At 68.8% G+C, this 57,671-nt stretch carries 37 protein-coding genes and 1 pseudogene (2 of these 38 only partly in view); 6 read left to right on the top strand and 32 right to left on the bottom strand.

From position 1 onward, the window contains the following. Window positions 1-18,768: the 5' portion of a non-ribosomal peptide synthase/polyketide synthase gene (locus ACWCPQ_RS02400; protein ID WP_449893811.1), read on the bottom strand. Its footprint begins 5,679 nt before the window's first position; 18,768 of the gene's 24,447 nt are visible here — the first part of the coding sequence; its start codon is at window positions 18,766-18,768; its stop codon lies beyond the left edge, outside the window. A 449-nt stretch (window positions 18,769-19,217) separates the two neighbouring features. Here ACWCPQ_RS02400 and yczE point away from each other — a divergent pair, with 449 nt between their 5' ends. After that, window positions 19,218-19,988, top strand: a complete 771-nt coding sequence (gene yczE / locus ACWCPQ_RS02405) for a membrane protein YczE (RefSeq protein WP_449893813.1) — start codon at window positions 19,218-19,220, stop codon at window positions 19,986-19,988. On the opposite strand, the gene ACWCPQ_RS02410 is transcribed toward yczE, so the two are convergent. Further along, complete coding sequence (locus ACWCPQ_RS02410) at window positions 19,966-20,139, bottom strand: CsbD family protein (RefSeq protein ID WP_449893815.1); 174 nt, start codon at window positions 20,137-20,139, stop codon at window positions 19,966-19,968. The genes yczE and ACWCPQ_RS02410 overlap by 23 nt on opposite strands. 255 nt (window positions 20,140-20,394) lie before the next feature. Between ACWCPQ_RS02410 and ACWCPQ_RS02415 the strand changes: the two genes are divergently transcribed. After that, entirely contained in the window at window positions 20,395-21,432 is a 1,038-nt protein-coding gene (locus ACWCPQ_RS02415) for an acyl-CoA thioesterase (protein WP_449893816.1), read from the top strand. Between the two features lie 146 nt (window positions 21,433-21,578). On the opposite strand, the gene ACWCPQ_RS02420 is transcribed toward ACWCPQ_RS02415, so the two are convergent. Both ACWCPQ_RS02420 and ACWCPQ_RS02425 read right to left on the bottom strand, forming a co-directional pair. Continuing rightward, window positions 21,579-22,226, bottom strand: coding sequence for a TetR/AcrR family transcriptional regulator (locus ACWCPQ_RS02420; protein WP_449893818.1), 648 nt, complete (start codon window positions 22,224-22,226; stop codon window positions 21,579-21,581). A gap of 21 nt (window positions 22,227-22,247) precedes the next feature. Next, on the bottom strand, window positions 22,248-24,227 hold the full coding sequence (locus ACWCPQ_RS02425; RefSeq protein ID WP_449894391.1) for a heavy metal translocating P-type ATPase: 1,980 nt from the start codon (window positions 24,225-24,227) through the stop codon (window positions 22,248-22,250). 101 nt (window positions 24,228-24,328) lie between these two features. Here ACWCPQ_RS02425 and ACWCPQ_RS02430 point away from each other — a divergent pair, with 101 nt between their 5' ends. Next, complete coding sequence (locus tag ACWCPQ_RS02430) at window positions 24,329-24,691, top strand: ArsR/SmtB family transcription factor (RefSeq protein WP_449893821.1); 363 nt, start codon at window positions 24,329-24,331, stop codon at window positions 24,689-24,691. Between the two features lie 44 nt (window positions 24,692-24,735). On the opposite strand, the gene ACWCPQ_RS02435 is transcribed toward ACWCPQ_RS02430, so the two are convergent. Beyond that, window positions 24,736-25,083 (bottom strand): ArsR/SmtB family transcription factor, encoded by a 348-nt coding sequence (locus ACWCPQ_RS02435; RefSeq protein WP_449893823.1) that lies wholly within the window; start codon window positions 25,081-25,083, stop codon window positions 24,736-24,738. Between the two features lie 45 nt (window positions 25,084-25,128). Here ACWCPQ_RS02435 and ACWCPQ_RS02440 point away from each other — a divergent pair, with 45 nt between their 5' ends. Further along, window positions 25,129-26,466 carry an MFS transporter gene (locus ACWCPQ_RS02440; protein ID WP_449893824.1) on the top strand — a complete coding sequence of 446 codons (1,338 nt, stop codon included), beginning with the start codon at window positions 25,129-25,131 and terminating at the stop codon, window positions 26,464-26,466. Here the strand turns inward: ACWCPQ_RS02440 and ACWCPQ_RS02445 are convergent. The 27 genes and pseudogenes from ACWCPQ_RS02445 to ACWCPQ_RS02575 form a co-directional block, all read right to left on the bottom strand. Beyond that, window positions 26,463-27,209, bottom strand: a complete 747-nt coding sequence (locus ACWCPQ_RS02445) for a DUF6390 family protein (protein WP_449893825.1) — start codon at window positions 27,207-27,209, stop codon at window positions 26,463-26,465. The two genes, ACWCPQ_RS02440 and ACWCPQ_RS02445, sit on opposite strands and share 4 nt — an antisense overlap. Next, window positions 27,206-28,267, bottom strand: a complete 1,062-nt coding sequence (locus ACWCPQ_RS02450) for a HoxN/HupN/NixA family nickel/cobalt transporter (protein WP_449894392.1) — start codon at window positions 28,265-28,267, stop codon at window positions 27,206-27,208. Before ACWCPQ_RS02450 ends, ACWCPQ_RS02445 begins: the two co-directional genes overlap by 4 nt. A gap of 92 nt (window positions 28,268-28,359) precedes the next feature. Next, complete coding sequence (gene hypE / locus ACWCPQ_RS02455; RefSeq protein WP_449893827.1) at window positions 28,360-29,442, bottom strand: hydrogenase expression/formation protein HypE; 1,083 nt, start codon at window positions 29,440-29,442, stop codon at window positions 28,360-28,362. Then, a complete protein-coding gene (gene hypD / locus ACWCPQ_RS02460) occupies window positions 29,435-30,547 on the bottom strand; it encodes a hydrogenase formation protein HypD (RefSeq protein ID WP_449893830.1) in 1,113 nt (370 codons plus the stop codon). The genes hypE and hypD overlap by 8 nt, the downstream gene beginning before the upstream one ends. After that, a complete protein-coding gene (locus ACWCPQ_RS02465) occupies window positions 30,544-30,867 on the bottom strand; it encodes a HypC/HybG/HupF family hydrogenase formation chaperone (protein ID WP_449893831.1) in 324 nt (107 codons plus the stop codon). Before ACWCPQ_RS02465 ends, hypD begins: the two co-directional genes overlap by 4 nt. Window positions 30,868-30,886: 19 nt before the next feature. Then, window positions 30,887-33,154, bottom strand: coding sequence for a carbamoyltransferase HypF (hypF, locus tag ACWCPQ_RS02470; protein ID WP_449893832.1), 2,268 nt, complete (start codon window positions 33,152-33,154; stop codon window positions 30,887-30,889). Further along, window positions 33,151-33,393, bottom strand: a complete 243-nt coding sequence (locus ACWCPQ_RS02475; RefSeq protein WP_449894394.1) for a HypC/HybG/HupF family hydrogenase formation chaperone — start codon at window positions 33,391-33,393, stop codon at window positions 33,151-33,153. Before ACWCPQ_RS02475 ends, hypF begins: the two co-directional genes overlap by 4 nt. Before the next feature lie 2 nt (window positions 33,394-33,395). Further along, window positions 33,396-33,872: a hydrogenase maturation protease gene (locus ACWCPQ_RS02480; RefSeq protein WP_449893834.1), complete on the bottom strand. Its 477-nt coding sequence runs from the start codon at window positions 33,870-33,872 to the stop codon at window positions 33,396-33,398. Between the two features lies 1 nt (window position 33,873). Continuing rightward, the gene (locus ACWCPQ_RS02485) at window positions 33,874-33,993 is read right to left on the bottom strand and encodes a DUF6893 family small protein (RefSeq protein WP_449893835.1); all 120 of its coding nucleotides are present in this window, start codon (window positions 33,991-33,993) and stop codon (window positions 33,874-33,876) included. Then, the gene (locus ACWCPQ_RS02490; RefSeq protein ID WP_449893837.1) at window positions 33,975-35,342 is read right to left on the bottom strand and encodes a hypothetical protein; all 1,368 of its coding nucleotides are present in this window, start codon (window positions 35,340-35,342) and stop codon (window positions 33,975-33,977) included. Before ACWCPQ_RS02490 ends, ACWCPQ_RS02485 begins: the two co-directional genes overlap by 19 nt. Beyond that, window positions 35,339-35,989 (bottom strand): DUF6084 family protein, encoded by a 651-nt coding sequence (locus tag ACWCPQ_RS02495; RefSeq protein WP_449893839.1) that lies wholly within the window; start codon window positions 35,987-35,989, stop codon window positions 35,339-35,341. The genes ACWCPQ_RS02490 and ACWCPQ_RS02495 overlap by 4 nt, the downstream gene beginning before the upstream one ends. After that, window positions 35,986-36,621, bottom strand: coding sequence for a DUF5947 family protein (locus ACWCPQ_RS02500; protein ID WP_449893842.1), 636 nt, complete (start codon window positions 36,619-36,621; stop codon window positions 35,986-35,988). Before ACWCPQ_RS02500 ends, ACWCPQ_RS02495 begins: the two co-directional genes overlap by 4 nt. Then, complete coding sequence (locus tag ACWCPQ_RS02505) at window positions 36,618-37,538, bottom strand: NifU family protein (protein ID WP_449893844.1); 921 nt, start codon at window positions 37,536-37,538, stop codon at window positions 36,618-36,620. The genes ACWCPQ_RS02500 and ACWCPQ_RS02505 overlap by 4 nt, the downstream gene beginning before the upstream one ends. A gap of 24 nt (window positions 37,539-37,562) precedes the next feature. Further along, a complete protein-coding gene (locus ACWCPQ_RS02510; RefSeq protein WP_449893846.1) occupies window positions 37,563-39,359 on the bottom strand; it encodes a nickel-dependent hydrogenase large subunit in 1,797 nt (598 codons plus the stop codon). 140 nt (window positions 39,360-39,499) lie between these two features. Continuing rightward, complete coding sequence (locus ACWCPQ_RS02515; RefSeq protein WP_449893848.1) at window positions 39,500-40,555, bottom strand: NADH-quinone oxidoreductase subunit B family protein; 1,056 nt, start codon at window positions 40,553-40,555, stop codon at window positions 39,500-39,502. An 81-nt stretch (window positions 40,556-40,636) separates the two neighbouring features. Continuing rightward, window positions 40,637-41,497 carry a hydrogenase nickel incorporation protein HypB gene (gene hypB / locus ACWCPQ_RS02520; RefSeq protein WP_449893850.1) on the bottom strand — a complete coding sequence of 287 codons (861 nt, stop codon included), beginning with the start codon at window positions 41,495-41,497 and terminating at the stop codon, window positions 40,637-40,639. Continuing rightward, window positions 41,461-41,829 (bottom strand): hydrogenase maturation nickel metallochaperone HypA/HybF, encoded by a 369-nt coding sequence (locus tag ACWCPQ_RS02525; protein ID WP_449894395.1) that lies wholly within the window; start codon window positions 41,827-41,829, stop codon window positions 41,461-41,463. The genes hypB and ACWCPQ_RS02525 overlap by 37 nt, the downstream gene beginning before the upstream one ends. A 173-nt stretch (window positions 41,830-42,002) precedes the next feature. After that, a complete protein-coding gene (locus ACWCPQ_RS02530) occupies window positions 42,003-42,662 on the bottom strand; it encodes a 3-oxoacid CoA-transferase subunit B (protein WP_449893852.1) in 660 nt (219 codons plus the stop codon). Then, window positions 42,659-43,417 (bottom strand): CoA transferase subunit A, encoded by a 759-nt coding sequence (locus tag ACWCPQ_RS02535; RefSeq protein WP_449893854.1) that lies wholly within the window; start codon window positions 43,415-43,417, stop codon window positions 42,659-42,661. Before ACWCPQ_RS02535 ends, ACWCPQ_RS02530 begins: the two co-directional genes overlap by 4 nt. Further along, window positions 43,414-44,598, bottom strand: coding sequence for a fumarylacetoacetase (gene fahA / locus ACWCPQ_RS02540; RefSeq protein ID WP_449893856.1), 1,185 nt, complete (start codon window positions 44,596-44,598; stop codon window positions 43,414-43,416). Before fahA ends, ACWCPQ_RS02535 begins: the two co-directional genes overlap by 4 nt. Next, on the bottom strand, window positions 44,595-45,458 hold the full coding sequence (locus ACWCPQ_RS02545) for a hypothetical protein (protein ID WP_449893857.1): 864 nt from the start codon (window positions 45,456-45,458) through the stop codon (window positions 44,595-44,597). Before ACWCPQ_RS02545 ends, fahA begins: the two co-directional genes overlap by 4 nt. Then, entirely contained in the window at window positions 45,455-46,651 is a 1,197-nt protein-coding gene (locus ACWCPQ_RS02550; RefSeq protein WP_449893859.1) for a homogentisate 1,2-dioxygenase, read from the bottom strand. The genes ACWCPQ_RS02545 and ACWCPQ_RS02550 overlap by 4 nt, the downstream gene beginning before the upstream one ends. A gap of 84 nt (window positions 46,652-46,735) precedes the next feature. Further along, entirely contained in the window at window positions 46,736-48,052 is a 1,317-nt protein-coding gene (locus ACWCPQ_RS02555) for an MFS transporter (protein WP_449894397.1), read from the bottom strand. A gap of 19 nt (window positions 48,053-48,071) precedes the next feature. After that, window positions 48,072-49,511 (bottom strand): annotated as a pseudogene (locus ACWCPQ_RS02560) (FAD-dependent oxidoreductase). Next, window positions 49,511-50,290 carry an SDR family NAD(P)-dependent oxidoreductase gene (locus ACWCPQ_RS02565; protein ID WP_449893861.1) on the bottom strand — a complete coding sequence of 260 codons (780 nt, stop codon included), beginning with the start codon at window positions 50,288-50,290 and terminating at the stop codon, window positions 49,511-49,513. Before ACWCPQ_RS02565 ends, ACWCPQ_RS02560 begins: the two are co-directional and overlap by 1 nt. Then, the gene (locus tag ACWCPQ_RS02570) at window positions 50,283-51,119 is read right to left on the bottom strand and encodes an SDR family NAD(P)-dependent oxidoreductase (RefSeq protein ID WP_449893863.1); all 837 of its coding nucleotides are present in this window, start codon (window positions 51,117-51,119) and stop codon (window positions 50,283-50,285) included. Before ACWCPQ_RS02570 ends, ACWCPQ_RS02565 begins: the two co-directional genes overlap by 8 nt. 51 nt (window positions 51,120-51,170) lie before the next feature. Beyond that, window positions 51,171-51,617, bottom strand: a complete 447-nt coding sequence (locus tag ACWCPQ_RS02575; RefSeq protein ID WP_449893865.1) for a nuclear transport factor 2 family protein — start codon at window positions 51,615-51,617, stop codon at window positions 51,171-51,173. 129 nt (window positions 51,618-51,746) lie between these two features. Between ACWCPQ_RS02575 and ACWCPQ_RS02580 the strand changes: the two genes are divergently transcribed. Together ACWCPQ_RS02580 and ACWCPQ_RS02585 are read left to right on the top strand one after the other, a co-directional pair. Further along, window positions 51,747-52,469, top strand: a complete 723-nt coding sequence (locus ACWCPQ_RS02580; RefSeq protein WP_449893868.1) for an IclR family transcriptional regulator — start codon at window positions 51,747-51,749, stop codon at window positions 52,467-52,469. A gap of 333 nt (window positions 52,470-52,802) precedes the next feature. Then, on the top strand, window positions 52,803-57,671 hold the 5' portion of the coding sequence (locus ACWCPQ_RS02585) for an ATP-binding protein (protein ID WP_449893870.1). Its footprint extends 600 nt past the window's final position; only the first 4,869 of its 5,469 coding nucleotides appear in the window; its start codon is at window positions 52,803-52,805; its stop codon lies off the right edge, out of view.

Here is a 57,671-nt window from a genome sequence, read left to right on the forward strand (position 1 = left end):
GATCAGGGCGGCGGCACCGGGATCGACCGCCGCGCCGGCTGCCAGCAGCTGCGGCATCGAGCGCGGCACCTCGGCACGATCAGCCGGGGCCGCGACGAGCTCGGCACGCTCGTCGGCGGTGAGCAGATCGATCGCGCCGACCGGTACCCGCGGGTCGGCGGCGATCGCGCGCAGCACGATGGCGAGCCGGGACGCGAGACCGGCCGCCGTGTGGTCGTCCACCCGGGCCCGCTGGTACCGCACACGAACGTGCAGTTCCTCGGTCTGATGCGCCTGCACCAGCAGTGGATAGTGCGCGGCGTCGCGGCCCTCGGCCGAGACGACCCGCATACCGTCGATATCGGTCTCCCCGAGACCACTGCTGTCGACCGGATAGGACTCGAAGACCACCAGCGTGTCGAAGAGTTGCGGACTGTGCGCCGCCGCCATGATCTCGGACAGCTCGAGATAGTGGTGGTCCAGCAGCCGGGTGTTGTTCGCCTGCAGGTGGTTCAGCGCATCGGTGACCGACCGGCTCCGGGTGACATCGACGACCACCGGGATCGTATTGATGAACAGCCCGATCATCGACTCCACCCCGGCCAGATCGGCGGGCCGGCCGGAAACGGTGCTACCGAATGCCACCCGTTCGGTGCCCAGCAGATTGCCCAGTACCACCGCCCAGGCGAATTGCACGATCGTGGCCATGGTGACCGCCTGCTCGCGGGCGAAGTCGGTCAATCGCTCGGTGGTGGCGCGATCGAGCACCAGCGGCAGATCGACGGGAATATCGGCCACTGTCGCGGTGTGCGGATCGCTGACCAGTGTGGGTTCGGTGGAAACACCCAGGGCCTCACGCCATACCCGGACCCCGGCGTCGTGGTCACGGCCGTCGAGCCATTCCAGATAATCGCGATAGGACGGTGCGGCGGGCAGTAGATCGATGCGGTCGCCCACCGCGTACAAACCGATCAGTTCCCGGGTCAGCAACGGCAACGACCAACCGTCGAGCAGGAGATGGTGTGCCGTCAATACGAGCCGGAGATCGCCCGGCCCCACCGTGATCGCGAAGAAACGCAGCAGCGGCGGATCGGCGGGGTCGAACACCACCGCCCGTTCGCCTTCGATCAACCGGTCCAGCTCGGCGCCGTCGCCCGCGACCTCGGCGCGGAACCAGCGCAGTGCCGCGGCGGCGGGAACGATCTGCGCGGCCACGCCGTCGGCTGTCCGGGTGAAGGCGGCCCGCAGGTTGGGATGCCGTTCGAGCAGCGCCCGGGCGGCCCGCTCGAGCCGGTTCTCGTCGACCGTTCCCGCCAGGGTCAGTACCGATTGCGCGGTGTAGACGTCCAGTTCGCCCGCGGCGAATTCGGCGTGGAACAGCAGACCCACCTGCAGCGGTGCCAGCGACCACACATCGGTGAGCGGGCCGTAGCGACCGGCGAAGGAGTCCAGATCGGACTGGGTGACCGGCACGAGCGGGACATCGGTGGGCGAGAGACCCCACTCGCGGTCCGCCTGTGCCGCCCCGGCGATCTCGCGCAGCGCATCGACCCAGTCGCCGGCGAGTTCCTCGACCTCCGCATGGTCGAGCAGTCGCGAGGCGTAGCCGATATGCGCCGACAACACCGGACCCGCGACCGTATCGGTGGTGTTCACATCGATGGTGAGCACCGCCGCCGCGGGCATATCCGGATCGAACGCGCCGCGCTGGTCGAACTCTTCCCCGGTCGGCACCCACGCCAGATCCGACAGTGCCGCGATATCGACACCGGCCCGGCCGAGATTGTTGAAGCTGATCTGCGGCTCCGGCGCGGCCGCCAGCCGGGCACCGGTGGCGGGGTCGAGATAACGCAGCAGACCGTATCCGATGCCCTTGTCGGGGACGGCCCGCAACTGGTCCTTGACCGATTTCACCACCGCGCGCATATCCCCGGTGTCGACTCCGGCGAGGTCCAGAGCCACGGGATAGGCACTGGTGAACCAGCCGACCGTGCGCGAGAGGTCCGCGCCCGGGGCGAGCTGTTCCTCTCGGCCGTGGCCCTCGAGCAGGATCCGCACACCCGAATGAGCGGTGTCGCGCCGCTCCCGCCGGCGAGCCAGGGCGACGGTGAGTCCCGCGAGCAGCGCGTCGTCGGTGTTCCCACGGGCTGCCTCGGGCACCACGTCCAGCAGGTCCGCGGTCAGCGCGGCAGGCAGGGTGACCGTGAGCTGCCGGACCGTCGCCTGGGTGTCGACCGCCGGATCCAACGGTGCCCGGCCCAGCAGGGGCTCCGGCGCTTCGCTCATCCGCCGCCACAGTTCGAATTCACCGGCACGATCGGCGGCCGCATCGGTCAGGGCATGCGCCCACCGGCGCATGGAGGTGCCCTGGGCGGGCAGTTCCGGCGCACGCCCCTCCGCGATCTGGTGCCAGGCGGTCGCGAAATCCGGGATCAGGATGCGCCAGGAAACACCGTCGACGGCCAGGTGGTGGATCACGATGAGGGCCCGCCCCGCCGCATCGACGCCCGTGACGGGCAGCAGACATACGATCTGCAGCATCCGGCCCGCCGCCGGATCGAGCCGGTCGGCCGCCGCCGCGAGCGCTGCCTCGGCCACGGCGGTGAATCCGGCACCGCCCGGTGCCTCGTCGGCCCGGAAGGTACGCACGAGAATCGAATCCGCCGCGCCGACCGCGCCGACCGGGAGTACCTGCAGGCGGCCTTCGCGCAGTTGGGATCGGAGCATATCGTGCTGGTCGAGCAGGGCCTGCACCGTCGCGGTGATATCGGCGAGATCGGCATCACCGGGCAGCCGCACCAGCATCGACTGGGCGAACCTCCCGGCCGCGCCGAGCCGTTCGCCGAACCAGGTGACGATCGGCGTGCTCGGGATCTCGCCGATCCCGCCACCGGGCAGTTCCGCGAGTGTCACCTGGGTCGCGCCCGCGGCGACCTGCGCCAGCGCCTGCACGGTCCGGCGTTCGAAGATATCGCGGGCCCGGACGACCACACCGGCGGCCTTCAACCGCGCGGCCAGCTGGATCGACATGATGGAATCGCCGCCCAGCGCGAAGAACGAAGTGGTCGCCCCCACCGACGGCACGCCGAGCACATCCGCGAACGCCGCGGCGATGGTGCGCTCCAGATCGGTGGCCGGTGCCACGGCATCGGTCTCCTGCGCTTCGAATACCGGGTCCGGCAGCGCCTTCCGGTCCACTTTGCCGGTCGAGGCGAGCGGCATCCGGTCCAGCACGGTGATCGCCGCGGGCAGCATATGGGCCGGCAGTACCCGGCCGAGCCGATCCAGCACTGCGGCCGGGTCCACTTCCGCACCGGGTTCGCCGACGAGATAGGCCGCGAGCCGGGCCCGGCCGTCGGGACCGGGACGGCTGACGGTCACGGCGGCCGCCACGCCGGACTGCGCGACCAGCGCGGCATCGATCTCACCGAGTTCGATCCGCTGCCCACGAATCTTGATCTGGAAATCGCTGCGGCCGACATATTCCAGTGTGTACCCGGCGGTCCAGCGCACGATATCGCCGGTCCGGTACATCCGCGAACCCGGTCGACCGTACGGATTCGCAACGAACGCGCCGGCGGTCGGCGCCGCGCGGTTCAGGTATCCACGCGCCAGGGCGCCGCCCGCGAGATAGAGCTCGCCCGCCACACCGACGGATACGGGCCGCAGTCGAGCATCCAATACCACCGCTTGCGCGCCGCGGATAGGTCCACCGATATCGATCGGCCCGCCCGCTCGGACCGGCGCGCTCATGGTGACGACGATGGTCGCCTCGGTCGGCCCGTAGATATTGTGCAGCTGCCGCCCGGGAGCCCAGGCGGCGACGAGTTCGGCCGACACCATTTCGCCGCCGACCGCCAGTACACGCACCGATTCGAGATCGGCGGGCGAAACGGTCGCCAGCACACTCGGCGTCAGGAAGGCGTGCGAGACACGGTGGGCCCGGATCAGCTGGGCCAGGTCGGCACCACCGAACACATCTGCCGGTGATATCACCAGCGATGCTCCTGCCGCACAGGCCATCAGCGCCTCGAGCAGCACCGCGTCGAAGGCCGGCGCCGCGACGTGCAGCACCCGCGCGGTCGGGTCCACGCGATAGCGGACCCGCTGCGCGGCAGCGAAATTCGCCAGCCCCTCGTGGGTCACCACCACGCCCTTCGGCGTGCCGGTGGATCCGGAGGTGTAGATCACGTACGCCGCATCCTCGATCCGCGTCCGGCGACGGACGGCAGCCGTATCGAAAAGACCCGGCTGCATGCCGATCTCGGCCTCCGTCACCGGGTCGTCGAGCACCGACCACTCGATCCGGTCGGGCAGCGCCGCGCGGGCGGACCGAACGGTGAGACCGAAGGCTGTCCCCGAGTCGGTGACCATATGGGTCATCCGCTCTCGCGGGTACCGCAGATCCACCGGTACGAACGTGGCCCCGGTCTTCGTGATGGCCCACATGGCGATCTGGTATTCCACCGACCGCGGGATCGCCATCGCGATGTATGTCCCCGGCCCTGCGCCCCGGGACAGCAGGTAGCCGGCCAGCAGCTCCGATCGGCGATCGAGTTCGGCGTAGGTCAGCGTCCCGTTCTCGCCGACCAGAGCGATTTCCGCAGGATGCGCCGCGACGGCGGCAGCCAGGATATCCGGCAGCAGGCAGGGGGGGTCGGCGTCGCCACCGACGGCGGGGACGAGCTGTTCGGTTTCCTCCGGGGTGAGCAGATCGATGGCGCCGACCACCCCCGCCGGATCGGTGGTGACCGATTCCAGAATCCGGATGAACCGCTCGGCCAGTGCTTCCGCGGTGCGGGCCACGAACAGATCGGTGGCGTAGATGATCTCACCGTCCATGCCGGCACTGCGGCCGTCCTCGGTCCGCTCGCTCAGCAGCACGGTGAGATCGGTCTTGGCCTGGGCGATTCCGGGGTCGAGCAGTTCCACACCCAGACCGGGCAGTTCCAACCGCGCCGATCCGGTGTTCTGCAAACCGAACATCACCTGGTAGAGCGGTGTGTACGCCGTGGACCGCGGACGTTCGAGCACATCGACGAGCCGTTCGTAGGCGACATCGGCATGGCCGAGTGCGGCCACATCCACGCCGCGTACCCGAGCCAGCAGGTCCCGGAACGATACGTCCCCCGGGACCCGGGTACGCAACACGACCGTGTTGACGAACATTCCGACCAGATCGTCGAATGCCTCGTGCCCGCGGCCGGCGACCGGGGTTCCCACCGAGACATCGTCGGTGTGCGCGGTCCGGGCGAGCAGGATCGCCAGCGCCGCGTGCAGGACCACGAAGACGGTCACGCCCTCCTCGTGGGCCAGCCGCACGACGGCTCGGTGCAGCCCGGGCGGGACAGCGAAACGCACGCTACCGCCGGCCGTGGTGACGACGGCCGGGCGCGGGCGGTCGGTGGGCAGGTCCAGCAGTTCCGGGGCGTCGCCGAGAATGTCCTGCCAGTAGGAGATCTGGCGGGAGATCAGCGAGGCCGGGTCGTCCTCGGCTCCCAGTCGCTCCTGCTGCCAGAGGGCGTAGTCGCCGTACTGCACGGCCAGCGGCTGCCACTGCGGCTCGCACTGCCGCACCCGTGCGGTATAGGCGGTGAACACATCCCGGGCCAGCGCCGGTACCGAGGCGCCGTCGGCCGCGATGTGGTGCACCACGAGCGCCAGGGCGTGCTCGTCGGGGCCCGTACGGTACACCCGCGCCCGGACCGGGACCGATTCCGCGACATCGAATCCGGTTCCGGCGACCCGCTGGATCAGGCGGGACAGTTCGGCGGCGCCGTCCACCCGGTCGACGGCGGGCAGCAGTTCGGCCGCGTCGGCCGGAACGTCCAGGACCACTTGGCAGGGGTCGCCGTCCACGGCCGGGTACACGGTCCGCAGCGGTTCGTGCCGGATCGCCACATCCCGGAACGCCGCACGTAGGGCGTCCACATCCAGCGGGCCGGTCAGCCGGGCCGCGAAACAGATGTTGTACGCCGCCGAATCGGTGTCGTACTGGTTGAGCAACCACATCCGCCGCTGGGCCGCCGCCAAGGGGACGGTCGCCGGGCGCTGCCGGGCCGTGGGTGGCCTGGCCGCACTCGGGTCGCGACCGGTGAGAAGTTCGGCGAGCCCGGCGATCGTCGGCTCGTCGAAGATATCCCGGATACCGACCTCGACGCCCAGCGCCGTTTCCGCCCGAGCGGCGAGCCGGGCCGCCGACAGCGAATCGACACCGATCTCGAACAGATCGGCGGTCGCGCTCACCCGGCCGGATCCGGTGAGATCGGCGACGATCGCCGCCAACACCGTCTCCCGCTCGGTACGCGGGGCCACGAACTGCGCACTCTCCTCGAACACCGGCAGCGGCAGCGCCGCACGGTCGAGTTTGCCGTTGGCGGTGAGCGGAATCGCTTCGAGCACCAGAACGGCCGCCGGTACCAGATAGCCCGGCAGCGTCCGGGCGACTCGGTCACGGAGTTCACGGCCGGTGGCGACCGCGCCCGCTGCCGGAGTCACGTAACCCACGATCCGATCGGTCGTCGCGACGACGACCGCCCGGGCCACCTCCGGCAACGCATCCAACGCGGCCTCGATATCGCCGGGTTCGACCCGCTGCCCGCGCACCTTGACCTGGAAATCGGCCCGGCCGGCGAACTCCAGGTCACCGGACCGGGTCCAGCGGACCAGATCACCGGTGCGGTACAGCCGCTCCCCCGGCGCACCGAACGGGTGGGGCACGAACGCGGCGCAGGTGATGCCGGGGCGACCGTGGTAGCCGCGGGCGGTCTGGACACCCGAGACGTACAGTTCGCCGACCACACCCGGCGGGACCGGGTTCAACCGGGAATCCAGGACGTAGACGCGCATCCCGGCGACCGGCCGGCCGATCGGCACGGTCGCCCGCGGGCTCTCCCCGGGCAGGCACCGGTGCGCGGTGACGACCTCGGCTTCGGCCGGTCCGTACCAGTTCACGACCTCGGCGCCACCGAACATTCGTGCGGCACGATCGGCGGTGCGCTGGGCCAGCGCCTCACCGGCGACGAACACCCGCCGGACGGAAGGCACTGTGTTCCGGGCGGTGTCGAGCAGGACATCGAGCATCGACGGCACGAAATGCACCGTCGTGATCCGGTGTTCGGCGACGACGCCCGCCAGATATGCCGGGTCCCGGTGGCCGTCCGGTTCGGCGATCACGATCCGGGCCCCGGTCTGCAGCGGCCAGAACAGTTCCCACACCGCGATATCGAAGGTGACGGGCGTTTTGTGCAGCACCACGTCGGACCCGTCGTGCGGCCACTGTCGCTGCGCCCAGGCCAGCTGAGCGACCGTCGCGGTATGGGTGAGCGTGACACCCTTCGGCACGCCGGTGGAACCGGAGGTGAACAGGATGTAGGCCGCGTTGTCCGGGCGCAGTGGGGCATTCCGGTCGGCGTCGGTGACCGGCGCGTCGCTGAAACCGCCGGTGTCGATCCGGTCGATCCGCTCGGCCTCGTATTCGGCCGGCAACTGCCCGGCGTCGGCGGTCGTGGTGAGCACCAGCACCGGATCTCCCGCGTCCAGGACGCGGGAGATCCGGGCACGCGGATGGTCCGGATCGATCGGCAGGAAGGCCGCACCGGCCGTGACCACCGCGTACAGTGCGACGACCAGGTCGGTGGAACGCCGGACGGCCACGGCCACCACGGTTTCCGGGCCGGCACCGCGCGCGGCCAGCCATCGGGCAAGCCGGTTGACCCGGCTGTCGAGATCGCGGTATGTGAGCACCACACCGTCAGGTCCGTGCAGCGCGGGTGCGGCCGGGGTCCGCGCGACCTGGTCGCCGAAGAGATCCACCAGGGTACGGCCGGTGACCACCGGAGCGCCGGTGGCATTCCAACGGTCGAGCAGTACCGAGCGGTCCGCGCTGTCGAGGATTTCGAGGTCCGCGACAGCCGAATCGATATCGGCGGCGGCCGCGTCGAGTACCCGCACGAATTGGGCGGCGAACCGCCGTACGGTGTCCTCGTCGAACAGGTCGGTCGCATAGGTGATCCGCAGCGCCATCCCGACCGGCTCGTTGTGGTCGCCGTAGCTCTCCGACATCATCAGCAGCAGGTCGTAGATGGCGGGGTCGGCACCGGGATCGATGTTCTGCACAGTGAGTTCCGGCAGTTCGACCCGGGCCCGGTCCATGTTCTGGTAGGCCAGCATCACCTGGAACAGCGGCGTATGCGCGGTCGAGCGCACCGGGTTCAGCGCTTCCACCAGCTGTTCGAACGGAACACCCGCATGGTCGAACGCCTCGATATCAGCACGCCGAACCTGGTCCAGCAGCTGCCGGAAGGTCTGGTCCCCGGTGATCCGGGTCCGCATCACCAGAGTGTTGACGAACATGCCGACCAGATCGTCGAGCGATCTGTGCCCGCGTCCCGCATGCGGTACACCGATGGTGATGTCGTCGCCCCCCGACAACCGGGAGAGCAGGACCGCCAGCGCCGCGTGCACCACCATGAAACCGGTCGCCCCGCTGCGGCGGGCCAGGGCCTGCACCCGCTGGTGCACATCGGCGGGCACGGTGATCTGCACGGACGCGCCGCGCTCGGATCGCCGGACCGGCCGCGGCCGGTCGGCCGGCAGTTCCAGCAGGTCCGGGATACCCGCGAGCCGGGTACGCCAATAGTCGATATCGCGGGCGCCGCGAGAGTCCGGGTCGTCCGGCGAACCGAGCAGCTCGCGCTGCCAGAGCGCGAAATCGGCGAACTGTACCGGCAGCGGCGCCCACTCCGGTCCGCTGCCCAGGGAGCGGGCCCGGTAGGCGGTCACCAGGTCGGCAGCCAGCGGGGCCACCGAGAAACCGTCGCAGCTGATGTGATGTGCGGCCAGCGCGAGTACCCAGGACTCCTCCGCGAGCTGGAAGAGACCGACCCGCAGGGGTACCGCCTTCGCCACATCGAAGCCGCGGCCGAAGAATTCGGGCAACCGGCGCGCGAGTTCGCACTCGGGGATCGGTTCGGGTACGAGATCGCCGCGCGCGATCACCGCCGCCGCCGGCAGGACGACCTGGGCCGGGACCCCGTCCACAGCCGGATACACGGTGCGCAGGCTCTCGTGGCGCTCGATCACATCGGCGACGGCCGCGGTGAGCGCCGCGAGGTCGAGGACACCGTCGAGCCGGATGGCCAGCGGGACGATGTACCCGGCAGCGTCCGGATCGAGTTGGTTGAGGAACCACATCCGGGACTGCGCCGGGGACAGCGGGACCCGATCCGGTCGGGGCCGGGGCGCAGGCGCCGGGAGGCTCGGCACCGCGCGCAACCGGGTGATCCGTTCGGCCAGGTCGGCCACCGTGGGTGCCTCGAAGATCACCCGCACCGCGACGGTGACCTCGAGGATGTCACCGATACGGCTCAGTGCGCGCGTCGCCAGCAGCGAATTGCCGCCCAGTTCGAAGAAATCGTCCTGGGCGCCGATTTCCGGTAGTTCGAGCAGCTCGCCGAAGACACCGGCCACCGTCTGCTCGACCAGGCCGCGCGGTTCCCGGTATTCGGCCAGGCGCATCCCCGGATCCGGGGCCGGCAACGCTCGATAGTCGACCTTACCGTTGGCGGTGAGCGGAATCGAATCGATCCGCAGCACCGCGGACGGAACCATATACGCGGGCAGCCGCTCCAGCAGCGCGGCACGGATCTCCCGGCTGTCCCAGGTCGGCGCCGCGACCACATGGGCCACCAGCCGCTGTTCTCCGTGATCGGTGCGGACCTGCGCCACCGCGGCTGCCACCGTGTCGTGCGCCATCAGCGCCGCCTCGACATCACCGAGTTCGATCCGCAGACCGCGCAGTTTCACCTGGGTGTCGGCACGACCCACGTAGTGCAGGGCACCCGCGGCGTCCCAGCGAACCAGATCGCCGGTGCGGTACAGCCGGGCACCGCCGACACCCAGCGGATCGGCGACGAATGTCGCCGCGGTCTGTCCCGGCCGCCGGTGATATCCCCGGGCCAGCTGGACGCCACCGAGGTACAACTCACCGGTGACACCGTCCGGGACCGGGCGCAGGCGGGCGTCCAGCACGCGGACCACGACATTCGCCTCGGGTACGCCGATCGGCACCGCGGTGCCGGCCACGTTCTCGATCCGGTGGGAGGTGACGCTGACCGCGGCCTCGGTCGGCCCGTACAGATTGTCGATCCGCGCCGCGCTGAATTCGGTGAATCGCCGAACGGTATCCGCCGGCAGCGCCTCACCGATGCACAGCACACGCCGCAGGTGCGGGAACTCGTACCCGTCGGCGGTGGTCAGGAAAGCGGCGAGCAGCGACGGAACGAAATCGACCGTCGTGACGCGATACGCGGCCATCGTGGCAGCCAGCGCCCTGGTGTCGCGGTGCGCGTCGGTATCGGCGACCACCAGTGCCGCCCCACAGACCGCCGCGGAGAACAGTTCCCACACCGAGAGGTCGAACGTCACCGGCGTACGCCAGATCATCACATCCGAGCCGTCGAGACCGTAGTGCTCCCGCATCCAGTGCAGCTGGTTCACCACCGCGTGGTGCGCGACGGCCACCCCTTTGGGCACACCGGTCGAACCGGAGGTGTAGATGATATAGGCCAGGTCCCGGGAATCCAGCGGTCGCAGCCGGTCGTCATCTGTGATCGGCGCCGAATCCGCCTGCTCGGCGAACAATTCCGCGACCGGCCACACCGGCACACCGGCGGGCAGGTCCACCTCGTCGCCGGGCCGGGTGAGCACGGCGACGGGCCGGGCGGTGCTCAGCACCGACCGGAGCCGGTCGGCCGGATGTTCCGGATCCAGTGGAAGATACGCGGCACCGGCGGCATGCACCGCGTACAGCGTGGTCAGCAGGTCGGCACTGCGGTGCATGGCGACGCCGATCACGGTGCCCGGGCCGGCACCGCGGCCGATGAGGACACGCGCCAGCCGGTTCACTCGTGCGCCGAATTCCCGGTAGTCCATCCGCGCACCGGTTTCCGCGTCGATCACGGCGGTGTGCCGCGGGGTGGCCAGTGTCTGCGCGGCGAACAGGTCGGCGAGGGTCGCGGCCGCCGCGGGTGCGGACGCTCCCTGCGACCGCTCGGCCAGTGCCCGGTGCTCGGATCCGGTCAGTAGATCGATATCGCCGATCGGCCCGGTGGGGTCGGTGACGATCGCGCGCAACAACAGCTGATAGCGGTCGACGATCGCACGGACCGACGATTCGTCGAACAGATCGGTGGCGTAGCCGAACTCCACCGCGATACCGCCGGAGCCACCGTCGGCGGACAGGGTGTCCACGAGATTCAGGTGCAGGTCGTATTTGGCCACACTCGGATCGATCATCCGGGTGGTCACCGTCAGCCCGTCGAACCGTACCGCCGGGATCTCGATGTTCTGGAACGAGAACCCCACCTGGGTCAGTGGCGCGTGCGCCGTCGAACGGGGCGGATTGAGTACCTCGACGAGCCGCTCGAACGGGATATCGGCGTTCTCGAACGCCCCGAGGTCGGTGTCGCGGACCTGGTCGAGGATATCGGCGAACGAGGAGCCGGGCGCGACCCGCGTCCGCAGCACCAGGGTGTTGACGAACATGCCGACGAGGCCGTCGAGGCCGGGTTCGCCGCGGCCCGCGACAGGAGTGCCGACGGCGATATCCCCGGTCCCGGACAGCCGGGCCAACAGCGCGGCGTAAACGGCGTGCATCACCATGAACACAGTCGTGTCGTGCCGGCGGGCCAGCGCGACGACCTCGCGAATCAGGTCGGCGGGCAGTAGGGCCGATACCGTCGCGCCACGGAAACTCTGCTGCGCCGGGCGCGCCCGATCGGTGGGCAGGTCGAGTACCTCGGGGAGATCGGCGAGCGCCGCGCGCCAGTACTCGGTCTGCGCGACCGTCGGACTGTGCGGATCGTCCTCGGAGCCGAGGATTTCCCGTTGCCACAGTGTGTAATCCGCATACTGCACCGGTAGCGGAGTCCACTGCGGCTCCTCGTTCCGGGATCGGGCCCGGTAGGCGGTCATCAGATCCGCGGCCAGCGGCGCGAGCGAGGAACCGTCGAAACTGATGTGGTGGACCACCAGGACCAGCGTGTGATCGTCGGGTGCCGTGCGCAGCAACGTGATCCGGAACGGGACTTCGCGCGTGACATCGAACCCGGTCGCGGTCTCCGCCGCGATCCGCGCCTCGATCTCGGCGGCCGCCACGGTCACCGGCTCCAGCGGCTCGCCGACACCGGTGACCGGCGTGATCACCTGGTGAGGTCCGCTGTCGCTGTCGGGGTAGCGCGTGCGCAACGATTCGTGCCGGGCGAGCACATCGGCGACGGTGGCCTGCATGGCCGCCACATCGAGGTCTCCCGACAGGTGCATGACCAGTGGGATGTTGTACAGCGGTGAGGTCGTATCGAACTGGTTGAGGAACCACATCCGGGTCTGCGCCGGTGACAACGGGATCCGCTCGGGACGGTGCTGCGAAACCAGAGGTTGGCGCCGGCCGGGCCGGCTCGCCCGCAGCCGATCGGCCAGGGCGGCGACGGTCGGCGCGTCGAAGATCGTGCGCAGCGCGATATCGATTTCGAACGCGGCGCTCAGCCGACCGGCGACCCGGGTGGCCGACAACGAATTACCGCCCAGGTCGAAGAAACTGTCGAACGCACCCACCCGCTCGATATCCAGCACCGCGGCGCAGATATCGGCGACGGTCTGCTCGACGGCATCACGCGGGGCGACGAATTCCGTGGCGGCCGAACCGAACACCGGCTCGGGCAGCGCGGCCCGGTCGATCTTGCCCACCGGCGACAGTGGCAGGCTGTCCAGTACCACCACCGCTTCCGGGACCATATGCGCCGGCAGCCGCTGCGCGGTATGGGCCAGCAACTCCGCCGTATCGATGCCACCGTCCGCGGGCACCGTGTAGGCGGCGAGCCGCGTACCGTTCGCGCCGGCTACACCCACCACATGCGCTGCCGCCACCCCGGGATGCGCCCCGAGCACGGCTTCGATCTCGCCGAGTTCGATGCGCTGACCGCGGATCTTGACCTGGAAGTCGGTGCGGCCGACGTACTCGAGTGTCCCGTCGGATGTCCAGCGCGCGAGATCACCGGTGCGGTACATCCGGGTGCCGGGCCGGCCGTAGGGGGCGGCCACGAAGGCGGTCGCCGTCGCAGCCGGCCGGTCCAGATAACCGCGGGCGAGCTGCACACCGGAGATGAAGAGCTGCCCTGTCACCCCGGCCGGGACCGGCCGCAGCTCCGCGTCCAGGACCACGGCCTCGATACCGCGGATCGGCCCGCCGATCGTGACCCGGTCGCCGGCCACCAGCGGATCACTGATCGCGACCATGATCGTGGTCTCGGTCGGGCCGTAACCGTTGAACAGTTCCCTGCCCGGGGCCCACAGCGCCACGGTTTCCGCCGGCACCGCCTCTCCGCCGGCCACCAGGACCCGCAGCGTCGGGAGATCGGACGGTGACATGGTGGACAGTACGGTCGGTGTCACGAACGCATGCGAGACACGCTGCGTCCGGATCAGCTGCGCCAGTTCGGCACCGGCGAAGACATCCGGCGGCGAGACGACCAGGGCGGCACCGTTGGCGTGTGCCATCAGCAATTCCAGGACGACCGCGTCGAAACCCGGTGCCGCCAGTTGCAATACCCGCGACGACGGATCCACCCGGTAGCGGTCCCGCTGTTCGGCCGCGAAATTGGCCAGGCCCGCATGGGTCACCGCGACGCCCTTCGGCGTACCGGTGGATCCGGATGTGTACAGCAGGTAGGCGGTATCCGGGTATCGCGTGGGCCGGATCCGGTCGTCGTCGGTCACCGGCTCCGCCGAGCGGGCTCCCAGCGCGGTCACGGTCTCCGGATCGTCGAGTACCAGCAGCGGGATCGAGTCGGGCACCAGTGCGCGCGAGGCGGCGACCGTCACCGCGACGCGGGGTGCGGCGTCACCGATCATCAGCGCGACCCGCTCGGCCGGATTCCGGGGATCCACCGGCACGAAGGCGGCACCGGTCCTGGTGACCGCCCAGATACCCGCCACGAACTCGATCGACCGCCCCAGTACCAGCGCGATATGGTCGCCCGGGCCCGCCCCGCGCGCGATGAGCTCACGGGCGATCCGCGTGGACAACGCGTCCAGTTCTCCGTAGGTGACCGTCCGGTCGCCGGAGATCACGGCCGTCGCGCCCGGATCCACGACCGACAGCACCTCGGCCAGAGTCCGCGGTGGTTCGGCCGGGCCTCCCGACGCCGGTACCAGACCCGCCCGTTCGGCCGGTGACAAGATGTCCACACTGCCCACCCGGACGTGCGGATCCGCCACGATCGTCTCGAGCACCCGGTTCAACCGGGCTGACAGTTCCTCGATGGTGCCCCGGTCGAAGAGATCGGTCGCGTAGTCGACGCGCAGGGCGATATCGCCGCCATCCGCGGTGTTCTCCGCGACCGTGACGATGAGGTCGACCTTCGCCGGCTGCGCACCCGGGTCCAGGATCTCGACCGTGAGCTCGGGCAGTTCCAGGCTCGGCCGATCCATGTTCTCGAAGGCCAGATACACCTGGCACAGCGGCGAATACGCACCGGACCGATGCGGCTCGACCTCGTCCACGACCCGCTCGTAGGGAACATCACTGTTCGCGAATCCGTCCACATCGATATCGCGCACTCGGGCCAGGAATTCGGCGAACGATTCGCCGGGCCGGACCTCGGTGCGCAACGGCACCGTGTTGACGAACATTCCGACGAGCGGCTCGAGCGCGTGTTCACCGCGGCCGGCCACCGCCGTGCCGACGGTGATGTCGTGGGATCCCGAGAGCCGCGCGAGCAGTAGTGCCAGTGCCGCGTGCACAACCATGAAGGTGGTGGCGTTCTGTGACCGGGCCAGTCCCTCGATTCCGCGGAAGACCTCGGCCGGAACGGCGGATATCGCGCGGTCGCCGTGCAGGGATCGCTGGGCCGGGCGGGCCCGGTCGGCCGGAAGTTCCGAGACCGGCGGCTTCCCGGACAGCCGGCCGGTCCAATAGCTCAGCTGGCGGGCCGCCGTCGATTCGGGATCGGTCTCCGCACCGAGCAACTCGTGGTGCCAGACGCTGTAATCGGCGTACTGCACGCGCAGCGGCTGCCAGTCCGGGGTCTTGCCCTGCACCCGGGCCTCGTAGGCGGTCGCGAGATCGGCCGCCAGCGGGCGCAACGACGCCCCGTCGCAGCAGATGTGGTGCAGGATCACTGCCAGCACATGACGGCCGCGATCCGCCGCTGCCAGCAACGCACTGCGCAGCGGCGGGCGCACACTCACATCGAAACCCTGTGCGGCCAGCGCACGGATCCGGTAGTCGATATCGTCCACGTCGGCGACCTCGGGTACGAGATCGAGCCCGGCGACCACTTCCTCGGCCGGCAGTACGATCTGGACACCGGTCCCCTCGACCGCCGGGAAGACGGTACGCAGTGCCTCGTGCCGGTCCAGCACATCGACCAGCGCGGACCGCAGCGCCGGCACATCGAGCCGGCCGGACAGCTGCACCACCAGCGGGATGTTGTACGCCGCCGAATCCGGATCGACCTGGTTGATCAACCACATCCGGTTCTGCGCGGGTGCCAGCGGTACCGGCTCCGTCGGCCGGGGCCGGGTCCGCAGGATCGGGCGGCCCGGGCGGCGTTCGGCCGCGAGCTGCGCCGCGAGCTCGGCGACAGTCGGTTTGCCGAACAGATCGCGCACCGAGACGTCGCAGCGGGTCAGTTCACCGATCCGCACAGCCGCGCTGGTCGCGGTGAGCGAATTACCGCCCAGATCGAAGAAGTGATCGAATACCCCCACCCGTTCGACACCGAGCACATCGGCGAAGACATCGGCGATCATCTCCTCGACGACCGTACTCGGCGCGACATAGGCGGCGGCCGAATCGAACACCGGCTCGGGCAGCGCCCGGTGGTCGATCTTGCCGTTGACGGTGAGCGGCAGTTCGGACAGTACGACGATACCGGCGGGCACCATGTATTCCGGGAGCTGCGCGGCCGCCCGAGCCCGCAACGATTCGCCGGTACAGACGCCGTCCCCGGCCGGCACCACATAGGCGATCAACCGGGCCGCTTCGGTTCCGGGCCGATGCACGACCACGACCGCTGCCGATACGGTGTCGTCGCCGAGCAGCGCGTTGCGGATCTCGTCGAGTTCGATCCGGAATCCGCGCAATTGGATCTGCTGGTCGGCCCGGCCGCGGTATTCCAGTTCGCCCCGGTGGTTCCAGCGCGCGATATCGCCACTGCGGTACAGCCGCGTGCCGGGCGCACCGAACGGGTCGGCGACGAACCTGGCCGCGCTCAGTACCGGCCGGCCGAGGTAGCCGCGCGACAGCTGTGCCCCCGAGACATAGATCTCGCCCCAGGCTCCCAGCGGTGTCGGCCGTAGCCGCCGGTCCAGCACGTAGGTCCGCAGGCCCGGCAATGCCGTTCCGATCGCACTGGCGGCGCCGGGCACCGCGATCCGCGGGGTCAGCGGCAGATAGGTCACGAACACCGTGGTCTCGGTGATCCCGTAGCTGTTGGCCAGTACGGGAACCAGCGGATTCCGTTCGTACCAGGAGGCCAGCCCGGCCGGATCGAGCCGTTCCCCGGACAGGATCACCGTCCGCAACGCGAGCGCGCCCTCGGGTTCACCATCGACCGCGTACCGTTCCCGGGCGGCCGCGAACTGCTGGAAGGCCGAGGGGGTCTGGTTGAAAACGGTCACCTTCTCGCGGGCCACCAGGCGTACGACTTCGTCGGGTGATCGTGTGGTCGCGATATCCACGATGACGACGCGACCTCCGGACACCAGCGGGCCGAAGATCTCCCACACCGAATAGTCGAAGGCGAAGGAGTGGAACAGCGTCCACACGTCGCCGGGCCGGATCCCGATCTCGGCACAGGCGTTGGTCAGATACGACGCCACCGCGCGGTGCGTGATCGGCACACCTTTCGGACGGCCGGTCGACCCCGAGGTGTAGATGACATAGGCGGTGTTGTCCGGCCGCAGCGGCCGGGACCGTTCGGCATCTGTGATCGGCCCGCCGCCGGTATCCGCGAGCAGATCGTCGGAGGTGACGATGCGACCGGGATCGCCCGGAAGCCCCTCCCGGAGCGCGCTGCTCGTCACGACGAGGACGGGATCGGCGTCGGTGAGTACGTATTCGAGCCGATCCGCGGGGTGGGCGATATCCAGCGGCAGGTATCCGGCGCCGGATTTCAGCACCGCGACCGTGACAGCGATCAGCTCCACATCGCGGGGCATCGCCACCGCGACCAGCGTTTCCGGCCCCGCGCCTCGCGCGATGAGCGCCCGGGCCAGCCGGTCGGACCGGTCGTCGAGCTCGCGGTAGGTCAGGACGGCCGCGCCGCATCCGACCGCGATCGCGTCCGGATTCACCGCGGCGCGGCGGGTCAGCAGCTCGACGAGGGTCGTGTCGACGACAACCCCGTCCCGGCCCGCGAGTTCGCCGGCGATGCGCCGCTCTTCGGTGATGTCGACGAGCGGGATATCGATCACCGGGGTGTTCCGCGGCGATTCCAGCAGCCGGTGCAGGAATTCGACGAATCGCGTGGTGTGCAGTTCGAGTTCGTCGACGCTGTACAGATTCGGGTTACCGTGCAATTCGAGCAGCAGGGGGCCGCCGGCACCGGGGCGGTACAGATTCAGCTGGATATCGTCGAGTGCGCCGGAGGTGAGCGCGCGATAGCGGCCGGAGGCCGAACCGAGCCGGATCTCGGTATCGAAGAAAAGAATGTTCACGACCGGACCGAACGAATTCGACGCCGATTCCGCAGTATTCGAATCGCGGCGGAGATCTTCGAATCGGTACAGCTGATGCCGGATCGCGGCGACGAGTTCGGTCACCGATGCGCCGACCAACTGCTCGACCGTGGTCTCCGGTGTCAGCGCGAAGCGGATGGGCACCATATTCGCCAGCATCGCGGCGGCGTGCCGCAGCCGCCGGGTCACCCGGCCGCTCACCGGCATCGACAAAACCACATCGTCGGCGCCGGTCATCCGGGCCAGGAACGCCGAGAACGCGGCGACGATCACCTGCGCCGGCGACGCGTGCAGCTCGGCCGAGAAGTGGTCGAGCATCTCGGCGAGCCGGTCCGGCAGGCGGCGGCCGGCGACATGATCGTTGTCGCTCCACCGGGCGGCCCGCCCCGACAGACTCACCGGGCTCGGCAGATCGGCGACCTTCGTGCGCCAGTACGCCCGATCGGATTCGAAACGTGGGCTCTGGTGGTACGCGCGGTCGGCCTCGGCGATATCCCGCAGACCCGCGGCGACGAGCGGTGGCGGCTGTCTGCCTTCCAGGATGGCGTTGTAGTGCTCGATGACCCGGCCCATGACGTTGAATGCGCCGTACCCGTCGATGACGAGATGGTGTGCGCGCGCGTACCACAGGTATCGGTTCGCACCGATGCGGATGAGTTTGCCGACGGCCAGCCGGTCCCGGGCGAGATCGACGGCTCTGGTGCGGCAGTCCCGGCGCATCCACTCCAGACCCGCTTCGTACGGATCGGCGGCATCGGACAGATCGAGCACATCGTCGGCGTAGGTGATACTGCGGTCCACGAATTGGTAGGGGCGACCGTCGAATTCGACCACCCGCACCACGAGCGATTCGGTCTCCCGCCCGGCGATGTTGATTGCCTCGGTGAGCAGATCGACGTCGATCTCGCCCTCGATCTCGACGTAATGGGCGATATTGACATTCGGCCTGCCGGGCTGATTATCGGCCAGCCACATGCTGTACTGCGCCCTCGACAACGGTATGAGATCCAGATCGTGGTCGACAGCAGTGGCTGACCTCGAATTCATCCTCTAACCTCTCGCTCAGACTCGGAGGCAGCCGGAGCGCAGCGGAAAACGCCCCCTGCGGATGCTCGAAACTGCCTGTGTACGACTTCGTCTACGTCGAAGTGGTGTTCGCGCCCCTGCCACGGAACACCTTAAGAGCAAACAGCTATCAGATCGTGCGCCGCACAGTTTATGCATATCGGCCGCATCGCCCGCAACCGGATACGGCGTTTCGCCCACCGGCGTGCCGACCCCCCTCCCGCAGGCCGGTTCGGCGTCGGCCACAAGGAAAAACGGCCACCGACCGCGCTTTCTCCCGCCGCCCGATCGGCTCTCCGTCGAGATCCCGGGCACGCGCGGCACGGGCGAGTTTCGCAGGGCACACATTCCGCATTTGTGGCCTCCGGAGCCAGTCCAGTGACCTGCCAGTGGCTCTGTACCGGAGGTCCAGTGTCCGGGATGCTCGTCGTATGATCCGACGTCTCACCGCACTGTTCGCCGGCCTCTGGCTGTACGGCTTCTCGATGGCCGTGATGATCCGTGCCGCAGTGGGTCTGGACCCCTGGGACGTTTTCCACCAGGGGGTCACCCGGCACCTGCCGATGAGCTTCGGCACGGTGACCGCGTTGACGGGCCTGGTGGTGCTACTGGCCTGGATTCCGTTGCGTCAGTGGCCCGGAGTGGGCACGGTGAGCAATGTGGTGCTCGTCGGGGTATCCGTCGATGTGGGGCTGCTCCTGCTCCCGGAGTGGGAGTCGCTTCCGGTGCGGCTGGTCGCGATGACGCTCGCGGTCGTCCTGAACGCACTCGCCAGCGTGCTGTACATCGGCGCGGGACTCGGCCCGGGCCCCCGCGACGGCCTGATGACCGGTCTGGTCCGGCGGACCGGGCGGTCCATCCGGCTGGTGCGGACCACCCTCGAAGTATCGGTCCTGATCACCGGCTGGCTCTTGGGCGGCAGTGTCGGCGTCGGCACCGTGGTCTACGCGGTCGCCGTCGGACCGCTCATCCAGCTCATGGTTCCCCTGGTCGCCGGGCGGCTTCCCGGCTTCGACGACCCCCGGACACCGGAGACAGGGCGGCCCACCGCCGAGACCGGCCCGGCCGCACGGAGCGACGGGCCGGCACAAGGCGTGCTCGGAGAACCGGGGCCCGAGACACCGGGCATCGAGTGGGCGATACCGGGAGTCGGCAGCGCCCACTCGCCGAATATCGGGCTCAGTCGCCGAAGGCGTCCTTGACCTTCTCCCCCGCATCCTTCAAGTTGGACTTGACCTGGTCGGCCTTGCCCTCGTTCTCTTTCTCCTTGTCGCCGGTGGCCTGTCCGAGCTTTTCCTTGGCCTGACCGGCGAGATCTTCGGCCTTGTTGTTGAACTTGTCCGTCGCACTCATCGCCTGTCCCTTTCGTCGGCTGCCCGGCCGCTGTCCGGCCGTCGTGGGGCGGTTAACCAGCGAGCGCGGTCCCAAACAGCTGGTCGGGAACCGGTCCGGACAGCCCACCCACCGGCCGCCGGTCCGCGCACTTCCGGCGTGTTCTCCAGCGGTGGTGGCGTACTACTCGCCCGTAGCGTCGCGCGTGCCTATCCTCCTCCGATGACAACGGAGTCGGGAACCGTACATCCGTCCACCTGAGCAGATCGGCAGGCCGTGAACGCCACAACCATCGACCCCCTCCCGACCCCGGCCGCATCCGGCAGGCGGCCCGAGGCGATCCATCGTTTCCTCGTCAAACCCGCCGACGCGGGGATCGCCGCAGCAGTGGACGGCGGGAAACTCCTCGAATGGATCGACAAGGTCGCCTATGCCGCGGCAGCCCAGTGGAGTGGGCGCTACTGCGTCACCGCCTACGTGGGCAATATCCACCTCGACCGGCCGATCGCGGTGGGCGAACTGGTCGAACTGCACGCGAATCTCGTCCATACCGGGCGAACGAGTATGCATATCCTGGTCAGCGTCTATTCGACCGACCCGACGCGGCAGAAACCGGTCCAGACGGCCCAGTGCCTGACCATCTTCGTCGCCGTCGACGACGAACGCCGGACCGTCGCGGTACCCCAGTGGGAACCGTCCACGATCCTCGAACTGAGCCGCCACCGGCAAGCCCGGGCCCGCGTCTCGGTCCGTAAGCGGATCGAGGAGGCCATGGCGGCGCAGCGGTATACGGCGGGTGGGACCGCACCGAGCGCGACGCTGCGCTTCCTCGCGGCACCGTCGGATATCAACTGGGGCGGCAAGGTGCACGGCGGCCGCACGATGGGATGGATCGACGAGGCCGCCTACGTCTGCGGCGCCGATTGGGCCGGGCAGCATGTGATCACCTCGTATTTCGGCGGGATCCGCTTCTACCGGCCGATCGTCATCGGCCATATCGTGGAGGTCACCGCGCGGCTCATCCACACCGGGCCGCGCAGTATGCACATCAGCGTGCACGTGACCTCGACCGACCCGCACTCCGACGAACCCGCGCTCGCCGCGCACGGCCTGGCGGTCGTGGTGGCGATCGACGCCAACGGCAAAGCCCGGCCGATCGAGCAGTGGACACCGGTTTCCGACGAGGACCGCTCCCTGGCGGCACACGCGCGGCATCTGATCGATCTGCGAGCGGCGGTCGAGCCGTTCGCCACCGCCGCCGATCTCCCCGCCGACGCAGAGCCCAGCCACTTCCGCACAGCGGTTCCCGGCTGAACCGGAGCAGGCATTGCCGGCCGGGCGGAGCCGCGACACCGGCTGTGCGGGCTCCGCCGGTCACGCGCGTATCGCCGACTCCGGTCGATCCGCCCGGGTGGTGCCGGATCGGCGCTTCGCGCGTCCCCCGGTGGTGCGGCACGGGTCTAGGCGGCGCCTTCCGATTCCGGCGCCGGTCGGCCGGCGGAGCCCGGCACGGGCGGGGCGACACCGTATTTCAGGAGGGGCACGATCGTGGTCCGGACGAAGCCGCGCGCTTCGTCCGGATCGGTGAAGTCGACACCGCCGACGCCCGGTGTGAGCATGAGCGAATGCGCCAGCCGGGCAACGAGTTCGGCGACCGGCCGGGGGTCGTAGTGGTCGATCAGTCCGGCGGATTGCGCCTGGCCGAGCATACCGACGATGTAGTCGATCCCGATCGCCACCAATCGCTCACCCTGCACGGTGTAGAAGCCGAGCGCCTCCTCCGGCGCGACCCGGAGCAGTTGCGTGACGAGGCGGTGGATCCGGGTCTGCAGCAGAACGTGCAGCATCGTCTCCTCGATCCGGGTGTCGACGTCCGTGGCGCCGGCGGCGATCGCGGTGACCTCGGTCAGCATTCGCTGCGTCTCCCGCTGAAGTACCGCTTCGACCAGGTTGTCCTTCCCGGCGAAGCGCCGGTGGATGGTGATCCGGTTGATCCCGGCCCGCCGCGCGATATCCTCCAGACTCGCCCGCCTGATCCCGACCTGCAGGATCCGCTCCAATGCGGCGTCCATGATCGCTTCGTCGACGCTGTCACCACTCTCCGCCATGTAACCAATATACAAATTCGGTTACATACGGGACGCACTCCGGTGCGTGGCGGCCCGGCGCCACGCGGCACTGCGCAGCAGGCGCAGACCGTTGAGCCCGACGATGATCGTGGAACCCTCGTGGCCCGCCACTCCGAGCGGTAGCGGCAGCTCGCCGACAAGATCCCACACCACCAGCACCACGATGAAGGATCCCGCGATCACCAGATTCGCGACCACGATCCGGCGGGCCCGCCGGGCCAGCGCGATCACGGCGGGAAGAGCGGTGAGGTCATCACGCACCACCACCGCGTCGGCTGCCCGGAGCGTGAGGTCCGATCCGGCCCCACCCATGGCGATACCGACGTCCGCGGCGGCGAGCGCGGGTGCGTCGTTGAGACCGTCGCCCACGACCGCCACCCCGGCACCGCCGGCGCGTAAGCCGCGGACAGCGGCGACCTTGTCGGCCGGCAACAGCCCGGCACGGATATCGACGATGCCCAGCCCGGCGGCCACCCGATCGGCGGCGGCCCGGTTGTCACCGGTCAGCAGCACCGGGGCGGTCCCGGTGAGCCGCCGCAGCGCATCGACCGCGGCCGCGGCCTCCGGACGCACCTCGTCGGCAAGGGCGAGGACCCCGAGCGGGGTGCCGTCGCAGGTCACCACGACCGCCGTATGGCCCCGGGCCTGCATCGCCGCCACCGCGGCGGTGACCGCCGCGGTGGCGGCGATGGGCTCCCTTTCCGACGGCGGCCGCGGCGACCCGACCTCGACCAGGCGGCCGTCGACCCGGGCGCGCACACCACGGCCCGGATGGGCACGGAATTCGTGCACCGGCGGCACCTCGAGCCCCCGCGCACGAGCGGCCCGGACAACGGCCCCGGCGAGCGGGTGTTCGCTGCGTCGTTCCACTGCCGCCGCGAGCCGGAGCACCTCGGCGGCACCGAACGACTCGGTGGCGCACCATATCTCGGCGACCTCGGGTGTGCCCGCGGTCAGCGTGCCGGTCTTGTCGAACGCCAGCAGCTCGGTGGTGCCGAGCCGCTCCAGCACGACCGCCGATTTCACCAGGACACCGTGCCGCCCGGCGGTGGCGACAGCGGCCAGGAGCGGGGGCATGGTGGCCAGCACCACCGCGCACGGGGAGGCGACGATCATGAACGTCATCGCGCGCAGCAGTGCCCGCACCAGGGTGTCGCCGAACAACAGCGGCACCGCGAATATCACCGGGGTGGCGACCACCATCGCCAGCGAATAGCGCTGTTCGATCTTCTCGATGAACAGCTGGGTGCGGGCCTTGGTGCGGCTCGCCTCTTCCACCAGCGAGGCGATCCGGGCGACCACCGAATCCGCGGCCCGGCGGTCGACCCGGATCAGCAGCGAGCCGGTGCCGTTGAGTGTGCCCGCGAACACCTCGTCACCGGCGGATCTGTCCACCGATAGCGGTTCGCCGGTAATGGTGGCCTGGTCGACTTCGCTACTACCGGATACGACCGTGGCATCGGCGGCGATCCGTTCCCCGGGCCGGACCAGAACCGTATCGCCGATCTCCAGATCCGCGACCGCGACCGACTCCTCCGCGTCGGCCGCGTCGACCCGGGTCGCGGTGTCCGGCGCCAGGTCCAGCAGTCCGCGCACCGAATCCTCGGTGCGCGCGGTCCCGAACGCCTCCAGCGCGCCCGAGGTCGCGAAGATGACGATCAGCAGCGCACCGTCCCCGACCTGGCCTATGGCCGCGGCGCCCAGGGCGGCGGCGACCATGAGCAGGTCCACGTCCAGGGTCCCGGAACGTAACGCGCGGAGCCCGGCCACGGCCGGTTCCCAACCGCCGGCCGCACAGCAGGCCAGGTACAGCGACCACCACAACCAGACCGGGGCATCCAGCAGCTGCATCGCGACACCCGCCGCGAACAGTGCGACCGATGTTGCCGCCCATCGTGTTTCGGACAGCGCGAAGAGCCCGGTGCGGCGCGCCCGGGCCGCCGGCGCGGTTCCGGCCGCCCGGGCGGTAGGCGTGTACATCGGAACGACCACGGATCACCTCCATAGCGGAACAGTGCCGCCGACGTTAGCAGAACACATGAAGATGTCTTCATTTATGCTGGTTGATATGCTCCTCACTTATGGGACACGGGGTCGAAGGCCGGGACCGGCCGACCGCACGGCTGGACGCCGACGCGGCAGGCCGGGTGGCGACCACACTGCAGGCGCTGGCCACGCCGAGCCGGCTGTTGATCCTGAGCGAACTGCGCCAGGGACCGCTACCGGTGACCGAGCTGGCGGCCGCGGTCGGGATGGAACAGTCGGCAGTCTCTCATCAGCTGCGATTGCTCCGGAACCTCGGCCTGGTCACCGGCGCCCGGGCCGGGCGCAGCATCGTCTACAGCCTCTACGACAACCATGTGGCCCAGCTGCTCGACGAGGCGATCTACCACAGCGAACATCTGCGCCTGGGCCTCGCCGACCGCCCGGAAGCCGCCGGCTGAGCGGATCGCCGCACCGCGCACTCCGCCCGGGAAGTCGCGAATCCTCAGTCGTGATCCGGTATTCCGCGCACATGATGCTCGGCGGCGTTCAAGGCTTCGACCAACAGCCGGCGCACGTGCCCGCCACGGGTGCGGTACAGCATGCGCCGACCGTCCCGCCGCCGGAGCACCAGCCCGGCCAGTTCGAGTTTGGCCAGATGCTGCGATACCGCCGGCCGGGCCAGCGATACCTGTTCGGCCAGCGAGCCGACATCCAGCTCCGCGCCGCTGAGCAGCCACAACAGCCGTAGCCGGGTGGGGTCGGCCAGCATCCGCATGGCCGTCGACGCCGTCTCGACCAGTTCCGGGGGCGGCAGCTCGGACCAATGACTACTACTATCATGTGCGTACACGAGCACATATTCTGCCGGTGCTCGTCGCGGATCGAGGAGTCGCGCGTGTCACTGTTCGGCCATCGCGCCTACCGGCGTCTGTTCACGGCGCAGGTCTCGGCATTGTGCGGAACCGGGCTCGCGACCGTGGCACTGGGGCTGCTCGCCTATCAGCTCGCGGGAAGTGACGCCGGTCTGGTTCTCGGCACCGCACTCGCCGTCAAGATGGTCGTGTACGTCTCGGTGGCCCCGATCGCGGCGGCCCACGCCGACCGGTTACCGCGCCGGGCGCTACTGGTCGCATTGGACCTGGTGCGCGTGGCCGTCGCGCTGAGCCTGCCGTTCGTGACCGAGGTGTGGCAGGTATACCTGTCGGTCGCCGCGCTGCAGACGGCGTCGGCCGTGTTCACCCCGGCTTTCCAGGCCGCGCTGCCGGATATCCTGCCCGACGAACGCGACTACACCCGGGCGCTGTCCGCGTCGCAACTCGCCGCCACCATGGAGACCCTGCTCAGCCCGCTGGTGGCGGCGCTGTTGCTCACGGTGCTGGACTTCCACCGCCTGTTCGCCGGGACCGCCCTGGGTTTCCTCGCCTCCGCGGCACTGGTGGCCGGAACCGCGATCCCCGATGCCGCACCACGCGCGGCCACGGGGATATGGGACCGCACCGCCGCCGGGATGCGGATCTTCGCCGCCACCCCGCGGCTTCGGGGCTTGCTCGGTGTGGACCTGGTGGTGGCCGCGGCCGGATCCGTGGTGATGGTGAACACCGTCAACTATGTGCGCGATGTCCAGGGCGGTTCACCGTCCGATGTGGCGGTACTGCTGGCGGCCAACGGGTTCGGCACGATGGGCGCCGCGCTGGTGCTGCCCGCGGTGCTGGACCGGGTCCGCGACCGCTCGGTCGTGCTGGCGGGCGCGGCGGCACTCGTCCTGGGCACGGCGGCCGCGATCTTCCTGGCATCCGGCGATATCGGCGGCCGGGCGGCCGCTCTCGCGGTCTGGGCGCTCATCGGCGCGGGCACCGGGCTGGCGATCACCCCGGTGGGCCGGATACTGCGCCGCTCCGCACGGCCGCAGGACCGGCCGGCCCTGTTCGCGGCTCAGTTCTCGCTATCGCATCTGTGCTGGCTGCTCACGTACCCGATCGCGGGCGGACTCGCCACCTCGGTGGGTTTCGCCACGACCTGGATCGTGCTCGCCGTCCTGGCCGGCACCGGGCTGATCGCCGCGGTCCGGTACTGGCCGCGGCACGACCCCGCGGCACTCGGCCATGTACACGACGAACGGGCCGATCCGGATCATCTGCACGACGCGGTCCCGGTGGGAGCGCATACCTACCGGCACACCCACGCCTTCGTGATCGACGACAACCACCGCCGCTGGCCCACAACGGTCGGTTAACCGGCGAGCCTCCGGTTGGTGACCCGCAGCTGCCGGGCGGTCGTCGCCGCCAGCGTCCGCGTCTCGGCGAGAGTCAACCGCCCACACAGGCTGTCCCAGTGCAGCGCGACCAGCTGCCCCGGAGCCGCATCGGGGACAGCGCAGAATCCGTCGTCGTCCCGGACCGGGACCGGGACCGGCTCCGCCGTGCCCAGGAACAATCGGTTCCCGTCGAAGCGCAACCGGCGACGCAGCACCGTCAGGTCGTCGCCGCGCCGGGCCGCCACCGTGCCCCAGCTGATCCGGCAGGAATCGAGCACCCGGAGCGGCTGGTCCCCACCACGACCGAGCAGCCGGGTCCACGGATAGATACCGAATACATGGAAGCAGTGATTGGCGGCCGCCTCCAGGGCCAGCGCGGCGTCGTCCAGGTACTGCCAATAGTTCCCGGCCGCCGGGCCGATGACGGCCAGCAGCTCGGTGACGAACGCGGCCGGATCCAGGTCCGCGCCGATACCGCCACCCAGCCAGTACGAACCGACGAGCCGATGATCGAGCGGATCGGCGATACCGGTCATTCGCGACATCACCCGGAGATAGGGCCAGGCTCCCGTGAAGCTGCGGGCCGCCGCCCGGACCATCTCGTCGGAGCCCGTGCGCAGGGCCGAGGTCCCGGCCGGTCCGCAGTAACCGAGCCGGTTGGGCGCGTAGGCGAACCGGGCGAACATCTCGGCTCCCCGGGTGGCGACCGCGTGTGCACTCACGGATCCACCAGCAGTCCGCGCCGCCACCGTTGTTCGACATCTCCGAAACGCCAGACCGCGACAGCGCCCGCCCAGGTCAGTACGAACAGGCCGACGATGATGAAACCCATCGCGCCGAGATCGAGCGAACCGATCCACGCGAGCGGACCGCTGGTGAGGTCCAGTTTCTCGGCCATGATCGAGATGATCTCCTGCGCCCCGATCAACAGGGCTACCGCGACCGACAGTCCGGTGACCACGAAGTTGTAGTAGATCTTGCGCACCGGGCCCGCGAACGCCCAGCCGTAGGCGTAGTTCATGAAGGTCCCGTCCAGCGCGTCGAACAGCGACATGCCCGCCGAGAACAACACGGGCAGGACGAGAATCGCGTACCAGGGCAGATCGGTGGCCGCGGCGCCACCGGCGATGACCAGCAGCCCCACTTCGGTGACGGTGTCGAAACCCAGCCCGAACAGCAGGCCCACCGGATACATCTGCCACGGTTCACGCACCGCGCGCATCAGTGGCCCGAAGATCCGGTTCAGTGCCCCGCGGTCGTCCAGCCGGCGTTCGAGTTCGGCTTCGTCGTATCGGCCGCCGCGCATCCCGCGGAAGACCCGCCAGATCCCGATCAGCGATACCAGATTCAGCAGGCCGATCAGGATGAGGAAGGTGCCCGAGACGCCGGTGCCGAAGACACCCGTCCACTGCTGCAACCGCGAATTGTCGTCCTGCAGATTGACCGCGAGCGCCTTCACACCGGCCGCGAGCAGCGCGACCAGGACGAACACGATGGTGGAGTGCCCCAGGGAGAACCAGAACCCGACCGAGAGCGGCTTCTTCGCCTCGGCGACCAGTTTGCGGGTCGTATTGTCGATGGCGGCGATATGGTCGGCGTCGAACGCGTGCCGCATGCCCAGCGTGTAGGCCGTGATCCCGAGTCCGGCACCGAATACCGCGCCGTCCACGAGATAACCGCCCGGCATCACGAGCAGGAACAGCGTCGCGAACCCGATCACGTGCAAGACGGCGATCGTGCACCCCATCCCGGTGACACTGCGCCGCTGTGCCGGGTCCAGCTCCGACCAGCCCCGCCGTAGGGCCGCCACCGATATCCGCACCACCGGATACCTCGTTTCTTCCGGGCGGCGGATCCGATCGGCCCGTCGCGTCAACAGATCCGTGGCAACTGCTCACCGGCCGGCAGGTCCACCACGCGGGTGCCGCCGAGCGCGGTGCGCGCCACCACCATTCCCGGATGCTCCTCGACACAACTGCCGATCACCGCCGCACGTGCGCCCAGCGGATGCGCGCGCATGGCGGCCAGGACCCGCTCCGCGTCCGCGGCCGGGACGAAGGCGACCAGTTTGCCCTCGTTCGCCACGTACAGCGGATCCAGGCCGAGCAGTCCGCAGGCGTCACGTACCGCCGCCGGGACCGGTAGCGCCGTCTCGTCCAGCGATACGCCGATCCCGGCGGCACGGGCGATCTCGTTCAGCGTCGCGGCCACCCCGCCGCGGGTGGGATCGCGCAGCACGTGCAGATCGGCACCGGTGTCCAGCATCGCCGACACCAGTCCGGCCAGCGGCGCGGTATCGCTGAGCACCGTGGTGCCGAATTCCAGTCCCTCCCGGCAGCTCATGACCGCGATGCCGTGCACGCCGATATCCCCGCTCACGATGACGATATCGCCGGGTGCCGCCCGCTCGGGCCGGATATCGACCCCGTCGGCGAGAACACCGATACCGGCGGTGTTGATGAAGATCCCGTCGCCGTGCCCCGCGTCGACGACCTTGGTGTCACCGGTCACCAGCGAAACACCGGCCGCCGCCGCGGCGGTGCCGAGCGCCTCGGCCACCCGGGCGATCTCGGACAGCGCGGTACCCTCCTCGAGGATGAACGCGGTGGACAACACCAGCGGTCGCGCACCGGCCATCGCCAGATCGTTCACCGTACCGTTCACCGCCAGCTCGCCGATCGAACCACCGGGGAACACCAGCGGTTTCACCACGAAGGAGTCGGTGGAGAAGGCCAGCCGGGTGTCGCCGATCGCGAGCACCGCCGAATCCCCCATTCCGGCGTCGGCGGCCGCGCCGAAGGCGGGCAGGAACAGATGCTCGATCAGTTCGCCCGACATGGCACCACCGCCACCGTGACCCATCACGATATTCGGCGCGTCACGTAACGGCATGGGGCAGACCCAGCCGTCCACGTCGACAGCCGGCGCCGCGGGGATACTCAGATCCTCACGCATGGGCCACCTCCGCGGGCAGGTCCAGCCGGCGGTACAGGTAGTAGGCGGCGCACGCGCCCTCCGAGGACACCATGGTGGCGCCCAGCGGATTGCGTGGCGTGCACTGGGTGCCGAACGCGGCGCATTCGTTCGGTTTGATCAGCCCCTGCAATACCTCGCCGGACCGGCAGACCGCCGACTCCGCCGCATGCAGCTCGCCGACGGAGAACCGGTATTCGGCGTCGTATTCGCGGTAACGCTCGGCGAGCCGCCAACCACTGCCCGGAATCATTCCGATACCGCGCCAGGCCCGGTCGGTGACCTCGAAGACATCGTCCAGCATGGCCTTGGCGGCAGGATTTCCGGCGTCGGAGACCGCGCGCGGATAGGCGTTCTCCATCTCGTGCCGACCGGCCTCGAGCTGTGCCACCGTGCGGCGGATACCTTCGAGGATGTCCAGCGGCTCGAAACCGGTGACCACCATGGGCACCCGGTAGCGCTCGGCCAGCGGCGGATACTCCTGGGTGCCCATCACCGTGCACACATGCCCGGCGAGCAGGAAAGCCTGGACCCGGCACTGCGGCGACTCCATGATGGCGGCGATCGCCGGCGGAACCAGCACATGCGATACCAGCAGCGAGAAGTTCTCGATACCGAGCCGCTGGGCCTGGTATACGGTCATCGCGTTGGCCGGGGCGGTGGTCTCGAACCCGATCCCGAAGAACACGACCTGCCGGTCCGGATTGGCCTTGGCCAGTTCCAGGGCGTCCAGCGGCGAGTACACCACCCGGACGTCGCCGCCTTCGCTCTTCACGTGGAACAGATCCTTCTCGCTGCCCGGAACGCGCAACATATCGCCGAACGAGCAGAAGATGACCCCGGGCCGCGCGGCGATCTCGAGCGCCTTGTCGATGACCTCCAGCGGGGTGACGCAGACCGGGCAGCCCGGACCGTGGATCATCTCGATCTGATCCGGTAGCAGCTGATCGATCCCGTGCCGGATGATCGAATGCGTCTGCCCGCCACATACTTCCATGATCGCCCACCGGCGGTCGGTGGTGGCGCGGATCCGGTCGAGAAGTTTCTTCGCCAATTGCGGGTCACTGAATTCGTCCAGGTATTTCACGTCTCCTCCTCGGGGTCGCGCTGCCGCGGCCGCTCCGGGTTGTCCACTCCCGCCTGCGCCGCCGCGACGGCGAAACCGTCGCCGAACTCCTCGTTCAGCACCCCGAGGTGTTCGAATTCGGCCAGGGTCGCCAGCGCCGATTCCTCGTCCAGCCGCTGGATGGCGAATCCGACGTGCACGACGACGTAGTCACCGATCGCGGCATCCGGGATGTACTGCAGGCATACGTCTTTGTGCACGCCGCCGAAATCGACGACCGACATCAGGGTGCCGTCGCGCTCCTCGAGGCTGAGCACCTTTCCGGGAACTGCCAGGCACATGATCGTCCTCCTTCTCCACTCAGCCCGCGGCCACCGCGAGCACCTGTCCGAACGCCAGTCCGCCGTCGTTGGGGGGGATCCGGTGGTGGGTGAGCACCGTGAACCCGTTCTCCCGCAGCAGCCGGCGGGTGGCCGACAGCAGCAGCGCGTTCTGGAACACGCCGCCCGAGAGGGCGACGGTCGTGCCCGGACCCGCACACTGCAGCGCCGCATCCAGCACCAACCGGGCGACGGCGGCGTGGAAGCGGGCGCCGATCACTGCCGCGGGTCGTCCGCTCGCGGTATCGGCCACCACCGCCGCGATCACCGGGGCGGGATCGATCGACGCCGGGTCACCGGTATCGACCGCGAACCGGTACTCGCCGCCACCGGTCTCGCCGGACCGGGATACACCTTCGAGTTCGATGGCCGCCTGTGCCTCGTACTCCACGATGTGCCGGATTCCGGCCAGCGACGCCACCGCGTCGAACAACCGCCCCATACTCGAGGTCGGCACGCAGCCGAGTCCCGTCTCGAACTGGTGGACGAGCACCGCGCGTTCGGCAACCGGACAGGCCCGGACCGCGGGGATGGCGGGTGACCATTCGATCCCCGCCGCCCACAGCTGCGCCAGCGCCATCCGGTACGGCCGGCGCACACTCGTGTCGCCGCCGGCGAGCGGCACATACTTCAGATGCGCCAGCCGCCGGTAACCCTTGTATCCGGCGGCCAGGATCTCCCCGCCCCAGACGGCACCGTCGGGACCGAACCCGGTGCCGTCGAACGCGATTCCCAGCACGGTCTCGGCCGGGCCGAGCCCGTGCTCCCCCATCACGGCGGCGATATGCGCATGATGGTGCTGTACGGTGCGCACCGGGCGATCGTTCGCATTGCGATGAGCCCACTCCGTGGAGCGGTAGCCCGGATGCGTATCGGCGGCGAGCTGGACGGGATGTACACCGGTGAGTTCCCGGAGATGACGTTCGGTGGCGTCGAACGCGCGCAACGTCGCCAGATCGTCCATATCGCCGATGTGCTGGCTCAGCCAGGCGTATCGGCCGTCGGCCACCGCGCAGACATTCTTCAGATCGGCTCCCACGGCGAGCGTCGGGGCGACCGGTACCGGCAGGGCGAGCGGTAGCGGCGCGTAACCGCGCGAGCGGCGCACCGGGGATTCGGCACCGTCGACCAGGCGCACCACCGAATCGTCGCAGGGCACCAGGATCCGGCGGTTGTGCCACAACCATCCGTCGGCGAGACCGGCCAGGCGTTCGCCGGCGTCCAGATCGTCGTAGCAGATCGGTTCGCTGCTGCGGTTGCCCGAGGTCATCACCAGGACATCGGGTCCGGCCGGGTCACCGGGTAGACCGAACAGCAGCGTATGCAGGGGGGTGTAGGCCACGAGCACCCCCAGATCCGGGTTGTCCGGAGCGACCGAGGCGGCGACCCGCCGCGCACCGCGCGGCAGCAGGACGATCGGGCGCTGCGGCCCGGTCAGCAGCGCGGCGGCCGCGTCGTCGACGCCGGCGATCCGGCGGGCGGTCGCGAGATCGGGCACCATGACCGCGAAAGGTTTACCGCCACGGCGTTTCCGGCGCCGCAACTCGGCCACCGCGGTCTCGTTGCTCGCATCGCAGGCCAGGTGGTAGCCGCCGATCCCCTTCACCGCCAGGATTCCGCCCGATCGCAGCAGTTCCCGGGCCGCGGCCAGCGGCTCGTCGCCGTCCGCTCCGGTGTAGAACAGGCGTGGACCGCAGTCGGGGCAGGCAATGGGCTGGGCGTGGAAGCGGCGGTCAGCGGGATCGTGGTATTCGCGGGCGCACCGATCGCACATGGGGAAATCGGCCATCGAGGTATTCGCCCGGTCGTAGGGCAGTGCCGCGATGATGGTGAACCGCGGCCCGCAGTTCGTGCAGTTGACGAAGGGGTGACGATAGCGGCGGTCGGCAGGGTCGCGCAGTTCGGCGGCGCACGCCGGGCAGAGCGCGATATCCGGTGAGGCGAGAGTGCGGCCGGTGCCGACCGTCGTATCCGCGATATGGAATCCGGTACCGCCGCGTAGCGCGATCTCGGTCCGCTCGACCGATTCGATCACCGCCAGCGGCGGCGGCGAGTTCCGCAGCCGTCCCTCGAATTCCGCGAGATCGTCCGGGCGCCCCTCGATCTCGATGAGCACGCCACTGCTGTCGTTGGACACCCGGCCACTGAGCGACAGCTCCGCGGCGGTGGTGTAGACGAACGGCCGGAAGCCCACGCCCTGCACCACACCACGCACCACGAACCGCCGGCGTGCCCGCCCCGCGCTCACGGCTGCTCACCGCTTCCGAGCATGCGCAATCCGGCCATCGCCGCGGCCGCGCCCGCCTCGTCGGTCTTCTCGACCACGAAACCCATATGGATGATCACCCAGTCACCGGGGCGGGCCGGATCGTCCTCGAGCAGGCCGATGTTCACCCGGCGCTGCTCACCGGATACGTCCACCAGCGCGATCTGCCGGTGGTATCCGTCCGGTATCGCGACGACCCGGCCGGGAATCCCGAGGCACACGGTCACACCTCCTGACGTGATCGCAGCAGGTCGGCGACCACCCGCTGGACTGCCTGCGCGGCCGCGTCCACCGCGTTCGCGACCGGTACCGACAGGCCGATCCGCTCGTCCACCGACTCGACTTGGCAGCCGACGATCACGGTGGGCGGTACCGTGCCGCCCAGTGCCCGGACACCGGCGAAAACGGCGGCCGGATTCATCGCATGCGCGTCGAGTCCTCCGGCGGCGGTGTCGCCGGTCTCGGCCCGCAACACTTCCACCCGTCCGGGTGTGCCGCGATCGGGCACCGCGTCGACCAGGACGAGCGCGGCCCAGTCGTCGAGCAGGTCGTAGGCCAGGTGCATCCCGCGGATGCCGTAGTCCACCACCCGTACTCGCGGTTCGTCCGCACAGCGCAGCCGGCGCACCACCTCGGAGCCGAACCCGTCGTCGCCGAGGAAGAAATTGCCGATTCCGGCGACCAGCACCCGATCCGTCATCTCACATATGGCGGATCTTGAGGTACCGGCGCATATCCGGTATCGACCGGACACCGATGTACACACCGATCGCCGCCGCCACCGCGGCGACACCGGTCGCGATCATTCCCACGGTTGCCATTGCGGGCCTTCCTTTCCGTTGTCCTCACTGTGGAGGGGCTCGATTTCGTCGGGCGCGAAATACAGGTAGCGGCCGAACCATTCGTGCAGGTCGGCGGCAGGATCGTCGTCGAGTACGACACCGACGTGGACCTCGCCGTCGACATCGGCGTGCACCGTGGTCACCCGGGCCGCAGCGTTGTCGAAGAACAGATCCTGGGCATCCGCGCGCCGGGCGGGATGCAGTCGCACCGGGCTCCCGCGCGCGACCCGGACCCCGTTGATCGTGACCGCGTCCGATTCGGGGCGCACGGCGCTGTCGGCGACCGGGTCCCACCAGTCGAGGCCGTCGGGCACCTCCGGGACGAGCCGGGGTTCGGCGGGGTGCGGTGACCGCAGGACGCCGTGCAACTGCCCCATCTCCTCTGGTGTCATTTCCTCGCACCGGTCGACGAGTCGGGCGGCCTGTGGGTCGGTGGCGCGGGCCTGCGCCTTCTCGTCGTCGGTCATGGTCAGCACCCGCAGGGTGAGGATTTCGTCGATCTCGGTGGAGTCGAACAGCGGCCCCGGGCTCTGCTCGGCGATCTCGGGATGGTCGTAGAGGATGATCGGCGCGATCAACAGCAGGGAACGGTCACCGGCGGGCCCGGCCAGCACCGGGAACCAGCGCTGCCGGGTGCAGCGTCCGGCCGCTGCGGCGGCATCGGGCGGCGGATCGAGCAGGGAGACGAACTCGGTACCGACCGCTTCGGCCAGGATGTGGGCGCCCAGCGGTGAGCGGGCGAGGGCGTCCGCGGCGTCGGACGCGGGCGCACCGGTATTGCGCGCCACGAGAGTCACCCGCAGACAGCCACCGTCGGGTTCCGCGGACAGCGATACCTGGGCGTCGAGAGCCGCGCGGGTGCGTATCAGCCGGCCCGCCACCTCGCCGCCGGCACCGATGATCGGCTCGGCCTCACGCCCGGCGGCGATATGAACCGGCCACGTCCGGGAGCCAGGCGGCACCGGCCCCAGCTCGATTTCCTGTTCCACGGCCTCGTCCCAGGTGATCCACCGGCGATCCCCGGTATCCAAGCGGTCGACCGCGACGCCCGCGGCGTTCTCGACCGTTCGCCGCTGCGCTTGCAGGAAGCGGAAGGTGACGGTGATCTCGGCAGTATCGGCCGGCCGCATCAGGAACTGCGCCGACATCGTCGATTCCTCACCCAGCCCGGCGGCCGCCGCGCCAACGGGTCCGAGCACTCCGAACTGCCAGCGGGAATGATTCTTCGCCGAGCCCGCCCGGTACGGATAGAGCAGATAGCCCTCGTAGAGGACCGCATCGGCCACCGCACGTGCCCGGGCACGTGCGGTCGACGCCGGGGAACTCATGGGATCTCCTCCGCCGAACCCGCCAGTAGCCGGGTCACCGCCTCGTCGTAGCCGAGCAGGCCGTGCGCCGTCTTGTAGGCGGACAGGCTCTCCAGGGTGTCGGAGGTGAGCCGGACCCAGCCCGAGTTGGGGAAATGCCCGGTCATCAGGTCCGACCAGACCGCGACCGGCATGTCGTACTTGTCCTCGCGATCCCAGGGCACCTGCTGGATCGCGAAACCCGTGCTCCCCTTGATGAACACGGTCCCGCTGAACAGGAAGACCAGCGGCACGGTGCCCTCGCGCAGCGCGTGCAGATATTTGGACGCGGCGACTTCGAAGTCGTAGGTGCACGGCATCGGCAGATCCACCTCGGCGCCGCCACTGAAACCGGGCACCATCGTCGCGCAGTGCATCCACAGAAAGGTGCGCTGGGTATCGGTCCAGCGTTCCCGCGGCCCGAACAGGTCGACCAGGCCGTCGCCTTCGGCGTCGGTGTAGGCCCGGCGGCGCGGTTCGATCCGCACCTGCGCACGGAGCGCGATCGCGTGCACCGGTTCCTCGGCGAGCGCGGCGATCCCGATACGCGCGGACAGATTCGGGACCACCGCATACGGTTCGGGCCGGATGTCGAGGACGGCGAAGGTGGTGGAATACGCGGGACTCATCGGCCACCCCCGGCGCGCGCGTGGGCGCGCATGGAGACGAAGAACTCGTCGAGGTACCGGCGCGCGTCCCGGCCACCGTCGAATCCGCGCCACAGGATGCGCATCCGCCCGACGAACTCGTAACAGACGTCGATCGGCAGCACCAGGCATTCACCGCCGGAGCTCTCGTGCTCGGGCATCCGGATGAGCAGCGCCTCGACATCGTCGGCGAGTTCGCCGAGTTCGGGATGGTGTTCGAGCAGGGCGCGCCAACCGGTGAGCGGGAGTTCGGACTCGGTGGCGCCGGCCGGGCCGGGATAGAACGCGAAGGTCCGGTCCTGTGCCGAGTTCCGCAAGAAGAACGCCAGGCCCACCGGGATCTCCAGCGCCTCCCATTCCGCGCGCTCGATCGTCAGGTCCGGGAAGGCGAGGTACCGGTCCGGTACGGCGCGATAGCGCAGCGCGGCCTGTCGGTCGGTGAACAGCAGATAGCAGGCCCGGCAGACGCACATCAGCTGCCGCGCACCGATATCGACCACATGCTGATGCGGTTCACCGATCGGTTCGGCACACATATCGCAACCCGGTGCGGCGGCCGCGGCGGGCGCCGCCTCGGCCGCGATCCGGCGCAGCGCGCCGAACGGCGTACTCACCCGCCGACCCCCACGGGAACGGCCAGCGAGAGCCCGCCGGACCGCATCAGTACCGGCAGCGGTTCGAGGTGCCCGGCGCCGTCGAGACGGTCACCGGCGTGCACCATATCGAAACGCGCGTGGCAGTGCGGGCATCGCAGTACGGCGTCACCGACCGGATAGCCGACCCGGCGTTGCAGCACGGCCCCGGCCAGCGAACCTTCGCAGGCGGGACAGTGATCCCGATAGACGTAGAGTTCGTCGCCGACCCGGCCTGCCAGTACCGCTACGCCGGCAACCTCGAAACCGCCGATCTCCCCGGCCGCGAGATCGTCCAGTTCCGGCACCACCACCCACCGGCCCGATCGCGGCTCGTCGGTGTGCACGCGCGCGAACAGCGACTCCGCAGAGAAAACACCCGGTTCGGCCGGTTCGGCAGCGGCGGCGACCACCTCGATGGACTCGATCTCCGGGGCCGCGGTGCGGATGGCTTCCTCGACCGCGAGTTCGAGAGTCACCGACGACGACGGGCAACTGCGGCAGCTACCGGTCAGCTCCAGCCGCACTACGCCGCCGGCGACGCCGAGCAGGGTCACATCGCCCCCATGGGAGCCCAGATAGGGACGGACGCTGTCGAGCGCCGAACGGACGCGGGTATCGATACCGTGCGGATGCAGCCCGTGTACCAGCAGCAGGCTGGCCACCAGATCGTCATCGGCCAGCCGTGCCAGCGTTTCGCTGTCGAGGGCCGCCACGAGCCGGGACAGTCCCGCGCCGTAGAGATCGACGATCTCGCGCACGAGTTGCTCGGACCGTCCCTGCGCCACCGGTCCTCCGGCGGCGCAGGCCTCGAGCAGCGAGTCGATCCGGTCACCGGCCGTCCGCCACCGGTTGTCATCCGGTGGGGGCCGCTCCGGACCGTCTCGAGGTTCCGCCACTGGAATCTCCCCTCTCGGGCCCGGTCATTCTCCGGTCAGTGTCTGCGTCGGAGAATGCAGCGTATCCAGGCTCTGTCCCTTGCCGAGGTACATGTGCACCCCGCAGGGCAGACAGGGATCGAAACTGCGCACAGTGCGCATGATGTCGATCCCTTTGAAGTGCTCCCGGTCGTTCTCCTCGAAGATCGGCTGGCCCTGTACCGCGTCCTCGTAGGGGCCGGGGGTCCCGAAGCTGTCGCGCGGGTTGGCATTCCACGGGGTCGGCGGATACGGGTGATAGTTGGCGATCTTGCCGTCGCGGATCACCATATGGTGGGAGAGCACACCGCGGACGGCCTCGGTGAACCCGCAGCCGATCCCTTCGTCGGGCACCTCGAAGGACTCCCAGGTCTTGGTGTTACCGGCTCTTATCTCGGCGAGTGCCTGCTCGGCGAAATGCAGCGCGCACGCCGCCGCGTAGGCCTGGAAGTAGGTGCGCGCCCGATTGCGCTCGATGGTGTTGCTTCCGTGCGCGGGAATCTTCCATTCCAGCTCCACCGGTCCTTTCAGCGCGGTCTTGGGCAGATTGATCTGCACACTGTTGCCGGTGGATTTCACGTACCCGATATCGACCAGGCCCGCGAGCGCGGTCGACCACAGCCGGGCCAGTGGGCCACCACCGGTGTCCAGGGCGAGATGGTCGGTGCCGTCGAACCAGCGCGGTGACATCACCCAGCTGTACTTGTCGTCCAGTTCGCGTTTCTGCGGTTTGGGATTGGTGTGCTGGTTCCACGGGTGGCGCCGGTCCACCGGGTTGCCGAGCGGGTCATGTTCGACGAACATCTCCTGATCGGTCCAGTCCTCGTAATACGAACTGCCGAGCAGGATCCGGATACCGAGGTTGATATCGACCAGCGACGTGGTGAGCAGTTCGCCGTCCACCACGATTCCCGGTGTCACGAACATCCGGCGGCCCCAGTCCTCCATATCCTTGTATTCGAAATTGCATACTTCCGGGTCCTGGAAGGAGCCCCAGCAGCCGAGCAGGGTGCGCCGCAATCCGACCTTCTCGTAGCCGGGTATCGCCTCGTAGAAGAAATCGAACAGGTCATCGTGCATCGGTACGACCTTCTTCATGAACTCGACATAGCGCATCAGCCGGGACATGTAGTCGGTCATCAGCTGGATCGTCGCCACCGTGCCCACGCCACCGGGGTACAGCGTGGACGGATGCACATGCCGGCCTTCCATCAGGCAGAACATTTCCCTGGTGTAGCGGCTGACCTGCAGGGCTTCCCGGTAGAACTCACCGGTGAACGGGTTCAGGGCGCGCATGATGTCGGCGATCGTGCGGTACCCGTGCGCTTGGACGTGCGGAGCCTCGGCGTGCTCCGCCCGCGCCAGCACGGCGGGATTGGTCTCGGCGACCATCTTCTCGCAGAAATCCACGCCGACCAGATTCTCCTGGAAGATATTGTGGTCGAACATGTACTCGGCCGCTTCACCGAGGTTGACGATCCATTCGCCCAGATGCGGCGGTTTCACACCGTAGGCCATGTTCTGGCAGTAGCAGGAACAGGTCGCGTGATTGTCCCCGCAGATTCCACAGATTCGGCTGGTGATGAAATGCGCGTCCCGTGGATCCTTACCACGCATGAACAGCGAATAGCCGCGGAAGATAGAGGACGTGCTGTGGCATTCGACCACTTCGTGGTTGTCGAAATCTATTTTGGTGTATATACCGAGGCTGCCGACGATCCTGGTGATCGGATCCCAGGCCATCTCGACCAGACTGTCCGGTTCGATCGTGCGGTGCGACGGCTCCGGAATGATCTGAGTCATCAGAAGCTCCTTCAGGGCAGGTTCATGGTTCCGCGGAGGCCGAAGCGAAGGCGGAGGTATCGCAACATCGAAACTCCTTCGGGCTGAGTTCATGCGATCCGCGGAGGCCGGAGCGAAGGCGAAGGTATCGCAGTATCGCACTACCAGGTGCGGGTGGCGCCGGTTTCCAGCTTTCGTCCGCGATGCCGCCAGCGCGGCTCCTTGTCGACGGTCCGGCCGGTGATATGGCGCAGGCTGCGGACCACCGAGCCGTACAGGCCGGACGCGCTCGACGAGAGTTTGCCACCCGGCGGTTCGTCCATGAACGGCATGAATTTGTCGGGGAATCCCGGCATGGTGCAGCCGATACAGATACCGCCCACGTTCGGGCAGCCGCCCACACCGTTGATCCAGCCACGTTTGGGCACATTGCATTTGACGACCGGTCCCCAGCAGCCGAGTTTCACTATGCATTTCGGCGAACCGTATTCGGTCGCGAACTCACCCTGCTCGTAGTATCCGGCGCGATCGCAGCCCTCGTGCACGGTGGCGCCGAAAAGCCATCGTGGCCGCAATGCCTCGTCCAGCGGGATCATCGGCGCCTGATCGGTGGCCATGTAGAGCAGATAGGTCAGCGTCTCGGACAGATTGTCGGGCTGGATCGGGCAGCCGGGTACACATACGATCGGGATTCCGGCTTTGCTCTTCCAATCCCAGCCGAGATAATCGGGCACCCCCATGGCGCCGGTCGGGTTACCGGACATGGCGTGGATGCCGCCATAGGTCGCACAGGTCCCGACCGCGACCACCGCGGTGGCCTTCGGGGTGAGTCGATCCAGCCATTCGCTGGTCGTCATCGGCTGACCGGTCGCCGGATCGTTGCCGAATCCGCACCAATAGCCGTCCTCGTGGAGTTGTTCGTTGGGTATCGACCCTTCCACCACCAGCACGAAGGGGTCGAGTTCTCCGCGATCGGCCTTGAAGAACCATTCGAGGAAATCGTCGGCGCCACCGGCGGGGCCGCATTCGAAATCGATCAGCGGCCAGTGCACGGCGATTTTCGGCAGTCCGGGGAGGGCGCCGAGCGCGATCTCCTCGACACTGGGCTGGGTGGCGGCGGTCAACGCCACCGAATCACCGTCGCAACTGAGGCCGGCATTGATCCACAGCACATGGATCACAGTTTCTTCAGCTCGGACCGCTTCCTGGGTAGGCATAGGCTGCCACCTTCCGGAGTCGAAGCGGGGACTGGCCGTTCCGGCTCATAGACCACGGATTGTGACTCTGATCACAACAGTCTAGACGGGGTTACCCGCACCCTCAAGGCTCGTGGCGACCGCCCGGCGCCGGTCCACGAGCCATTCGTACCAGCGGTCGAGCCCTTCGCCCGCGGTGACCGAGACCGGAACGACCTCGACACCCGGGTTCACCGCACGCGCGTACGCGGTACACGCGCCGAGATCGAAATCGACGTAGGGCAGCAGATCGATCTTGTTCACCAGCACCAGACCGGCAGCGGCGAACATATGCGGGTACTTCAGCGGTTTGTCCGTCCCCTCGGTCACCGAGATCATCACCACCTTCCGGTCCTCACCGAGATCGAACAGCGCCGGGCAGACGAGATTGCCCACGTTCTCGATGAACAGCAGGGTGCCGGGCGCGGGATCCAGCGCACGCAACGCCCGCATGGTCATATCGGCATCCAGATGACAACCGGCCCCGGTATTGACCTGCGCCGCCCGCGCGCCGGTCGCCGCGATCCGCTCGGCATCACGCTGGGTTTCCTGATCACCTTCGATCACGGCGATCGGGACATCGGACAGGGCGCGAATCGTCTGTTCGAGCAGGCTGGTCTTCCCGGCGCCCGGGGAGCTGGTCATATTCAGCGCCACGATCCCACGGCCGCGCAGCCACTCCCGGTTGTGCTGGGCGAGGTGGTCGTTCTTCGCGAGCACCTTCTGCTCGAGCGATACCGTCTCGGTCGCCGAGGTACGGGTGCGAGCATCCGCACCGCCGTGCTCGTGCGTGTGCTCGTGGGAGTGCTCGTGGGAGTGCGGCGGCTCGTCCCGGCCGTGTTCGTGTTCTCGATCGGCCGTTCCGTCGCGCCCGACCGTGATCACCCCTACCGTGTCGTTTCCACATCCGCAGGTTGCGCACATTCTCGGCTCACTTCCATCGACCGGATCCGCAGGTCTCGACCCGCTCCTATCTCCACATCCGCGCTTCCGCACGCGCAGAGCAGGAACAGATCGGTGACGGAGAAGTCCGCACCGCAGTCGCGGCAATGCGCCGCACCCGGTACGCACCGGATATCCAGCTTGGCGCCGTCGGCGACGGTGCCCTCGGCCGCGATCTCGAAAGCGAATCGCAGGGCATCGGGTACAACGGCGGTCAACACCCCCACATCGACAGCCACGCGATACACCGCACGCCCCGCCGCGTGGTCACACACGGCGTCGATGACACTCTGCGCAATCGCGAGTTCGTGCATCACGCTCTCGACTCGTCGAGGGGATACCTGGATGCTACTCCGGCCGGACCGTCCGGAGGCGCCGTCGCGGCGGGCCGCTCGTCTCGGAAGCATCACTCCGCAACCGCCATCGAGATCGTCCCGAAGCCCGGCAGGTCACGACCCCGCCACCCGGCGTCCGCCTGCCGGCACCGTCACCCCTGGTGACCCGCACCGGCGACGAGATCGACAACGAGATCGGAATCGGTGGCCGCTCGTACCTGTTCGACGGCCACATCGGGCGCGAGTTCGCGCAGCCGGAGCGTGCCGTCGTCGATATCGATCACGGCGAGGTCGGTGATGATCCGCTGCACCACCCCCTGGCCGGTCAGCGGCAGGGTGCATTTCTCGACGATCTTGGCCCCGCCCGCGCGGTCGGTGTGTTCCATGAGGACGATGACACGGCGGGCGCCGTGCACCAGATCCATGGCACCGCCCATTCCCTTGACCATCTTTCCCGGAACCATCCAGTTCGCGAGGTCGCCCGTGCGCGAGACCTGCATCCCCCCGAGGACAGCGGTGTCGATGTGCCCGCCGCGGATCATGGCGAACGACAACGCCGAATCGAAGAAGGCCGCACCGGCATCGACCGTCACGGTTTCCTTTCCCGCATTGATCAGGTCGGGATCGACCGCATCCACGGTGGGATAGGGCCCGGTCCCGAGGATCCCGTTCTCCGAGTGCAGGACGACCCGCACCTCGGGCGGTAGATGGTTCGGAATCAGCGTCGGCAGACCGATACCCAGGTTCACGTATTCGCCGGGACGCATCTCCGCCGCGGCCCGTCGCGCCATCTGCTGCCGGGTCCAGCTCATACTGTTGCCTCCTGCACGGTCCGTTTCTCGATCCGCTTGTCCTGCGGCCCGGTGCAGACGATCCGCTGGACGAACACACCGGGCAGATGGATCTGCGAGGGATCCAGTGCACCGGGTTCGACGAGTCGCTCCACCTGGGCGATGGTCACTTTCCCGGCCATGGCCGCGAGCGGGTTGAAGTTCATCGCGGTCTTGTCGAACACCAGATTTCCCTCGGTATCACCCGTGACAGCGTGCACCAGCGCGAAATCGGCGCGGATCGCCTCCTCCAGGACGAAGCGTCGACCGCGGAATTCGCGCACTTCCTTGGGTGGCGAGGCCACCGCCACCGATCCGTCGGACCGGTACCGCCACGGCAGCCCACCCTCGCTGATCGGGGTGCCCACGCCGGCCGGTGTGTAGAAGGCCGGTATTCCGGCGCCGCCGGCTCGTAACCGTTCGGCCAGGGTGCCCTGCGGAGTGAGTTCGACTTCGAGTTCCCCGGCCAGATACTGCCGGGCGAACTCTTTGTTCTCTCCCACGTAGGACGCGGTGACTCGCGCGATCCGTTTGCCCGAGAGCAGGATGCCGAGTCCGTAGTCGTCGACACCGCAGTTGTTCGAGTAGACCTCGAACCCGGTCGCCGGACCCGCGGCGATCGCGGCGATCAACGCGTCGGGGATACCGCAGAGACCGAAACCGCCGACGGCCAGTGTCGCGCCGTTTCCGATATCGGCCACGGCCGCGGCGGCCGATGCCGCCACCTTCGCGCTCATCGGGCGGCCTGCTCAGCGGGCCGGATCCGGCCGCGGACCTCACCGAAGCCGATCCGGGCGCCGCCGGGTCCGGGTGCGGTGGCCGCTATGGCGATCTCGTCACCGTCTTCGAGGAAGGTCCGGTTCTCACCGCCGACCTCGACGGGTTCGGTCCCACCCCAGGTGAGTTCGATGAACGCCCCGCGCTGGTCTTTTCGCTCACCGGAGACGGTGCCGGAAGCGAACAGGTCGCCGGTACGCGCCGCGGCGCCGTTGATCGTGGTGTGGGCGAGCATCTGCGCGGGCGACCAGTACATCTGTGCGTAGGGCGGGCGGGACACCACGTGCCCGTTCCATTCGACGGTCAGTTCGATGTCCAGACCCCATTTCTCGTTGCCCCGCAGGTAGGGCAGCGGTTCCGGATCCTGGACCGGGGTATCGACCCGGGCGGTTTCGAGGGCGGCCAGCGGCACGACCCACGGCGAGATCGAGGTCGCGAAACTCTTCCCGAGGAAGGGCCCCAGCGGTACGTACTCCCAGGCCTGGATATCGCGGGCCGACCAGTCGTTGACCACCACGACGCCGAAGACGTGCTCGGCGAATTCGTCCGGGGTGACGGCCGTACCGGGCTCGGACGGGACACCGACGACGAAACCGATTTCGGCTTCGATATCGAGACGCTGGGAGGGCCCGAACGACGGCACCGGGTCGGCGGGTGGTTTCCGTTGGCCGCAAGGGCGGACGATATCGGTTCCGGACACGATCACGGTGCCGGCCCGGCCGTGGTATCCGACGGGCAGATGCTTCCAGTTCGGCATGAGCGGCGCCGCGTCGGGCCGGAACAGCCGGCCCAGATTGGTGGCGTGTTGTTCGGATGCGTAGAAGTCCACATAGTCGGCGACCTCGACGGGCAGGTGCATCGTGGCATCGGCGAGGTCGATCACGGCGGTGGCCGGTAGCTCGCCCCGGACCGCTTCGGCGATGCGGGCCCGGGCGTCCGCCCACGCCTGTGGGCCGAGGGCCATGAAATCGTTGAGTGTGGGGTGTGCGAAAACCTCGTCGCCGAGCGCGGCGGCCAGGTCGACGATCTTGTCGGCGACCCGGACACCGACTCGCGGTGCGGTTCCGGCGGTGGAGAACACGCCGTAGGGCAGGTTGTCGATCCCGAACGGGGAGTCGGCGGGGATATCGATGACGGTCATGAAGTAGGACTTTCGGGGACAGGCCGCAAGGCGGCCGGGAGCAGATTCAGATCCACCGATTCGGTGAGCGGGTCGGCGATACTGCAGGTGCCGAAGGAACGGAACGCGGCCCGCACGGCTTTCTCCTCGGCCTCGCCCAGCGCGGCCAGCTCGGCGGCGACAGCGGCTCCGTTCCGGTTCGCCAGTACCGCTTCCAGCGCGCCGGTATCGGCGCCCGCGAGCGCCAGATGCGTCGCGAGCAGCAGATTGAGGAAACCGTGCTGCTCGAATCCGGTGGCGGGGTCGGTATTGCGTATCGCGTGGTGCAGCCCGGCGGTCGCTTTGAACGGGATTCCGGCGGCGACGGCCGACCGCAACGCCCCCGCGAGTTCCCGCTCGTCCGGATAGGCTTCGGCCACCGTCCCGCCGGTGCGGAACTTCGCCGCGTAGCGCGAACCGGCGAGCCGCGCCAGGAATTCCGGGCGCCGATCGTCCCGTGGCACCTCGACGTACACCTCCAGCCCGGCGGTGCGGGCGGCGAATGCTTCGGTGGCCGCGAAGAATTCGGGTGCCGACAGCTGTTCCGGGACAGCGATCTCCAGGCCCGTGACGGTGAGCCCGTCGATCGCCGCGACCGTGTCCAGGGCCCGCGCGACACTCTGCGGTCCCGTCGGTGCTGTGCAGACGACGGTGAGCGGGCCGGGTTCCGCGGCCGCCAGCTCGGCCAGTCGCGGGATCGGGAAGATCAGCGGACCGACCAGCGCGGCGAAATCGCTGTTCCGATAGCGAGCGTGGGCGGCCAGCGCCTCGGGCAGTGGTGCGTTCCCGGGCGGAAAGAGCGCCGCATCGTCGCAGAGCCCACGCAGGAGGGCGGGGATCACGCGCTCGCCTCCCCCAGCCACGACCACGCGTACCCCGGGTCCTCGCACGCGAGCGCGCCTTCACCCAGTTCCAGCGGCGCGAAGGTGTCCACCATGACCGCGGTCTCCTCGACGTATTCGAGACCGAGCGAACGTTCCATCCCGCCCGGCTGCGGTCCGTGCGCGTGCCCGCCCGGATGTACCGATACCGAGCCGAGGCCGATCCCGGAACCCTTGCGCGCCTCGTAGTCTCCGCCGCAGTAGAACATGACCTCGTCGGAGTCGACATTGGAGTGGTAGTACGGGACCGGGACGGCCAGCGGGTGGTAGTCGACCTTGCGGGGCACGAAATTGCACACCACGAAGCCGTGGCCCTCGAACGCCTGGTGGACCGGCGGCGGTTGATGGACGCGACCGGTGATCGGCTCGAAATCGTCGATGTTGAAGGTGTACGGATACAGGCAGCCGTCCCAGCCGACCACATCGAACGGATGGCGCGGATAGGTCATCCGGGTGCCGACGATGCCGCGCGAGGTGCGGTGTTTGACCAGTACCTCGATATCGGTCCCCGCGGCGAGCAGTACCTCGTCGGGCCCGTGCAGATCGCGTTCGCAGTAGGGCGCGTTCTCCAGGAGCTGCCCGAACCGCGAGAGGTAGCGTTTGGGCGGCGCAATATGGCCGCTCGCTTCGATCGCGTACGCGCGCAGCGGCTCATCCCCCAGCGGGATCCAGCGGTGCGTGGTGGAAGTCGGGATCACCACGTAGTCACCGCGCCGGACCGCGAGCGCCCCGAACACCGTCTCCACCCGGGCCGCACCGGATTCGACGTAGACGATCTCGTCACCGAGGGCGTTGCGGTACAGCGGCGACTCCTCGGCGGCCACCACATAGGAGATACGCACATCGGCGTTGCCCAGCAGCAGCCGGCGGCCGGTGACGACATCGGTATCGGCCCACGAGTCGGCCGGGAACAGCTCGTGCAGTTTCAGATGCCGCGGTTCGAGGGGATGGTTCGGGGTGGTGGTCTGGTCGGGGACCTCCCAGATACTCGAGCCGGAGATCGCCGACGGAATACCGCGGTGGTAGAGCAGCGAGGAATCCGAGGAGAAACCTTCCTCGCCCATCAACTCCTCGTAGTAGAGCCGGCCGCTGTCGTCGCGATGCTGGGTGTGGCGTTTCGGCGGAACGTTGCCGAGTTGGCGGTAGTACGCCATGACCTGCCTCCTCGTGGAAATCAATGCGAATGAGAAGGGGTGGCACGCGGGCGCCGCGCGGGGTCCCGCGCGGCGCCCGGGTGATCAGTCCACCCGTAGTTCGATACCTTTGGTCTCTTCGACGAAGAAGACGGTGCCCAGTGTGAGCAGGGCGCAGAACACGAAGTAGCCGGCGGGCGCCAGCGAGTTGCCGGTCGCGTCGATGAGCCAGGTGGCGATGAAGGGCGCGGTGCCACCGAGCAACATATTGGTGATGTTGTTGCCCAGCGCCAGACCGCTGTAGCGCACCGAGGCCTTCAGCATCTCCACATAGGTCACATACGACGCGCCGTTGACCACCGAGACGCAGATGAACAGCACCGACTGGCCGACCACCGCCTGCCAGGCGCCCGCCCCGGCCATGAGCACGAACATCGGCAGGCCGAGCACCGCCGCGGCGAGACTGCCCCAGAACAGCACCGGTTTCCGGCCGTAGGTATCGGCGAGGTAGCCCGCGATCGGCAGGGTGATCACACCGAGCACCAGTGCGAGCGAGGTGGACAGGAAGGCCAGGGTCGAGGAATGACCGCCCGCGGTCTGCAGATAGGTCGCGGCGTACACCGAGGCGATGTAGTACCCGCCGGTGATGAGCGCACCCAGGAAGACGATCTTGACCACCGAGCCACCGGAGGTGCGCAGCAGTTCCATGACCGGCAGTTTCTTGGTCTCGCCCTTCTCGGCGAGTTCCTCGAACTGCGGGGTGTCCTCCATATGGTTACGGATCCAGATGCCGACGACACCGATCACCACACTGAGCAGGAACGGGATACGCCATGCCCAGGACAGGATGGTCTCCTCGGAGAACACCGAGGTCAGCGTGAGCGCGACCAGGGAGGCGACGAGCGACCCGAGGTAGGTACCGGAGTTCACCATCGAAGTCTGTGTCGCGCGCCAGCGCCGCGGCGCCGACTCGGAGACGAACGCGTTCGCGCCACCGAGTTCACCGCCGGCCGCGAAACCCTGCAGACACCGTGCGAGTACCAGCGCGGCGGTCGCCCAGACACCCAGCGTGACGTAGGTCGGCATCAACCCCATCAATACCGTGGCGATCACCATCAGCAGGATGGTCCACGACAGTGCGCTCTTGCGACCGTACCGGTCACCGATGTGCCCGAAGAAGATCCCGCCCGGCACCCGCAGGAAGAACGCCACCGCGAACGCGGCGAAGGTGCCCAGCAGCGCGGCAGTTTCGTTCTCGGACACGAAGAACAGGGTGGCCACGACGGTCGCCATATACCCGTAGATACCGAAGTCGTAGTACTCGACAACAGTACCGACGATGGCAGCCCGGACGACCTTCACCGACGACTGGCCGCCGGTTCCGGTGTCGGCCGAAGCGGAGCGGTGCGCTTCTTCGGGCATCAGCTCGTTTCCCAACATGTCAGTTACCTTGTGCTTTCGTGCGAGAGAGCGACTCGGCCGCGGCCGCGCGACCGGCGATGCGCCCCATAGTCAATGCGTTGGCGACGGCGTTGCCGCCACCCACATAGCGGAGTCCGAGGACTCCGCCGCCGGCCTCGCCCGCCGCGAACAGCCCGGGAACGGGGCATCCGGCGGAATCGAGAACGGCTGCGGTCGAATCGATTTCGAGACCCGTATGGGTACAGACGAGTTCGGCCGGCAGAATTCGTGCCGCGTAGAACGGCGCCTCGCCGATCGGTTCGAGATTCGTCTCGCTGTGCTTGGCAGCGAGCGAGGTGTGGCGGCGGAAATCGTCGTCGGTGCCGGCGGGCAGCTGGGTGTTCCACCGGTCGACGCTCGCTGCCAGCGCTGCCGCGGGCACATCGATCGCCGTGGCCAGTTCGTCCCAGGTGGCGGCCCGGGCGGTACGCCCGGCGGCGACCTCCTCTTCGACCCGGTCGGGAGTCCAGTCGGTGTAACCGGCCGGAAGCCCCACCCGGGCTTTCTCGTCGAAGATCATCCAGCCGTAGCCGCCCTGCCGGTCGAGGATCCCGGTGGACACCGCGTAGGGGGCGTCCTCGTCCATGAACCGGCGGCCGTCCCGGTTGACGTACAGGCGGGACGCGGGCGGGAATCCGGACTGCCAGTGGTGGTGGCGCTGGAAGTACACGGTGGGCATGAGCAGGCCCCAGCCCTGTCCCGCCAGCGCCGCGCCGACCCCGGCGCCGAAACGCAGATGATCACCCCGGCTGCCCGGCGCGGCGACGACGAACAGCGATTCGCCCGCCGTGCGCGACGCCGGAAAGTAGCGGTCCACGAAGGTGGCGTCCTGCGCGAATCCGCCGCTGGCGACGACCACGGCAGCGCCGCGCATCTCGATACCGTCGGCCACGACTCCCACGACCCGGCCGGCGTCGACCAGGAGATCTTCCACCCGGGTGTTCAGCACCACTTCCACGCCGTGGGCGCGGCGGGCGCGGTCCAGCGCCTGGACCAGGCCGTAGCCCTGATCCTTCGGCACGTGGGCGCGCCACACATCCTCGACACCTGCCCGGGCCAGACCCGGCTGATGGGCGTTTCCGGATTCCACCGCGGGGATCTCCACCCCGAGGCCGATCAATCATTCCAGGGTCGGCGCGGCCTGCGCACAGAAGGTGTGGATCAGCCCCGGCCGCAATATCCACTGGTTGAGATCCATGTAGTGCTGGAAGAACTTCTCCGCCGAATCCTCGATACCCAGTGCGCGCTGCACACTGGTGCCCGCGGCCGTGAACAGACCGGCGGACAGCTGAGTGGATCCGCCCAGTTCCCGTTCCGATTCGAACAGCAGCACCGAGGCGCCGTCCTCCGCCGCGGAGACCGCCGCGGCCAGACCGGCACCGCCGCCGCCGATGACGATCACGTCGAATTCGTCGTCCACTACAGGCTCCCCTCGGTCTCCGCCACGATCCGGTGGTAGAGGCCGTTGGAGACCAGTCCGCCGTCGACGGTGACCTCGCTGCCGGTCATATAGCTCGACCGGTCCGAGAGCAGGTGCAGAACGGCATCGGTGATCTCCTCGACCGCGCCCATCCGTCCCATCGGGATGGACCGCAGCGACGACTCCACGAACCCGCCGGACCCGCTGACCAGAGCGGTGCCCACCAGCCCCGGGTGCACCGAGTTGACGCGGATTCCCCACTTCGCCAGGCCACCGGCCGCCGATTTCGACAATCCGGTCAGTCCCCATTTGCTCGCGGAATAGGCCGGTGAGAAATAGCCGATCTGCCCGGAGATCGAGGAGATGTTGACGATGGAACCGCCGCCGGAGTCACGCATCAGCGGTGCCACCGCCTGCATTCCGTAGAAGGGACCGAACAGATTGATCCGCAGCGTCCGCTCCCAGATCTCGTCCGGGGTGTCCATGAATTCGAGTCGGCGCGAAATACCGGCGTTGTTGACCAGTCCGCCGAGTTCGCCACGGCGGGAACCGATCTCGTCCACCACCCGGGTCCAGTCCATCTGGTCGGCGACATCGAGGGTATGTGAGCTCGCCGAGCCGCCGGCGGCGGTGATCTCGGCCGCGAGTTCGGCGGTATCCACGATATCGGCGAGGCAGACATGGGTTCCGAGCGCGCCCAGCGCCCGGGCATGGGCCGCGCCCATGCCCGCGGCGGCACCGGTGACCAGGACGACGCCGGGATAGGTCGGATCAGACATGGCGGGAACCGCCGTCGACCGCGATGCTGTGCCCGGTGATGTAGCGGGCGCTGTCGGACAGCAGGAACAACAGCGGTCCGAACACTTCCTCGGGTGAGCCGAGACGATGCAGCGGCACCACCTCCAGCGCGTGTGCGAGCGCGGCGGGATCGTCCTGCACCCAGCGGGTCATCGCCGTATCGATATAGCCGGGGGCGATGGAGTTCACCCGGATCCCCTTGTCGCCCAGTTCGACGGCGAGCGATTCGGTCATATGGGCGACGGCGGCCTTGGAGGTGCAGTAGGCACCGCGTCCCTTGCGTACGCGCAGTGCCGATACCGAGGACATGTTGACGATGGCGCTGCCCGGGGCCATGTGCCGGGCCGCGGCCTGGGCGCCGTAGAGCACGCCTTCGACGTTCACCCGCAGGGTCGCGCCGATCTGCTCGGCGGAGATGTCCTCGGCGAACGCGAACGGGAAGATCCCGGCATTGTTGATCCAGAAATCGATCCGGCCGAATTCCGCCACCGCGCGTTCGGCGAGTTTCTCGTGGTCGGCCGGGCTCGTCACATCCGCGCGCATCCCCACGATCCGTCCCGGTTCCGCCGCGAGCGAATGCGCGGCGAGTTCGGCGCCGATCCCCGCGGCGGTGGCGACGACCTGGTCCTCGTTGATGTCGGCGGCGATCACCGATACTCCGCGGGTGGCCAGCCCCGCCGCGAACACCGCGCCCATCCCCTGGGCCGCCCCGGTGACCACGGCGACCTTGCCCGCCATCTCCGGGTAGTGCGCGGTCATCGGTGCCGCGTCGGTGCGCCCGGGGTTGGGCTGTTCGGTGATCGTGCTCATCTGTTCGTCCTCCGAAATCGTGTGGAAATCCGTGCGGGGCGGTGCCGCGGCCTATCGCTGTGGCGCATCGTCACGTGCGACGCGCCGGCGGGCGACCGACCAGCGGCCGTCCGCGAGTTCGAGGCGGTCCTCGATCGTCGTCATACGCACCAGTTGCGCGGCCGCACCCCGCGGGGTGGCGATGATCTGCAGGTAGGCGCCGACCTCGAGGGTCGAGGAGTCCAGCCGCCGGATAGCGATATTCGTGACGACGTGGCGATGCACCTCGTTCGCGACCCGGGCCGCTTCGTCGAACGCGTGCGCGAATTCCGTCAGCGCCGCCGTCCCGGCGATCGGCTCGGGATAGCTCGGCGAACGGAACTCACCGGTCGGTGTGAAGGTGGCCGCCCATTCGGCGGCCCGGCCGTTGTCGATGTGCCCGCTCTGGAAGCCGTACAGCTGGTGGACTGCGGCGACCGTCGCCGCGTCCGGCTGATCGCCGACCGAAACCGTGGTCATCGAATTCTCCTCGACATCATCGCAGAGCCCCTGCTTGCCCCCACCGGCCCATGTGTGCGATAATCGCACTCACTGTGCGATATGAGTGAAGGCTAAGTGTCGCCACTCACAAAAGTCAAGAAGGACGCGATGAACCACAGCACCGCCCCAGAGAGCGAGCGCGCCGCCGGGGCACAGCTCGATTCCGGAATGTCGAAAACGCTGCACCACGGCCTGGAGATCCTGGAAGCCCTGGCCCGCCACCCCCACGGCCTGTCGGTCACCGATCTCGCCGAAACCGTCGGCGTGCACCGCACGGTCGCGCATCGCCTGGTCCGCACCCTGGAGGCGCATCGGCTGTGCCGCCGCGACCACAACAAACGCATCACCCTCGGGGCGGGACTGGTCACCCTCGCCGAGCCGGTGGAACAGGACCTGCGCACCGTCGCGCGGCCAGTGATGGAAGAGCTCGCCGAGCGCACCCGCGCCACCGTCCACCTGGTACTCCGGGAGAGCGAGACGGAGGTGCGCGCGCTACTGGTGGTCGAACCACGCAACGCGCAGGTGCACATCGCCTTCCGGCCGGGCCAGATCCACCCCATAGACCGCGGCTCGGCGGGACTCGCGATACTGGCCGGTCTCCCGGCCGCACCCGGCGAACGGCCGGAGGTCGAGACCGCCCGCGAGCGCGGCTATGCCCTCACCCGCGGCGAGGTCATCGCGACGATGTTCGGTATCTCGGCCCTGGTCCCCCGCCGCCGCGGTGAACCGGAGACCACCATCGGCATCTCCGTCTTCGAGGTCGACGACCAGGCCGCACTCGCCGCCGCGGTCCGCGCGGCCGCCCGGCAGCTGGGCACACTGCTGCACTGATTCCACACGTCGGCCCGGGCCGTGTCCCGCACTACGCGGGTGCGGGTGCCGACCCCGGCCACCAGGGCGGAGGCACCATCGAGACGCTGCCGCGATTTCGCTGGATCGGCGGCTGTAGCGCCGTGTCGGTGGATTGCGACATGCCTTTCGGGTAAGTGTTCTCCGGGTCCATCGGTCACTTCCGACCCGGCCGATGGACCCGCCCGCCGAAAATACGGGCGAGTAGCCCCCGCACGCTGTGCACACAGTGGTCTCGCGGGTGCACACTACGCAGAGCAGAGCCGAAAACGGCTCACCCGCGACCGTGCCCGACCGACGAAGGAGCCAGGGATAGTGTTCAGTCGTATCGCCATCGTGAACCGAGGAGAGGCGGCGATGCGCCTTGTCCACGCTGTCCGGGATCTGGCAGCCGAAACCGGGCAGCCGATCCAGACCATCGCGTTGCACACCGATGTCGACCGGACCGCGACCTTCGTCCGTGAAGCCGATATCGCCTACGACCTCGGCCCGGCGTCGGCCCGCCCCTATCTCGACCTGAAGGCCCTCGAGCGCGCGCTGGTCGCCACCGGCGCCGACGCCGCCTGGGTCGGCTGGGGTTTCGTGGCCGAGGATCCCGCGTTCGCGGAACTCTGCGAGCAGATCGGTGTCACCTTCATCGGGCCCAGCCCCGATGCCATGCGCAAACTCGGCGACAAGATCGGCGCAAAGCTGATCGCCGAAGAGGTGGGCGTACCGGTCGCGCCGTGGAGCCGGGGCGCGGTGGAAACCGTGGACGCCGCGGTGGCCGCCGCGACCGAGATCGGCTACCCGCTCATGCTGAAGGCGACCGCGGGTGGCGGCGGGCGCGGTATCCGGGTGATCAACAACGAGGCCGAGCTCGTCGACGCCTACGAACGCACCAGCCAGGAGGCCGCGCGCGCCTTCGGCAGCGGCATCGTCTTCCTCGAACGGCTGGTCACCGGCGCCCGCCACGTCGAGGTGCAGGTGATCGCGGACGGCCAGGGCACCGCCTGGGCACTGGGGGTGCGCGACTGCTCGGTGCAGCGGCGCAACCAGAAGGTCATCGAGGAATCGGCGTCGCCGGTCCTGCGGCCCGATCAGGCAGCCGAGCTCAAGGCGTCGGCCGAACGGCTCGCGGTCGCGGTCGGTTACCGCGGCGCGGCGACCGTCGAGTTCCTGTACCACCCAGGCGACGAACTGTTCGCCTTCCTGGAGGTCAACACCCGTCTCCAGGTCGAGCATCCGATCACCGAGATCACCACCGGTTTCGATCTGGTGCGCGCCCAGCTGCACGTGGCCTCGGGCGGCCGCCTCGACGGCGAACCCCCGGCCGAACGCGGACACGCCGTCGAAGCCCGGCTCAACGCCGAGGACCCCGACCGCGATTTCGCCCCGTCCCCGGGTCGTATCGCGCATCTGGACCTGCCGGCCGGACCGGGTATCCGCGTCGATACCGGCGTCAGCGAGGGCGACACCATCCCCGCCGATTTCGATTCCATGATCGCCAAGATCATCGCCTACGGCCGTGACCGCGACGAAGCGCTGGGCCGGCTCCGCCGCGCGGTCACCGAGACCCGGGTGATCATCGAGGGCGGCGCGACCAACAAGAGCTTCGTCCTCGATCTGCTGGATCAGCCCGAGGTGATCGACGGCAGCGCCGACACCGGCTGGATCGACCGGGTGCGCGGCGAGGGCCGCCTCGTCTCGCACCGGCACTCGGCCATCGCGCTGGCAGCCGCCGGTATCGACGCCTACGAGGAGGAGGAGCGGGTCGAACAGCACCGGTTGCTGTCCACCGCCTCCGGTGGCCGTCCCCAGGTCCAGCACGACAGCGGCCGCCCGCTCGACCTCAAACTGCGCGGCGCGAGCTACCGGGTGCGGGTCGCCCGGATCGGCGCGCACCGCTTCCGGGTCGGCATCGAGGCCGGGGCCGATATCCGCACCGCCGATGTCGATCTCGAACGCTTCGACCAGCACACCGGTCAGCTCGTGGTCAACGGTGTGCGTTTCCGCCTGATCACCGGTACCCACGGCCCCGTGCACCTCGTCGACGTCGACGGTGTCACGCACCGGATCAGCCGGGACGAGGGCGGCGTGGTCCGCTCCCCCGCCCCCGCGTTGGTCGTGGCCACCCCGCTCGAGGTCGGCGCCGAGGTCGAGGCCGGCGCGCCGGTGCTGGTGCTGGAGAGCATGAAGATGGAAACGGTGCTGCGCGCACCGTTCCGGGCCCGGCTCAAGGAATGCGCGGTCACGGTCGGCACCCAGGTGGAAACGGGCGCACCGCTGCTGCGGCTGGAGCCGCTCGCCGAAGAGGGCGAGGAGACCGAGACCGCGGGCGCGACCGCGTCGGTCGAACTGGAACTGCCCGCCGAACCCGAGCTGCCGCAGTCGCATCAGCGGTTGAATCGTGGTCAGCAGGATCTGCGCAGTCTGCTGCTGGGCTTCGATGTCGACCCGCACGACGACCGCCGGGTGCTCGACGACTACCTCACCGCCCGCCGGGCGGCAATCACGGACAACCGCCGGCCGCTGGCCGAGGAACTCGAACTGGTGCAGGTCTTCGCCGACCTGGCCGAGCTGAGCCACAACCGGTCCTCCGACGACGACCCCACCCCGGGGCATGTCCACAGCGCCCGCGAATACTTCCACACGTATCTGCAGAGCCTCGACGTCGAGCGGGCCGGGCTGCCGGAGTCGTACCGCGCGAAGCTCGCCCAGGCCCTCGGCCACTACGGCGTCACCGAACTGGACCGCACCGCCGACCTCGAGGCCGCGGTGTTCCGGATCTTCCTGGCCCAGCAGCGGCCCGCCGACACGGTCGAGGTCATCTCGGCGCTGCTGCGCGAATGGTTGAACGAACCGGTCCCCGACCGCGTGCTGCGTGAACCCGTCGGTCTGGCATTGGAGCGGCTCGTCGCCGCGACCCAGGTGCGGTTCCCGGTGATCGCGGACCTCACCCGCGGCCTGGTGTTCGCCTGGTACGGCCAGCCGGTTCTGCGCCGCAACCGGGCCCGCGCGTACACCGATGCGCGTAAACACCTCAGCTACCTCGACGCGCACCCCGATTCCGCCGACCGTAAGTCCCGGATCGCCGAGATGGTGAGCGCCACCGAGCCGCTGGTGCGCCTGCTGGGTCAGCGTCTCTCGCGCGGCTCCGCCGACAACACGGTGATGCTCGAGGTGCTGACCCGCCGCTACTACGGCAACAAGGACCTCACCGATGTCCGCACCCGGGAAGCCGGCGGTTTCACCTTCGTCGTCGCCGAACGCAAGGGCGTGAGTCTGGTGTCGGCAGCGGTCAGCTTCGACTCCCTGCCCCAGGTGGTGGCCGGGCTGGGCGAACTGTCGACCGGTTCCGCGTCGATCGAGGCCGATATCTACGTGTCCTGGGAGAACCAGCCCGAGGACTTCGACGCCATGGCGGCGGCCCTGCAGGAGGTGCTCAACGCGCATCCGGTGTCCAACCAGGTGCACCGGATCACCGCCACTGTCGCGGGTAGCGCCAACGCGGTCATGCACCACCACTTCACCTTCCGGCCCTCCTCGACCGGTCTGGACGAGGAGCGGCTCATCCGCGGTCTGCACCCCTACATCGCGCAGCGGATGCAGATGAAGCGGCTGCACAAGTTCGATCTCACCCAGCTGCCGTCCTCGGACAACGAGGAGGTGTACCTGTTCCGGGCCGTCGCCAAGGAGAACCCGGCCGATGAACGTCTCGTGGCGTTCGCCCAGGTCCGGGACCTGACCGCGCTGCGCGACCACGACGGCCGCCTGGTCACCCTGCCGACCGCCGAGAGCACCATCGCCACCTGCCTGGACTCCATCCGCCGGGCCCAGTCGGGTCGTCCGTCGTCCAAGCGACTGCAGACCAACCGCATCGTGATGTACGTCTGGCCGCCGATCGATATCACCCGGGGCGAGCTGGAAGCGATCGTCGAGCGGGTCCGGCCCACGACCACGGGCGCGGGCCTGGAGGAGATCCTGCTGATCGCCCGCCAGCGCGACGCCCGGACCGGCGATCTGGTCAAACTGGGACTGCGGATCTCCTTCGATTCCACCGGCGGCACCGAGCTCATCGTCGGCGAACGGTCCGAGGATCCGGTCGAACCGCTGGACGCCTACCGGCAGAAGGTGCTGCGGGCCAGCAGCCGTAACACGGTGTATCCCTACGAGCTGACCGGTCTGCTCGGCGAATTCGCCGAATACGACCTCGACGCCGAGCACGCGCTGGTGCCGGTCGATCGGCCCAAGGGCCGCAATACCGCGGCGATGGTCGCCGGTGTGGTCAGCACCCCGACCGAACGGCACCCCGAGGGTGTCACCCGGGTGGTGCTGCTCGGCGATCCGACGAAATCGCTGGGCGCGCTGTCGGAACCGGAATGCCGCCGGGTGATCGCCGCACTGGACCTCGCCGAGAAACTGCGGGTTCCGCTGGAGTGGTACGCGCTGTCCTCCGGCGCCCGGATCTCGATGACCTCCGGTACCGAGAACATGGACTGGGTGGCGGCGGCGCTCAAGCGCATCGTCGAATTCACCCAGGACGGCGGCGAGATCAATATCGTGGTCGCGGGTATCAACGTCGGCGCCCAGCCGTACTGGAACGCCGAGGCGACGATGCTCATGCACACCAAGGGCATCCTCGTGATGACCCCGGATTCGGCCATGGTGCTCACCGGTAAACAGGCCCTGGACTTCTCCGGTGGTGTCTCCGCCGAGGACAACTTCGGTATCGGCGGCTACGACCGGGTGATGGGCCCGAACGGTCAGGCGCAGTACTGGGCGCCGAACCTGCACGCCGCGCGGGCCGTGCTGATGTCGCACTACGACCACACCTACGTCGTTCCCGGGGAGTCGGGGCCGCGGCGGGCGCAGACGACCGATCCGGTGGATCGCGATATCTCCGATTTCCCGCATGTCATGGCGGACAGCGATTTCACCACGGTCGGCCAGATCTTCTCCGCCGCCGCCAACCCGGACCGCAAGAAGCCGTTCGATATCCGCACGGTCATGCGGGCGGTCGCCGATCAGGACCACGAGGTGCTGGAACGCTGGGCGGGGATGGCCGACGCCGAGACCTCGGTGGTCCAGGACGCGCACCTGGGCGGTATCCCGGTATGCCTGCTGGGTATCGAGTCCCGGGGTGTGCCGCGGCGCGGTTTCCCGGCCACCGACGGTCCGGACACCTACACCGCGGGCACCCTG

It is taken from the genome of Nocardia sp. NPDC001965 (genome assembly GCF_053594175.1).

Bases quoted from the DNA above. Each gene is read 5' to 3' on its own strand.
- fahA (WP_449893856.1), bottom strand. From the start codon at position 44,598: ATGACCGTCATCGATATCCCCGCCGACTCCCCGTTCGGGATCGACAAC.
- ACWCPQ_RS02535 (WP_449893854.1), bottom strand. From the start codon at position 43,417: ATGAGCGCGAAGGTGGCGGCATCGGCCGCCGCGGCCGTGGCCGATATC.
- hypE (WP_449893827.1), bottom strand. From the start codon at position 29,442: ATGCGTGAGGATCTGAGTATCCCCGCGGCGCCGGCTGTCGACGTGGAC.
- ACWCPQ_RS02555 (WP_449894397.1), bottom strand. From the start codon at position 48,052: ATGCCCGAAGAAGCGCACCGCTCCGCTTCGGCCGACACCGGAACCGGC.
- hypB (WP_449893850.1), bottom strand. From the start codon at position 41,497: ATGTGCGCAACCTGCGGATGTGGAAACGACACGGTAGGGGTGATCACG.
- ACWCPQ_RS02530 (WP_449893852.1), bottom strand. From the start codon at position 42,662: ATGAGCTGGACCCGGCAGCAGATGGCGCGACGGGCCGCGGCGGAGATG.
- yczE (WP_449893813.1), top strand. From the start codon at position 19,218: ATGATCCGACGTCTCACCGCACTGTTCGCCGGCCTCTGGCTGTACGGC.
- ACWCPQ_RS02565 (WP_449893861.1), bottom strand. From the start codon at position 50,290: ATGTCTGATCCGACCTATCCCGGCGTCGTCCTGGTCACCGGTGCCGCC.
- ACWCPQ_RS02420 (WP_449893818.1), bottom strand. From the start codon at position 22,226: ATGGCGGAGAGTGGTGACAGCGTCGACGAAGCGATCATGGACGCCGCA.
- ACWCPQ_RS02425 (WP_449894391.1), bottom strand. From the start codon at position 24,227: ATGTACACGCCTACCGCCCGGGCGGCCGGAACCGCGCCGGCGGCCCGG.
- ACWCPQ_RS02410 (WP_449893815.1), bottom strand. From the start codon at position 20,139: ATGAGTGCGACGGACAAGTTCAACAACAAGGCCGAAGATCTCGCCGGT.
- ACWCPQ_RS02480 (WP_449893834.1), bottom strand. From the start codon at position 33,872: ATGACGGATCGGGTGCTGGTCGCCGGAATCGGCAATTTCTTCCTCGGC.
- ACWCPQ_RS02580 (WP_449893868.1), top strand. From the start codon at position 51,747: ATGAACCACAGCACCGCCCCAGAGAGCGAGCGCGCCGCCGGGGCACAG.
- ACWCPQ_RS02570 (WP_449893863.1), bottom strand. From the start codon at position 51,119: ATGAGCACGATCACCGAACAGCCCAACCCCGGGCGCACCGACGCGGCA.
- ACWCPQ_RS02430 (WP_449893821.1), top strand. From the start codon at position 24,329: ATGGGACACGGGGTCGAAGGCCGGGACCGGCCGACCGCACGGCTGGAC.
- ACWCPQ_RS02495 (WP_449893839.1), bottom strand. From the start codon at position 35,989: ATGAGTCCCGCGTATTCCACCACCTTCGCCGTCCTCGACATCCGGCCC.
- ACWCPQ_RS02550 (WP_449893859.1), bottom strand. From the start codon at position 46,651: ATGGCGTACTACCGCCAACTCGGCAACGTTCCGCCGAAACGCCACACC.
- ACWCPQ_RS02465 (WP_449893831.1), bottom strand. From the start codon at position 30,867: ATGTGCCTGGCAGTTCCCGGAAAGGTGCTCAGCCTCGAGGAGCGCGAC.
- ACWCPQ_RS02515 (WP_449893848.1), bottom strand. From the start codon at position 40,555: ATGCCTACCCAGGAAGCGGTCCGAGCTGAAGAAACTGTGATCCATGTG.
- ACWCPQ_RS02525 (WP_449894395.1), bottom strand. From the start codon at position 41,829: ATGCACGAACTCGCGATTGCGCAGAGTGTCATCGACGCCGTGTGTGAC.
- ACWCPQ_RS02510 (WP_449893846.1), bottom strand. From the start codon at position 39,359: ATGACTCAGATCATTCCGGAGCCGTCGCACCGCACGATCGAACCGGAC.
- ACWCPQ_RS02490 (WP_449893837.1), bottom strand. From the start codon at position 35,342: ATGAGTTCCCCGGCGTCGACCGCACGTGCCCGGGCACGTGCGGTGGCC.
- ACWCPQ_RS02575 (WP_449893865.1), bottom strand. From the start codon at position 51,617: ATGACCACGGTTTCGGTCGGCGATCAGCCGGACGCGGCGACGGTCGCC.
- ACWCPQ_RS02485 (WP_449893835.1), bottom strand. From the start codon at position 33,993: ATGGCAACCGTGGGAATGATCGCGACCGGTGTCGCCGCGGTGGCGGCG.